The sequence below is a fragment of the Pseudotenacibaculum sp. MALMAid0570 genome, from assembly GCF_040151415.1.
GTDB lineage: Bacteria > Bacteroidota > Bacteroidia > Flavobacteriales > Flavobacteriaceae > Polaribacter.
Genome location: NZ_JBDKWF010000046.1, coordinates 57672 through 115342 on the forward strand (window position 1 = coordinate 57672; position 57671 = coordinate 115342).

A 57671-nucleotide genomic window follows, 5' to 3' on the forward strand; every position below is an offset into this window, starting at 1 on the left:
TTAAATTTATGGCACACTCCTATTGAAAGAGATTCATTGGTTTTTAAAGTTTCTAAAAATGATATTGTAGATACTGTTACCGTGAAATTGAGAAAAAAGAAATTAGATTCTTTAACTATTTCTTCAGATGTTAGAGGTATTATTGATTACAAAGACACTTTGTTCTTTTCTTCAAACAATCCTATTATTAAAATTGATACTTCAAAAGTATCTTTTGTTGATAAAGACACTTTAAAGATATCATATACTCCTTTTATTTCTGAAAAAGAAAATAAGATTGGTTTTTTATTTGACAAAGATTTTGAATCTTTTTATACAATTGATATTTATCCAGGAGCCTTAACAGATATTTTTAATTATTCTAACGATTCTATTCAAACTAAATTTAGAACCAAGTCTATTGAAGATTATGGAGATATTACAATTTCTGTTCAAAATCCTCAAGCTAAACCTGTAATTATACAACTTACAGATCAGAATGATAATACGATTACTCAACAAAAAACTAACAAAACGGAAAATATCTTATTTAGGTATCTAATTCCAAAGACCTATAAGATTCGAATTATTTATGATGAGAATAATAATGGTAAATGGGATACAGGAAATTTTCTAGATAAAAAACAAGCAGAAGTAGTAGAGTATTATTCTGAAGTACAAGAAGTAAGGGCAAATTGGAGTCTAAATGCCATTATTACAATAAAGGAATAAAAATTGAGTTAGTAATATTATCAATTTTAATATATTTGTTTTCAAAATAGACCCCTTTTGAGAAAATTTCTCGCATCCATAGCATTCATGTTATTAGCTTATCAAGGAGCTAATTCACAGTTTTTCACTCATGATATTGGGTTCCACGCTGGAACAGCTACCATTCAAACCGACTATGGTATTAGAAATAATTTCTTAAGTAGTTATGGTAATAGTGCTATTTCTTTAAGTTTTACTCACACATTACATTTCTTTAATAAAGATCCTAGATGGAATGCTGATCATAAGATTTGGAGTTACTTAGCTTTAAGAAGTGAGCTAAACATTATTACTAATGGGAATTTCCAACATCATGGTAGGTTCGTAAATGAAAATACTCAATTAGGAATGCAATTACGTGCCATGACAGGTACTACCAATATTACCAGTGTTGGTTTTCAATTAGAATATTATTTACGTTGTTTAAAAGACTTTGTATATCCTTGGTCTGATATTAAATGGAATCCATATATACTAGGTGGTTTGCAATATAGTATGTTTAGCAATACATTAAATTCTACTCTAGGAGATTGGAGGCAAGACATTAATGTGCTACCTGCAAAATGGAGAACTCCTGGAGCTTTAGATGTTGGTAAAGGAACAACTTTTGCGGCTACATTTGGTGCAGGAATACGTTATAAATTTAACCCTAAGATAGATTTTAATTTACAATTTAACTGGCAATTTTTCTTTTCTGACGCTGTTGATGGATTACAGGCTAATGTAGTTGAAAATAAAGACAATGAATGGTTGTTAAATCTTCAATTTGGTGTAATTTATCATTTAAATTTTGATAAACCTTTATCTATTTTTAAAAGATAAAAAAGGAACTCTTTCGAATTCCTTTCTTTCCTATGTTTTATTGATTCAATGCTTGTTCTAAATCGGCAAGTAGATCATTTACATCTTCAATACCAACACTCAACCGTATTAGTGAATCTGTGATTCCTATTTTTAATCGTTCTGATTCTGGAATAGATGCGTGTGTCATGGTTACTGGATGATTTACCAAACTTTCTACACCTCCTAAAGATTCAGCCAAAGTAAAAACTTTGGTGTTTTCTAAAAACTGAAATGCTGCTTTCTGACTTTCATCTTTCAATCGAAAAGAAACCATTCCTCCAAAATCTTTCATTTGTTTTTTAGCAATTGTATAATTGGGGTGGCTTTCAAAACCAGGGTAATACACCTCGCCTACTTTATCATGGTTTGATAAATATTCTGCAACTGCTTTTCCATTTTCGCAATGACGTTGCATTCTTACGTGCAATGTTTTTATCCCTCTTAGAGCTAAAAAAGAATCCATTGGACCAGCAACAGCTCCTCCAGCAAATTGAATAAAATGTAATTCTTCTGCCAATTTCTGATCTTTCACCATTAAAGCACCCATAACTAAATCGGAATGCCCTCCTAAATATTTGGTGGCAGAATGCATTACAATATCTGCACCAAGATTTAATGGTTGCTGCAAATATGGAGTTGCAAAAGTGTTGTCTACTGCAACAAGAATATCTTCGTTTTTATTCTTTACTACTTTAGATATCTCTTCAATATCAGCAATCTTCATCAATGGATTTGTAGGTGTTTCTAACCAAACCAATTTTGTATCTTTTGTAAGAGAATTAGAAACATTCTCTACAGAATTCATATCTATAAATTGAAATTTCAATCCATATTTTTCAAACATTCTGGTAAACATTCTATAAGTTCCTCCGTAAAGATCATCACCTGCAATTACCTCATCACCTGGATTCAACATTTTTAGAACGCAATCAATTGCAGACAAACCTGAAGAAAAAGCAAAACCATGTGTTCCATTTTCAATAGCAGCAAAATTGTTTTCTAATGCTGTTCTTGTTGGATTGGCTGCCCTAGAATACTCGTATCCTTTGTGTTTTCCTGGACTAGATTGAGCATATGTAGAAGTTTGAAAGATAGGAGGCATTACAGAGCCAGTAGCTTCTTCATGTTTTTGACCTCCATGTATCGTTTTGGTATTAAATTTCATTTGTTTTAATTTCAAATTTTAGTAGCACAAATTTACAAAACATTACACTAATTTTCTAAGCGACATAATGATTCCTAAATGCATCGCCTCATGAAAATTATTAAATGCTATTGCAGTATCAATTGAGTCTAAAACAAAACCTGTGCTTGTTGGGTATTCCTTGTATTGAGTAAATACCCCTTCATTATAATCTTCTTCAAGAGTATTCGGCAATCCTTGGAACAATTCCAAAACTTCATCAAACTCTTCTTGAGTGAATACATCTTTAGGAAAAGTTCCCTTTCGGTAAGATTCAATTAATTCTTCAGGAACCAAACATTCATTCTCAGACATTCTATAATGTAACAATTGTTGAGTAACGACTAAATGAGCAACATTCCATGCAATATTATTTTTAAATCCTTCTGGAATTACATGTAATTGCTCTAATGTGAGCCCTTGAATCATTTTAATAGTTAGTTCTCTTCCTTTTTTAAGAATATCAAATTGTGTCTTCATGAATTCTGATTATTTTAGCCGAACAGTTTGAAACTGTTTTTATTTTTAAACACTTGCGAACTTACTAAAAATAACTACCTAATACAGTTTTTGTTTTATAAAAAGAGCATTATGAAGAAAGTTTATTTTTTACAAACCTGTGATACTTGTAGAAGAATCTTAAAAGAGGTGAATCTAGATGGATTTGAAAAACAAGAAATCAAAGCAAACCCTGTTACAGTTTCTCAATTAGAAGAAATGTATTCCTTTACTAAAAGTTATGAAGCATTATTTAATAAACGTGCTAAAAAATACAAAGCTATGGGATTAAAAGGTGAATCAATTTCAGAACAAGACTATCGTCAATTTATTCTAGATGAATATACCTTCTTAAAACGTCCTGTTTTTATTGTTGAAAATGAAATTTTTGTTGGAAACAGTAAAAAAGAAGTTGAGCGATTGAAAGATAAAATTGCTTAGTTTTTTCTATTCGTCTTTATAATCTTCGTACGACTTTTCTTCCACCAAATCTGAGCCAGTAAATACGTTGATTTCTTTTTTTACATCAGAACGATCGTCGTTCGTGTAGTAAACTGCCCTAGCAAGGTCTATAAATGTTTGTCCAAAATCTTTTGCTCTTTCACACTCTCTAATATCATCTTCAATTTTCCAGAGTTTTTTGTTTACTTCTAATAAGTCGTTGTGCAATTTTTTAAGATGGCCTTCGTCTTTACATGCCGAATATATACTCTGTACATCAGGAGTTAAAACATTATACTCGTTTTGAATATTCTTGAGTTTATTTTCATCCTTGATTTCAGAAAGTTTAATTTCTAAAATGGTGTACTTATCTATAATCTCTCCGTTTGATACTTCTATCTTCATAAAATTAATTTAGGCAAATTTACGTTCAACAATAGCTATAAAACGCTCTTCAAACTCTTCTTTTTCGGTCCAATCATAATCTGGTTTTACCATTTTATTGATGAACTTCTTTGCTTCTTTTTCAGTTTTAAGTGTATTTAGTTGAGAAACAACTCGATTAAAATCTTCTTGACTTCCATCAAACAAATTCTTTACAAAAGCAATTCTGTCATTTAATCCTATTTGGATATCTCCCTGCAGTTTATCATTCAATGATTTTTTTGGAGTGTTTTCAAAAAGGTCGGCAACAACATCAACAGCTATAGTATCTTGCAATTCCTCATCTAAAGAAGGAGTTTCTTTTTCTTCTTCAGGTTGACTTTCTAATGAAAATAAATCTTCACTCTCTATTGCAACTTCTTCAACCTCTTCGGCAACAACTTCTTTTTCAGCTTCAGAAACTACTTCTTCTTTTTCTGGCTCCTCAGAAACAAAATCAGTGTTTTCTGCTTCTAGATTTTCTTCTTGAACTTCTTCAGAAGATTCTTCAACTACTTCTTCAGTTTTTCCTTGAGTAACCTCTTCCAAATCATGCTTTACAATTTCTTCTTTTGGCGTTTCAACTTCAGCAGCAACTTGCTCTATTTTTTCTAAAATCTCTTCTTTAGTATGTTCTGGATTTGGCGTATTGTTTATATATTCTTCTACAAATGCAAGGACAGATAATTTCTCATAAACCTCATGCGCTTTGTTTTTCAAGGCAAACACATCTTCTTTATTTTTCATTTGTAAAATACTGTGCGCTAAACTAGTTAGATCGGCAGCGAGTTTTTTGTGCATAAGTTGTTCTCTTTAATTCAATATTGAAGTCATTATTTTAATAAATTTGCCTACATTCACAATGTACGAAACAAAATCTTACAAGGCTTAAAATTACAAAATGTTTCTCGAAAATACCGTAAATCATACAGAACAATTTGGGTGGATAGAAGTAATTTGCGGTTCTATGTTTTCAGGAAAAACTGAAGAACTAATAAGACGCCTTAAACGTGCTCAATTTGCAAAGCAACGTGTAGAAATTTTTAAGCCTGCTGTTGATACCAGATATGATGATGAAATGGTTGTTTCTCATGATTCTAATGAAATCCGATCTACACCAGTTCCATCATCTTCAAACATTCTTTTATTAGCCAACGATGTTGATGTGGTTGGAATTGATGAAGCACAATTTTTTGATGACGAGATAGTTCATGTATGTAATGAGTTAGCCAATAGAGGAATTCGAGTCATTGCTGCTGGATTAGACATGGATTTTAAAGGAAACCCTTTTGGCCCTATGCCTGCATTAATGGCTACTGCAGAATATGTTACCAAAGTGCACGCAGTTTGCACAAGAACAGGAAATTTAGCTCACTACAGTTTTAGAAAAGCTGCCAGTGACGACATTGTTTTTCTAGGCGAAACTCAAGAGTATGAACCTTTAAGTAGAGCTGCTTACTACAAAGCAATGAAAGAAGCCGAATCTCTGAAAGAAAAAGAGGAAAATGAATAATCATGTATCTGTTCTAGAGATTAATGGAAAAGCTTTAGAGCACAACCTAAATTATTTTAAAGAAAGGCTAGAATCTAACACGAAGATTTTAGCTGTTGTAAAAGCTTTTGGATATGGAAGTGATGGCCTACAAGTAGCTTCTTTTTTACAAGACAAGGTTGATTATTTTGCTGTTGCTTACACACATGAAGGCGAAGCTTTAAGAAATGCCGGAATTGAAATGCCAATACTAGTATTGCATCCTCAAATTCAAAACATAGATCAGCTTGTTAAAAATCGTTTAGAACCAAGTATTTACAATTTTAAAGTCTTAGCTGCTTTTTTAGACTATGCAGATGAAAATCTTTTGATGAATTACCCTATTCATCTTAAGTTTAATACTGGTTTAAATAGATTGGGTCTTTGGCACAACGATATTCCTCTAATTCTATCTAAAATACACGAATCTAAACATGTTAAAATTCAATCTATTTTTTCGCATTTAGCTGCTAGTGAAGACCATGATGAAAAAGATTTTACAATAAATCAGATTAATAATTTTGCATACATCGTAAAGCAAATCTATGAGCATTTAGATTATGAACCTATGATTCATATTTTGAATACATCTGGAGTAGTAAACTATCCACAAGCACAATTCGATATGGTTCGTATCGGTATTGGTTTGTACGGTTTTGGAAATGATGAAAAAGAAACTTCGCAACTAAAGAATACACATGTTTTAAAATCTATTATTTCTCAAATCCATATGATTGAACCTGGCGAAACTGTTGGTTACAACAGAGCTTTTGTTTCTAAAGGATTTTCTAAAACGGCGACCATTCCTATTGGTCATGCTGATGGTATTTCAAGAAAATTAGGAAATGAAAATGGTTACGTAATCATCAACAATCAAAAAGCTTCTATTATTGGAAATGTTTGTATGGATATGATTATGATTGATATTACTAAAATTGATTGTAAAGAAGGTGATGAAGTTTATATTTTTAAAACTCAAGAAGATATTCTTCACATGGCTGAAAAAACTGAAACCATCTCTTATGAAATCCTAACTGCAATTTCTCAGAGAATTAAAAGGGTATTGACATCTTAAATTTTTTTTCTAACTTGGGATTCTATTAACTAACTAAAATTAACTAATATGGGAATGGTTAAAGAATTCAAAGAATTCGCAATGAAAGGTAACCTTGTCGACATTGCTGTCGGTTTTGTAATGGGTGCTGCCTTTAAACAAGTAGTTACTTCATTTACTGGGGGAATAGTTTCACCATTAATTGGATTGGTCTTCAAAGCTGATTTAAGAGATCTTAAATGGGTTATTGAAGAAGGTGTAGCTGATGCTACAGGAAAAGTTTCTGGAGAAGTTGCCGTACTTTACGGAGACTTCTTAACGAATGTAATTGATTTTATTATTGTAGCATTTGTAATGTTTATGATGATCAAAGGAATCAATGCCATGAAGAAGAAAGAAGAGCCAGCTCCGCCACCACCGCCAGCAGGTCCAACTCAAGAAGAACTATTAGCAGAAATTAGAGATTTATTATCTAAAAAATAATTTCTCAATACATTAGAACAAAACCCTGAGCTAAGCTCAGGGTTTTTATTTTTACACTAACTTCGTACAACAACAAATTTGATTGATTTAGAATGGTTTTTAGAAAAGCTACAGAAAAAGATCTTCCTAGAATCATAGAAATGATTGCAGACGATAAACTTGGAAAAACAAGAGAGAATTTTCAAATCCCCTTGCCTAAAGAATATGTTGAAGCTTTTCAAAAAATTAATACTGATAACAATCAAGAATTAATTGTAGTAGAAAATAAAGATGCTGAAATTATTGGAACTTTGCAGTTAACTTTTATTCAATACTTAACTTATCGAGGAGGAATAAGAGCTCAAATAGAAGCTGTAAGAATAAGAAAAGACAAAAGAGGATTGGGTATTGGAAAAGCGATGTTTGAATGGGCCATTGAAAGAGCTAAAGAAAAGAATGCTCATTTGCTTCAGTTAACCACAGATAAAAAAAGACCTGAAGCGATTAAGTTTTATGAAGATTTAGGGTTTGTAAAATCGCATGAAGGAATGAAAATACATTTTAAATAAATGTAACAAAATTACATAGTTAGTTTAGCCGCTATTTCATTATCTATTTCTTCAAGAATTTTCACATCTACATTAGCTCCCATTCTCAAGAAATTCTCTTTCATTGTTTTTAAATCGTCTAGTTCATAATATTGAAATTGAGAGTTTCTACTAAAATCTACTCCAAAATCTGCTAAGATTTCTTTCCACCAATCATTCAAATCACAATCAATCATAAGCATCCATCTTGTCTCGTCAGATTTATTAATCATTTCATGAATTTTGGTCACATTTGGCAGCCAACATTCTCCATTTTCCATCAGAATTCTTTCACCGTTATAAAACGTATAAACACTATCATTCGTAGACACAGGAATATTTAATCTAACAATCTTGCTCCCAAGGCCTTTATCTCCATCATTATGTTTTCCAATCTTTCCTTCTGATAGCAAGTTTTGTACACGGAAAGTAAACTTATCACATTGAAATGTATTCAACACCTCTTGTAAGTAAGAACATTTTTTCAATTCATCTGTCATATAAAAAGATTCTCCTTTCTCATTAACAGCTCCATCTTTGGCAGGTAGAATTAAATGCATTCCAACCAAAGAATTTCCTGTATATGCATTCTTTATCAACTGAAAAGAGTCTGAGATCGATTGCAATTCTTGCTTCATTCTTTTTCCATCAAATCGAAAAGGCAATTTTATAGCATTTACATTCATCATAATTGTGGCTTTGCACTACTTTCAAATATAACAAATACAGAACCTGAGTTCAACTAGATTCTGCTTTTAACCTTCAAAATGGGTATAAACACCTGTTTTAAAAATAACGGAATTCTAAAAACACAATAAGTTCTTAACATAATTCTATAGACCTAGTATTGTATACATTAATTACCTTTGTCCTTTTTATTGACTACCTGAAATGAAGCAACAAAAAACATACGAAAGCAATGAATTGATAGATAGATTGCCTCCACATTTAAAGCAATTTATCAAACCTCAAAATTATGAGGAATATTCGCCTATCAATCAGGCTGTATGGCGTTATGTAATGCGTAAAAATGTTGAATACCTTTCTAAATATGCTCACGAATCTTACCTCAAAGGTTTAGAAAAAACAGGTATTGAAATTGATACAATTCCAAGTATGTACGGAATGAATCGGATTTTAAAGGAAATTGGTTGGGCGGCTGTATCGGTTGATGGATTTATTCCTCCAAATGCTTTTATGGAGTTTCAAGCATACAAAGTTTTGGTTATTGCTTCAGATATACGTCAGTTAGAAAATATAGAGTACACTCCTGCTCCAGATATCATTCATGAGGCAGCAGGTCATGCTCCAATTATTGCCAATCCAGATTATGCTGAATATCTACGCCGTTTGGGAGAAGTGGGTGCAAAAGCTATTCTTTCTAAATATGATATCGATTTATACGAAGCTGTTCGAAAGCTTTCTATTTTGAAAGAGGCAGAATTAGTTGATGAAAATGAGTTGAAGTCTGCAGAAGAAGAAGTAAATCGTTTACAACAAATGAATGTTGAACTTTCTGAAATGGCACAAATAAGAAACCTACAATGGTGGACTGTTGAGTATGGTTTGATTGGTGAACTTGAAGACCCAAAAATATATGGTGCAGGACTATTATCTTCTATAGGAGAAAGTAAATGGTGCATGAGTGATCAGGTAAAAAAGATTCCATATAGTATAGATGCTATAGAACAATCTTTTGATATTACACAACCTCAACCCCAATTGTATGTAAGTCCAGATTTTTCTTACCTGATGCAAGTTTTAGAAGAATTTGCTAATAAGTTGAGTTTGAGAAAAGGCGGTAGCAAAGGTGTACAAAGACTGATTGAATCTCAAATGGTTGGAACCATTGAATTAAGCACTGGTTTGCAAGTTTCAGGAAAATTCTCTCGAGTTATTTTAAATGAAGATAGAGAAGTTATCTTCTTTAAGACTGAAGGACCAACTGCTTTAGCTTATCGTGAAAGAGAACTTATCGGACATGGAATAGAAACTCATTCCCATGGTTTTAGTTCTCCGTTAGGGAAATTAAAAAACATCAATTTAGCTATTGAAGATATGGGGCCTGTAGACCTTAAGGCCTATAATTTTTATGATGGAAAATGGTTGTCTTTTGAATTTGAAAGTGGAATTAAAGTAAAAGGATTAAACGTAACTGGAATTAGAAATCTACAAGGAAAGTTAATGTTAATACAACTAAAAGATTGCACGGTTACGTACAAAAAAGAAATCCTTTTCAAACCTGAATATGGCATGTTTGATATGGTTGTAGGAAAAGAAATTGTATCTGCTTTTGCTGGTGCTGCCGATTATAATTCATTTCCGAATTTGTACAACGTTTCTAAAACACTCACCGTTAAACCTAAGAAATCAGAAAAAACCAAACAACTAGAATCTTATTATCAAACCGTTAGAGATATTAGAGAAACTGGAGACTTGAAAGAGGTTCAATTACAAGAGATTTTCAAAAAAACACAATCCGATTATCAGAATGAATGGTTATTGCCTTTAGAAATGTTAGAGTTGACTAAAGATCATAACCTTCAAAATGAAATTACAAACTATCTCGAGAAGATCGCAGATGAAAATTCAAATCTTTCTTCATTAATTCTAGAAGGGATTAATCGGGTTTAAAGTAAAAAGTTTACCACTTTTCCATAAAACTCCTTAGGATTATCTGCATGCAACCAATGCCCAGCATTGGCAATAGTTTCTATAAGAGCTTTAGGAAAATGCGCTTTGATAATTGGAACTTCGTTTTCTGTGATATATCCTGAACTACCTCCTGCTAAGAATAACGTGTCTCCTTCAAAACTAGTAAACGACGGCAAGGCAGTTCCAACTTCAGAATTGTTTTCAGTTAATGAATCCAAATTGAAACGAAAATCTAATTGTCCTTTTTCTCTCCAATACACATTCTTTAACAAGAATTGTCTTACTCCTGCTTCTGGAATATACTGTGCCAATTGTTCTTCTACTAATTTTCGAGAAGTATGAATCGTAAAATCAATAGAGTTTAATGCCTTTAGTATTTCATTATGGTGTGGTTGGTAATATCTAGGAGAAATATCAGCAATAATTAATTTATCAACCAGTTCTGGATATTCAACCGCAAATAACATAGCTGTTTTTCCACCCATAGAATGGCCAAGTAAAATTACTTTTTCTAGTTGATGGTGTTCTATATAGTGATACAAATCTTCAGCTAAGAGCTCATAATCAAACTCTTCAGCATGAAAACTTCTACCATGATTTCTTTGATCTATTAGATGCATTTGAAAATGTTCTCCAAACTGATTGGCTAGAGATTTCCAATTATCACCCATTCCAAAATACCCATGAAGTATTAAAAAAGGGGTTCCTTCACCCACAATTCTTGAATGTAAGATTTCCATAATACTATTGTAATCTGTGCAAATACATATTTACAACATTCTGCAGCCCTAAGTATAAACTTTCGGAGATCAACGCATGACCTATAGAAACCTCAGCTAGATTAGGAATGTTTTGTTTAAAGAATTGGATGTTTTCTAGACTTAAATCATGACCAGCATTAATACCCAATCCTAACTCGTGAGCCAAAACAGCGGCCTTTGCATAAGGTTGCACAGCATCTGTATTACCTTTCTCGTATTCAGATGCGAATTGCTCTGTATACAATTCAATTCTATCGGCTCCAGTTTTTGCAGCAGCTTCTATCAATTTAAGGTCTGTGTCAATAAAAATTGAAGTTCTAATTCCAGAACTTTTAAATTCAGCAATCACTTCTTGCAAATACGATTGATGCGTAATTGTATCCCACCCAGCATTGGAAGTAATTTGATCAATACTATCTGGCACCAAAGTAACCTGAGTAGGTTTCACAGCCAAAACAAGTTCCATAAATTTAGGAATCGGATTTCCTTCAATATTGTACTCAGTTGTTACAATAGGCTTTAGATCGTATGCATCTTGATAGCGAATATGGCGTTCGTCTGGCCTTGGATGTATGGTAATTCCCTCAGCTCCAAACTCTTGAATATCTTCTGCAACCTTGAGTAAATTTGGCACATTGCCTCCTCTAGAATTACGCAATGTGGCAATTTTATTAATATTTACACTTAACTTTGTCATTCCATTAAATAAAAAGACAAAGGTAACCTATTTAGTCATTTTAAACTATATTCGTAAGGAATGAATCTGAAAGAATACATACTTAATGAGATCAAAGAATTAACTCTTTTGAACTCTATAAAAGAGGCTCAAAAATTATTCAAAGGGTTTCCCATTACGCATATTCCAATTGTAGAAAACGGTCAGCTTTTGGGGTGTATTTCTGAAAGTGATACTCAAACTATTGAAGACAATAGTGCTTCAATTTCGGAACATTCTCATTTGATAGATTTTTTCTTTGCTGATGAAAATATTACTTTATTAGAATTGATAAAACTCTTTGCAGATAATGATTGTAATATGATGCCTGCTTTAAACAAAGAGAAACAATATTTGGGATATTTTGAACTTAGTGATGTTTTAGATGCTTTCGCCTCTAGTCCTTTTTTATACAATAATGGTGTAGAGATTGTTGCATCGAAATCTAAAAAAGAATATTCTGCCAGTGAAATTAGTCAGATTGTAGAAAGCAATAATGGAAAGCTGTTAGGAATGTATATTTCTAGTGAAACTTCTGAAACTACTCAGGTTACTGTTAAAATTAGTTCTGAAGACATTAATGAGGTTATACAAACCTTCAGACGTTATAACTATAATATTGTATCCTTGCATCAAGATGATTTTTATTTGCAAGATTTAAAAGATCGTTCAGATTATTTACAGAAATACCTAGACATGTAATCATGAAGAAAGTAGCTGTTTTTGGGCAAACCTATACAATAAATGCAGAAAAAGAAATTAAAATTCTGCTAGATTCTCTGGAGAAACATAAAGTTGTTGTTTTCTTTGAAGATAACTTTTATAAGATTCTTAAAGACCACAAGCATTTATCTAAAAAATACCCTACTTTTTCTAGTTTTCATGATTTAAACAGTTCTTTTGACATGTTTTTTAGTCTCGGAGGAGATGGTACGATGCTAAGAGCAGTAACTTATGTTAGAGATCTTAACATTCCTATATTAGGAATAAATACAGGAAGACTGGGCTTTTTAGCTAATATTCAAAAAGATGAGATTTCAGAATCTATAGATTTATTAATTGCTAAAGAATATAGAATTCAGGAAAGAACCCTTCTAAGCATTCGAACTAAACCCGGAGTAAAAAAATTCAAAGACATTTCTTTCGCGTTAAATGAAATTACCATTGCTAGAAAGAATACAACTTCTATGATTGGTGTTCAAACTTTTCTCAATGATGAGTATTTAACCAATTATTGGTCTGACGGATTAATTATAGCGACACCTACAGGTTCTACAGGATACTCGTTAAGTTGTAATGGTCCTGTACTTTCACCAAATTCTAAAAACTTTGTAATAACCCCTATAGCTCCTCACAATTTAAATGCAAGACCTATGGTGATTCCGGATGACACTGCTATAAAACTTGAAGTGGACACTAGAGAGAAAGACTTCTTAATCTCTTTAGATTCTAGAATTACATCGGTTCCTAAAAAAACAAAGATCTATATCGAAAAATCTCCTTTTACCATTAAAAGTGTGATTCCTTCCAATCAATCTTTTTTAACTACTCTAAGAAGCAAGCTTCTTTGGGGAGAAGATACCAGAAACGAATCCAATCTTTAACTTTTGAATTACAATAAAAAATCAAAAAGAATGTTATTCAAAAAAGACTGGGTATTAACTTTATTAAGCAAATAGATTTATTTATATTTGCTCGCTATTTTTAAGGATGGGAAGGTATTTAATGTTGCTACTATGTATTTGCGTTTCAAGCAATTGTTTTTCGCAAATCAATGAGATAGGTTTTTTTGTGGGAGGTACTAATTACGTAGGAGACGTAGGGCGTACCAATTACATACAGCCAAATAATCCCGGTGGTACCATTTTATACAAATACAATGTAAACCCTAGAATTGCATTAAGAGGTACAGTTAGTCGTTTTTCTTTATTAGGAGACGACTCAGAATCTGAAAATGCCATTCGAAGAGCTAGAGGCTTTAAGTTTCAAAATCAGGTAAATGAAATCGCAGTGGGAATAGAGTATAACTTTTTTGAATACGATCTATCATCAACAAATAAGATAAGTACACCTTATATCTTGTTGCAAGTTGCCGCTGTTGATTACGAAACGCCAAGATTAGAAACTTCTCCTGGTAATTACAGGTTTACAAGAAACACTTCTGTTGCAATTCCTTTTGGACTTGGGTTCAAAACAAAGGTTTATGGCAAAATTGCTTTTGCAGTAGAAGCATCATTTAGATATACGTTTACAGATAAGTTAGATTATTCTACCAGTCAATTTCCTGCATTAGATTTCGGGGGAACATCAAACGATTGGTACATGTTTACGGGGGTTTCATTAGTATATACTTTTGGTAGACCTTCTTGTTTTGCTAATCGCAGATAGATTTATGGACAAAAAATTACGCATCGACCCACATAATGTTCCCAATCACGTAGCCGTAATCATGGACGGTAATGGTCGTTGGGCTAAAGGCAAGGGTATGAATCGTATTTTTGGTCATAGAAATGCTTTAACTGCCGTAAGAGAAACCATAGAAGCTGCCGCTGAAATTGGAACTAAAGCCATTACTTTATATGCCTTTTCTACAGAAAATTGGAACAGACCTAAAACTGAAGTAAAAGCTTTGATGACACTTTTAATCAATTCCTTGAATAATGAATTAAAAACATTTCAGGAAAATGATGTAAAAGTAAATGCTATTGGAAGTATTGATAGTTTACCTTCCAATGCACAAAAAACTTTACAAAGTGTTATTGATAAAACAAATAAAAATAAAAGAATCGTATTAACACTAGCACTAAGCTATGGTGCTAGAGAAGAAATTGTTAATACTATTAAAAACATATCTAAAAAAGTTGTTAATAACGAACTTAACATCGAAGAAATTGACGAAAAAATTATAAATAATCATTTATATACGTTTAATTTGCCCGACGTTGATTTGATGATAAGAACAAGTGGAGAACAACGAATAAGTAATTTCCTTTTATGGCAAATGGCTTATGCCGAATTATATTTCACAGATATACTTTGGCCAGATTTTAGAAGAGAGCATTTTTTTGATGCTATAATAGAATATCAGAATAGAGAACGAAGATTTGGAAAAACTAGCGAGCAAATTACACCTACAGAAAAGTAACATTTTTATTACTTTTTTGTTTTTTCTTTTACTATTAATATCTGCTTTTACTGCAAAAGCTCAGACAACTAATGACTCTACTAACGTAGTGAAGAAAGATACAATTCCAGTACAAACCAATTTCAACTATGAAAAAGGTAAAGAATACATTCTTGGAGGTGTCTCAATTACTGGTTTGAAAAAATTTAGTGAGCAGACGGTAAAAGTTTTCACAGGTTTAAAAGATGGTCAACCTATCAAATTACCTGGAGATAAGTTAACAAGTGCTATTAAAAAACTATATGAGAGTAAGCAGTTTAGTACTGTAGACGTTTATTTAGCTCGCGTAGATGGAAATACAGTATATCTTCAATTTGACGTTCAAGAATTACCTCAATTAAATGAGGTAACTATTACTGGTATTAAAAAGAATAAGGCGAAAAATATCAAAAGTGAGGCTGATATTAAAACCGGAGCTATGGTTACAGATAACTTAATTGTAACTACCAGAAACTATATCAAGAAAAAATATACAGACAAAGGTTTCTTAAAAGCCAAAGTTGATATTAAAACAGAAATTGATTCCTCAGACATCAACGTTGTAAACATGAAAGTACATGTTGATAAAGGAAATAAAATCAAGATTAAAAACATAAACTTTCACGGAAACAGTAATCTTTCTGACGGGACGCTAAGAACTGCAATGAAAAATACCAGAAGACAATTTCCTGGTAGATTCTGGAAAGGCTCAAAATATATCGATGATAAGTTTAATGAAGATTTAGAAAGCATCTTAGATAAATATAGCCGTTTAGGATTTAGAGATGCTCGTATTTTAAAAGATTCTATTTCTTGGAATGAAGACAATACTATCAACATCGATATTACTTTAGAAGAAGGAAGTCAGTATAGATTTGGAGATATCATCTATGTTGGAAACAAAAGTTATTCTGCAGAGAAGTTAAATCAGATTTTAAAAATTCAAAAAGGTGATATTTATAATGGATCTGTCTTAAAGGAAAGAATTTCTGGTGACGGAACTCCTACTTCTGAAGATATTCAAACACTCTATCAGAATAGTGGATTCTTATTCTCTCAAGTAAATGCTGTAGAAACTAAAGTAGTAAACGATTCTATTACAGTAGAAATAAGAATTAGAGAAGACGAAAAAGCCACCATCAATAAAGTTACTGTTGTTGGAAATGATAAAACTAACGATAAGGTAATTTTTAGAGAATTACGTGTAAAACCTGGAGATCTTTTTAGTAGAAATGCTATCATTCGTTCTATTCGTGAGATTGGACAATTAGGTTTCTTTGACACGAATGTAACTCCAGATGTAAAACCAAACTACCAAGACAAAACTGCTGATATCGAGTTTTCTGTTGTTGAAAAAGGAGGTAGTCAAATAGAACTACAAGGTGGTTATGGTGGAGGTTCTTTTATTGGAACATTAGGATTATCATTTAACAATTTCTCTATTCGTAATATATTTAACAAAGAAGCCTACAAGCCGCTTCCAATGGGAGACGGACAGTCTTTAGCTTTACGATTACAAACAAGTAGAACCTTTAACACATATAGCTTTTCATTTACAGAGCCTTGGTTAGGAGGTAGAAAACCACAATCATTATCGTTTTCTATTTATTCTTCTAAACAATTTCAGTTAAATCCGCAATCATTTGATGTGGATAGAAGTAGAAGTTTAGGTATTATTGGAGCTTCTATTGGTTTAGGGAAAAGATTACAATGGCCTAGTGACTGGTTTACATTATCGCAAACTATTAGTTACCAAAGTTTCAACTTAAACGATTACCAATTTAGAGTTGGAGAAGATATTTTAAGTAATGGTAGCTTAAATAATTTAGCCTACAATGTTACTTTATCTAGAAACTCTGCAGGACCTAGTTTAATTTTCCCAACTTACGGATCTACATTTAGTATTAGTGCTAAAGCTACATTCCCTTATTCATTATTTAACGATAAAGATTATCAAAGTTTAGCTCCAGCTGAAAGATTTAAATGGTTAGAGTACTATAAGTTGATCTTTAAAGGAAAATGGTATAATGGTTTTACCGACAAGTTGGTATTGATGGCTAATGCTGAATTAGGATACTTAGGTTTCTACAACCGCGAGTTAGGTACAACACCATTTGAGCGTTTCTTTGTTGGAGGTGATGGGATTGCGCAGTTCCAGTTAGATGGTAGAGAAAACATTGGTTTAAGAGGTTATGAAAACAATAGGTTATCTTCTATAGACGGAGGAACTATATATAATAAATTTCAATTAGAGTTAAGATATTCAATTACTGATTCCCCCAGTGCTTCTATTTATACGTTAGGATTTTTAGAAGCCGGTAATTCTTACGACAATTTTAGTAACTTTAATCCGTTTAATTTAAAAAGGTCTGCTGGTTTGGGGATTAGAATATTTATGCCTGCATTCGGTTTATTAGGAATCGATTTTGCTCATGGTTTCGATCCACTTCCTGGTTCAAATGTAAAGTCGGGTTGGCAAACACACTTTATCATTGGACAGCAGTTCTAACAAGTGGGGGATTAACTTTAATTTTTTTTTGGCATGATATTTTCAAAGCATAATATTGTGAGGTTGAAAATTTTTGTATCTGTATTCATTTTTTGTGCTATCACAGTTAGCGCTCAAAAAGCACAAAGAATTGCATACATAGATATGGAATATATTCTGGAAAACGTTCCTGAATATTTAGACGCACAAAACACCTTAGATTCAAAAGTAACTAAGTGGCGAGGTGAGTTAGACAAACTTACTCGATACATAGAAAAGCTAAAGACAGATTTAGCAAATGAAAGAGCTATTTTAACACAAGATCTTATTCAAGAAAAAGAAGATGAGATTACATTAAAACAGCAAGAATTAAGGAGATTAGAATCTTTATACTTTGGCCCAAAAGGCGACATGTTCTTACTAAGAAAACAATTAGTAAAACCTGTTCAGGATCAAGTATATAATTCGGTACAAAGCATAGCAGCTCGAAGACAATACGATTTTGTTTTTGACAAATCTAGCGATTTAGTTATGCTGTATTCCAATAAAAAACACGATATTAGCGACCTTGTTTTGAAGGCCATTGTTAGAGATCGTAAGATTAAACAAAACAAAGAAAAACAAGCTGCTAAGAAAAACCCAACGAAAGGGTTAAGTGATAAACAGAAAAAGGCTTTGGCCGCCAAAGAAGCTGCTAGAAAAAAGAAAGAAGAAGACAGAGCTGCTAGAAAGAAAAAGATCGAAGAAGCAAGAAAGAAAAGATTAGCTGATATAGAAGCTAAAAGAAAATTATTAAAACAGAAAAAAGAAGCAGCGAAAAAGAAAAAAGAAGAAGATAAAAAAAAGGAACAGGATAATAATTAAAATAAATCGAAATGAGAAAATTGAAGAGTTTACTATTGGTTGCATTTTTAGCACTTGGAATGAGCGGAGTTGCTAATGCGCAAAAAATAGGTCATGTGAATTTGGAAAGAGTTGTTGCAAACATGCCAGAAACTAGAGCTTTACAAGCTGAAATCGAAAAAATTTCTAAGACTTATAAAGATGAAATCGATGGAATGGGCAAAAAGTTTGAAGCGAAGTACAAAAAATACTCTGCAGAGCAAAACACACAAACCGAAGAGGTAAACAAGCAAAGAGCAGAAGAGATTCAAGGTGATAGAAATAGAATCGTTCAAGCTGAGCAAGCTGCTGTACAAGACATTCAACAAAAACAACAATCTAAGTTGATTCCTATCCTACAAAAAGCAGAAAAAGCAATTAAAGATATCTGTAAAGCAAAAGGATTGCTTTATATCTTAGATTCTTCTGCTGGAAAAGGAGTATTAGTTGCTGATGGTACTGATATCTATAACGACCTAAAAACAAAATTAGGATTGTTACCAGATCAAAAGCAACCTCAAACGACTGCTAAGAAGTAATAAAAACTTCTCACAATCTAATAGAAAATCCTATCGCTTACTACGATAGGATTTTTTATTTTTACACAACATGAATACTCATCATCATCCTATTGGTTTTTTTGACTCTGGAGTTGGCGGAACTTCTATCTGGAAAGAGGTTGTAGAATTACTACCTCATGAAAACACCTTGTATTTAGCAGATAGTAAGAATGCTCCTTACGGGAAAAAATCTAAAGAGGAGATTATTCAATTCAGTATCAAAAACACCGAATTCTTATTAAATCAAAATGCAAAGATTATTGTGGTTGCCTGTAATACGGCTACAACAAATGCTATTGAGATTTTACGCGAAAAGTATGATGTAGCCTTTATTGGTATAGAACCCGCAATAAAACCTGCTGGATTGGTTACACAGACCAAAAAAATAGGAATTCTAGCCACACAAGGAACTCTAAATAGTACGCTTTTTGAAACTACTTCTGGCAAGATTGATCCTGAAGTAACCATTATAGAACAAGTAGGTGAAGGTTTGGTAGATTTGATTGAAAACGGACAAATTGATTCTCCTGAAATGAATGCTCTTTTAGAGACGTACTTACAACCAATGATGCACCAGAATGTAGATGCTTTAGTTTTAGGTTGCACTCATTATCCGTATCTAATTCCTCAAATTCGATTGATCTTAGGAGAGAGTATTAAGATTATTGATTCTGGATTGGCAGTAGCACGTCAGACCAAACATATTCTTCAACAACAAGGATTACTGCAAACGCAAACAATTGCTAAGACATCTCATCAATTTTACATCAATAAAGAAGCTTCTGTATTGCACAGATTACTAAATAACTCTCAAGTAAGTATTGAAGAAAAAGCTTTTTAAAAAGTAGCGTTGATATTTGGACACGCTGAAGCTCTAGGTCTTCTAGTAAATAAGTTGATTCCAACAGATACTTGATGAAAACCTGCATCTGTTAAAACAATATCGTTAATTTGTTTAGTGTAGGTATAAGAGAACATCCATCGGTTGTAGTTTACACCAAGAATTGGAGTAATATAAGCTAAGTTTTCTATAGGTTGCGCATCAAAACTTCTACGGTATGACAATGCAGCCCAAAAACGACCGTCTTTAAAATTCTTATATGCTTTCACATTAAAATCTACAATACGCTCTCCTGTAGATTCACGCAATTGAATCATTACTGAAGGTTCGTATTGAATAAGTCTATCTTGTCCAAAATAGTACCCAAAGGATAAGATATAGTTTCTAAGATCTAATGGTTCTAAATTGTTATTTAAATTGTTTTTAGCTGATAATAATAAGTTCTTCACAGTAAAATATGACGAAAAACCTGCCCTGTGATAAGCAAGACTAAAATCTGCATTAAAGTAACTATCGCTCTGTATTAATTGTGCTACAGTTGGATCTCCAAAGAACTGTGATTGATCTACTTGATTTTGCACCGCTGTTAATGAAATACCAAAAGACAGCTGATTGATATAAGACCCTCTATTGATATCTAAATGATACGCATACGTACCTTGCAATCCTTTTTGAGAGTGAAATCCGTTGCTATCGTTAAACAAGACAAAACCAAAAGCCGCTTTTTCTCCAAAACGATTGTGAAAACTTAAGGTTTGTAAGGTTGGTGCATCTTTAATTCCTTGCCATTGTTGACGAGCTGTAAAACGAAGCTTTCCTGTATTTCCAATTCCGGCCGCAGAAGGATGCACTAAATATACATTGTCTGACAGATAATCTGAGTAGATAGGCAATGTTTCTTGTGCGCTTGCATTAGCAACAAAAATGAGGGAAACAATAAACGTAAGTTTTTTAAATAACTTCATAAAAGCTACAACACTTTAAGGGTTGTCAAATATATTGTTTTTATATTAATAAACCTATGTTACTTATAATTTAACAACACCCTTTAAACAGAAAAAACAAGGGTTTATTGTGTTGCTATTTTATTTTATCTATTTGTAATTCTTTAGCAGAAAACAGCTTGTAGTGGTCTTATAAAAACAAAAACCTAGAGCAAAAATGCTCTAGGTTTGTCTTATTTGAATTTTCTTTATTGCTTCTCTAATAAAATTCCATACTCCCCACCATATACGTTAGGGCCATTGGTTCTAAAGAAATTTAAAGAAATTGTTTTGTTACAAGTATTAAATGTATTGTTAGGTTGATCTGAACTTAACATATACGTGTATAAAGGACCTGTACTAGCAAATGTTGCAAACACAGCTCCAAACTCTATACTTCTATGAGTTACAAGTGGTGTAGTTGGGTTAGAATAATCTAACTCAATTACTCCTTGTCTACCAGAAGCGTAAAGATTTGTTATTAACAATGTATTAGGTGCAGGACCTGCAGAAATAGTTGCATTTCCTGTTAATGTTTCATTACCAAAATCATTGAATGATCTGTATTGTGTATATGTTCCGTAAAAATCTGCAATTACTAATGGGCAGAATCTCTCTAATGTAAGTGTATAAGTAGCATTTTCTTGGAAAGAAGATCCACCGCTAACACCTGTCATATTTAATACTAAGTCTACAGAACCACTGCTAGGAAGATTTGCATAGTTTCCTATCACGCTTCCTGTTCCTGTATATTCTCCAGCTGGAATTACAATATCGTTAATTGTGTATTGGTTGCTAGTTGCTGTAGAAGATGCGTCTACTTCTAAAGTAACTGTTCTGTCTGAAGTAGATACCGTAGTAACGTGTACTACAAGTTCTTGGGAAGTTACACCTGTAGGTTCTACTGGAAGAGTAGAAGACGTATTTACAAACCTCAACATAGTTTGACCGTTCACATTGTCAAATATTGGATTTGTATTCTCCTCACAGCTTTGAAGGGAAATAATCCCTACAAGTAGTAGTGCGCTAAAAATAATTTTTTTCATTGTGTTTTGATTTTGAGTTGATAAATATAATTAAATTATGCGTTAAATACTTAAAATATGTTAAATAGCTGCAATATTGTTTCGGTTAACACATAATTACGCTATTCATAGGTAACAGTTAAGTTTTAATTTACCCTACCCTAGTTTTTAATTTTTTTAAAAAAATTTATACTCATTGAAAAAAACCACTCCTTTTACAGAGTGGTTCTATTACATTTAGCACTTAGTTTTTGTAAGTGCTAATTTGGGATATTACTACAAAAACAAACATAAATACAAAAAGCGAGAACACTCGCTTTTTATTTTGATTTAAATAAATCTGTATTCCAAAAATTAGGATTAATTTCTATAGATTCAGATTTAAAAAAATCAAGAGATAAAAGAATTGAAAAATATTGTTTTCTAGCTTCAAAAATATCATTCGAGTCAAAATAAGTTATTTTTTTCTTCTTTAAAACCCATTTATTCTCGTTTTTAATTCCTATGACTAAAAACCCCATCATATTGGGTACCTCTCCGAAAGAGTTAGAAAGAATTTCTACATTCATCTTTTCTTTTTTATTGATTAAATCCTTAAAACTCATTCCTTCCGTATCAATAATAAAGAAACTTATAAACTTATTTTTTTCACTATTCAATATCCCTTGGTAAAAGTTTTTAATGGGTAAAGACTGATCTTTTTCTTGTAAAACTTCGGGAATTAAATTATCTGAGGGTATTAAATAATAATCATTCAAAAGCACTTCATTTCTAGAAATGAATAGATTCTTTTTTTTCTGAACAGAAGAGTTATTCTCATAAATGGTTTTTATTACCTCTGGAAGAGCCGAAGCAAGAGAATTACTTATAGTGCATTCTATAGTCCCTGTCTCACAGGCAAATTCAAACCCAGGGTTTTTATCATCTCCAATAAATTTTTTGGAAAGAACTATTTCATTTTTTTTCTTGTCAAACAATTGAATAGTTATCCTACACCTTTTCCCTTCCTCACTTTGTAATAATTCTACTTCAGAAAAATTGAGCACATAATGAGAATCATGTTTTATTGAAACCAAATTGAGACTCTTAGTATCATTATAAGGCACTTTATCAGTAACCGCATAAATCATTAAGTTTTCAAAATCAGGAAATAGTTTAAATTGTAAAAATAGCTCAGAAATCGAAGATAAATTAGAAAAATAATCAGCTTCCTTCATAAAAGCTAACTTTTTAAGTTCCATTATTCTTATGTTCTCTTCTTCATCTTTAAACTCTTTTTCTACAGACTTTTCTCTTTCTTTCCAATCAACATTCTTCAATCTTTCTGAAATAGAACTATTTAATGAATCAATCTGTTTTTTAAATACTTCATGTACTATAATTTTATTAGGCTTAAGTATGACTAACACAGGTTCATATTGTTTTTGTGCCCCCACAGAACTAACAGTGAGTAACAAACAAAAAAGCAAACTTGATTTTTTCATAAATACTCAATTTAAAAAACAGCGGTAGTAGAATCTACTACCGCTTTAATATAATTAACAAACATTATTATAGGCGTTTTTAAGCCCTCTAGACATTTTATTTTAACACTTCTTTCAGTTTCCAACTAACGCCATCAAACTTTTCAAACCCTACATAACCAACTTCATTATTCCAGTATAAAAATTTTATTGCATTTTTTACTTCAAAAAAATTATCTGGTGACTCGATTATTGTAATATTCTTAAACTCTTTATATGGCGTTGTAAAGTTTTTTTTTGTCTTTCTAATTAATTTATCATTAAATAGATAATAGCCAGAATAATAAAACTTGGCTGTTTTTATACTCAAACAAAATTTTAATCTACTATCTCTTTTTTTTGTCTTAGCTTGAATTGATAGAATATCCTCCTCAACCTTTTTACTCCATTTTGGATCTTCAGATAATCCTACTACATTTAAAACTTCATAATATTCCTTAACTCCTAACCCATCAGGAAATTGTGACCTTACATCCTTTATATGTATGGAATCCAATTTCCCTTCTGATGATTCAAAAACTAATGTCTGCCCTTTCTTGTAGGGATTCCATTTTTTTTCTTCATCAGACAAAAAAGTCTTGTTTTCGAAGCAGGACATTAAAGTAAACATTAAAGTAAACATTAAAATAAACTTAGTTTTCATTTTAAGAAATTTGATTATTTATTACTATCATCTCGCAAAGTACCATCTTCATTTATGATTTTTTGCTCAACTAAATATGCATAGAGTTTAGGGTGAGCTTTTTTCAATTCTTCAGCAGTATATGTATGAATACCATGACTTCCTAAATTGTCTTCATTCCCCTCAGGCATTTCATAAAAAAGTGCATCTTCAATTACCTTCATTTTTGATTTATAAAATCCTTTTGATGAAACCCTATCGCTTCTTCTAGAGAATTGATATACATCGACTTCAGGTACTGATTGAGTTTGATTTGGCTGATGAGGAGCGAATAAAAATACTCGAATCAAATGTGGTGGCACACCAGCAAGTAGTAATCCTCTTGCCATACCCATGGCATGAGCACCCCCATGACTATGACCAACTAATTTAATCAACTCTCCTTTTTCCAAGGTAATTTCACCATCCATTATTTTTTTACCTAAAATTTTCCCTTCTCTTAAACCTCTCTGAAACCTATCTGTCCCAGTAGATTTAGGCATAAACATTCCGTCTACATATAAAGCATCTTCTCCTTTATTTCTAAAATTAATATCAAAACCACCCCAATACGTATATGTATCTGTTTTATAAAATCTTTCGGTATGATTCCAAGGCTTCTGTGGGTCAGGGCCTCCGAAAAGCTTTTGTTTTGCTTTAAGTTTCAAATATTTTGCATAAGCACTAGTTCTAAATCCATTTACGTAAACTACTAGCCTGCCATCAGGATCTAATACATTGAGTGGAGAGTTTAAAGCATAGTTATATGGAGATAAATCATCATAAATTTCAGAATATGGATCAACTCCATTCCAACGCCCTATAGATGGGTCATACAATCTCCATCCATAATCATATAAATTCAACCCAAGCTCGTCATTAAATTCAAATCCATTATACTTAAACTTCTGCGCCACCGAGTTTCCATTACTTGAAACCACGTTATTATACCCTTTATGTTTCAAGCCAAATGGATAGTAATTGGATTCTTCTATGATTTCTGTACTCTCATCTATATCACCAGAATTGTCTGTATCTGCATAGGTGAGTCTTACATTCCCTAAATGGTCTTTGTATTGGTATACATAAGATATCTCGACTGCGCTCGATATGACATCTACTTTTGCATAGCCCTCTGCATGGTTAAAGAATTGGAGATCGGGAGATTCTCCTTCTGCAGCTTCGTATATAAAGTTTCCAGCATAATAGGTAAAGAAAGGGTCTTCTGAAGGAGTCTCCACTTCTTTTCTTTGCTTTACACCACTAGCATCGTACACATATCCAATGTGTCCTCCATTACTAAATGTTATACTTACTGGTAAGTTCAAATGGTTATAACTAATGCTAGTTATCCCTTTGTTTAAATCATAGGTCATGTTTCCATTAGAGTCATATGCAAAATCACTTACGTATCCAGCATTGGTTCCATCTTTGAATCCAAAATCTTTATTGGCTGAATCAGTAACATCATAAAGTTTGTTCCCAGAATCGTATGTATAACTTAAATTGTCCATAGCTCCAAATAAGGTAGCATTTGAATTTAAATGCCCTTGTCTTTGCAAGTTAAGAATGTTTCCGTTCTTATCATAGCTTACGGATGTTAAATTGTAATTACCCGTATTGTCTATACCGCTCGTAATTCTATTTAAAGCATCGTAACTATAGGTATAGGTTTTGGTACTACTATCTGTATTGGCAGTATTCCAACTAGTTTGTGCAATGTTTCCGTTAAACAATGCTGTTCCGCTTGTTGGATTGTTATAACGCAAAGTAAAGTTAAACAGATCGTTATCGTTTTGTGTGTCTTGGTTAATATTGGTTAACCATCCTCTTACATTATAGTTATAATCTACATTTTGTAATCCTTTGCTGTTGTCTACAATGTGCAGGTTTTTAATTTGAACACCATTACTTGCTATACTTATATCTCCTAATAAACTTCCAGAAGAATTGCTGGTTGAGATATAAAAAATTTCTCCATTCTTTTTATAGAAAATTTTGTTTCCTATTCGTTCTAATCGGAGTATATCACCAGTATCGTAGGTACCAAAAAGTCCTTTATCTGCACCACTTTCATAAACCTTTAAGTCTCCGGCTCTTGCATAAATGGCAAAATCTAATGTTGAATAGTGAGCATCTATATTAGAAGAAGATAATCCTACCATATAATAATTATTGGTAGTTATTACTTCATATTCTAAATAACCATCTCTAGAAAAATTCCCTAAAGTAGCTAGGCCATTATTCCAACTACTTCCACTACCGCCATTTTTAGTAATCACATTATCAGTAATACTTATACCATTAGTAACATCTTTAAACCCTGCTTGGGTACCATTTCCAGTGAGTTTGCTTTTAAGTTGTCCCAAATCATCATAGTTATTTCTTACCAATCGCTCAGGAAATTGATTGTTTACTTTTTGCGTTTGGCTAATCAATCGATCTTGATGATCATACTCAAACACATCAACTGTTACAATATCTGCTTTTCCTGTCTTTTTATGTGTTGTTTTGGTTTCCAACACTTTACCTGTAAAGTCTAATTTGCTTTCTATAATATCTGTGGTTTGTAGATAATCGTTGTAACTATACACATATACAGGTCTTGCTAGTTCATCGTAATAGGTAAGTGTAGTAATCCAATTAGCATTCTCTAAAACTCGTACTTTACTTACCGTAGCCATTCCTTTTGTATTGGTAGTAATAGGTTGATCATATACAGTTGTTGGTGCTGTAAATCCAGAAGGGAGATCTGTATACGAATCATAATAATTTACTGTATGTACTATTAAATTATTTGCATCTGTTGGATACATTTTATTAGTATACTTCATTACGGCTCCTCCCAATGATATTTGTGTAGTCGTTCTATCTTCATACATATTTTGCGGAAGATCATCTTCAAACAACGGTTGCATCGTTAAACGAGTTCTACCATTGTGAAATATTCCTGTATAGACAACTCTTCCCATAGCATCATACTTCGTAAACAACCAATCTTGCGTAGTTCTTAGATTGGCATCTTGTGTTAGCACTGGTCTATCTAACTTATCGTAAACAATATATTCCCATCCTTTACCAGGAATCTTCTTTTCTACCAAACGGTTTCTTTGGTCATACTTATACTGATAGCACAATTCATCTAAAACAGTTGAATTGATTGTTTGATCTGCTGCTTTAGGAGGCAATACATAGGTTAAGTTTCCATAATCGTCATACACGTAATAAGTATCATGTGCCTGACTGTTGTTATAGGTTCTTTTCAATACCACCTGACCTTGTTTGTTCTTAAACTCTTCAGTCGTTTTGTTTAATGCATCTGAGACGTTCCAGTTTTCATCTTTGGTAATGGTTTTGGTGAGTTCTCCAACTCCGTAATATCCGCTTTGCGAAATGCTAGGAGTATAGGTATTATCAGCAAAAGTAAGACTTACTAGAAAGTTTTTCACCTCATTTGTTGTATTGCTATCGTGTTCAAAACGAATGCTATGACCGTCTGAGTATCCTTTTCCTGCAATAGTATTGTTTCCTATTTTCCAATCTTCTCCTGGCGCAGTTTGTTCCAAGATTCTTCCCAGTGGAGAACTTTCCAGCATTTTCTCAGAATACGAATTTACGTCTACCGTATTAATTACTCCAGCAAAATCACTACTGTAATTATCTTGGTAATAAGCTTGAGTTTTCAATCCTGCATGGCTATTAATTCTTCCATCTGAAAATCCTGAAGCATAGGGTAAAAACTCTTTAGTTTGACGTCCAAGATTGTCATACTCAACATGTGTTACAATATCTTTGGACTCTACAAGAGTATTATCAATCACATTAGCGTTATTAATAATATCACTCAATGTATCTTCTGTTCCATCAATTTTTTGTACTACTGGGCTCCAGAAATACTGACGTGTACTTGTATTTGTTGCATGAAACAAATAGCTACGAAACCTGTTAATCACAACAGTATCTGTCCATTTAAACTCTGTCGCATCCAAAACCTTATTTCCTTGTGTGTCATAAACACCTGAGATACCCGCATCTCCTCCTGTATAACCTGCTGGATGGATATAACCCACCATTAAATACCACGTATCGATTTGTGGTAGATCGCCTAACCAAAAATATGGGTTTGGATTACTAGTCCCATCTAGATTAAAAACGGTGATTGGCCCATGACAGGTAAGACCATCTGTTAGATTTCCTGTCTTTTTAACCCAAACCGTATAACGATAGGCTTTGGTACGGTCAATTGTAAAATCATCAGTATTCCATCCTCCATCTGCTCCTGTTGCAGCATCGTTTACACATTCCCAAATCAGATCCGTATCTCCAAAAGGTGTGGTTCCGTTTATAATTTGATTCTCAGAACTGCTTCCATTGAGATTATAAAAACTTGACTGATTCGCATTTCCTGCACTCCAATCATAAGGTAATTGGTTGTTTCCATAGCTATTTTTCCCACCCTTAACCAGTACTGACTGTTTGGCTCTACCGAGTCCATCCAAGTACTGGATGGCCGTTGCCACACTATCAGGATTTTGAGTACTTAAAGAGGTCTGAGACCTCACTTTGTAAGTCTTACTTACCACATGATTTTCTGTAGTTGTTTGGCCAATTAGTGCCATCGGTAGCATTGCTACTGCAAAAGCTACCATTTGTTTTATCTTTTGTATCATAGCTTCTTAATTTTTGTAATTGTATTGGTTCTCACTCACAATATGTCCGTCTTTGTCTTTTACCAATTTCAATCGGTTAAAGGCATCGTATTCGTAGTACACAACATTACCTCTAGGATCGGTCATACTGGTAACTCCTACTAAAGGATCATACGTAATAGTGGTAATCATAGCATTGGGTAAAGCCGTTCGTAAATTATTGAGCGCAGAGCGTAAAGCCCCTTCATTTCCAACAGTTCCTTGTGTTCTATCATCATCCGAATTGGATAATGTTTGAATATTGGCCACATATGATGATACTTGTGCATAGGTTGCATTTTCGATTTTAGCAACTGGCATGGTTTCATTATATCCCCAGATATATACTACATGGGTTCCATCTTTTTTACTTACCTCTTGAATATTTCCATTGCTGTAATAGCTATGATAGATGATTCTATCTTCTAAATCAGCCAATGCGTTTAGTTCACCTTTATTGGTTTGAATTTTAGATGGTAATGCCAAATTATCATTGGTAAAAATATTACGAATACTAGACAACAATTCCAACGTGCTACCTACTTTTTTGTAAGTTAAAGCTAAGACTGGTGTTGTAATTTTATTCTGTGCATTTAAGAATCCATAACTAGAATCTGTTACTAAGAACGTACTGTTATTTACATCAGTAAATGTTGGCAATTGATCTGATGAATAGTATGTTTCAGAAACTACTTCCTCCCCATTACTTTTGGTTAATGTAGTTTTGCTAGGCAAATAATTACTATTGTATTCGTAAGTCTCAGTTTGCTGATTTACTATAGTATTTCCTCCTTCTGTAAAATATTGTTTTGAAACTTTTTGTTGTAACTGATATTTTCCAAAAATATGCGAATAGAAATTATAATACACAGGAGCCGTATTATTAATTGTAATACAATTGTCATAGGCTCCAGGATCAGCACCTTGTGCATTTCCCATAAACTCTCTTCCTGAAGTTGGAAAATGAGCAATGTAATCATCAATATCCCCATAATACTGTAAGTAAGCACAATTTTGATCGTAAATAAACAGCGATTCTGCTTTGTCTATAATAGTTTCTGGATAGTAACTAAAAGTAGTCTCTGCAAGCAATGTGTCTTCGCTATTAAACACTTCTTGTTTGGTAATAGCGCCATGCATATGAGTTCTTGATTTTTCAGGTAAGAACGGATATCCGTAATTCACTCCATAGGTTGGGAAATCTGAAGGTGATGTATATTCAAATACACTAGAGCCATTTCCTGTTTCTGAAACAATTACTCTATCATAACCTACACTAGCCCCATTAGTCATGGTATGATACACACTGTTCATGTGTTCTCTTACTTTGTAGGTAATTGTCATCACAACTCCGTTGGTTGTGAGAACTCCTTGTTGTCCATTACCTGGTCCCTCTAGTGCCAATACACAATTTTTGGTGTAGGAATACTCTTTTATATTGGTAAAGAACCCATCAATTACACCACTTGATTCTATAGGATTAGAGTTTGGAATATTCTCGTTTCCTGTAGACTTATACGCAAAGTTAATTTGCTTAGAAGGAATAGTTGCTGTAGCATTATCTAAAAACTTAATGTTTTTAATTCTGATTCCTCCCCCATAAATACGTTTGTCAAAATTAGTTTGATAATTCTTGTAATAAATATCAGCATCAACATTTAAAACAGGGTTTGGGCCTGGAATGGTTAATGAAAATAAATTCATTGTATAGTTTCCTGCAGGAATAGTAAAAATTGCCTCTTTGCCAATAGCAATATTATTCACATAAGGATTACTTGACTGACCACTAGTTTCTATTCTAATTGATGCATTTTCAGCATCAGTAGAATCACCACTCACAAATGTAGAACTCACATAGATTTCTTGCTCTTCATCAATCGTAAAATTGATAGTTGTTGTAGAGTAACCGTTTGATGCATTCTGATTATTAAAACTATCATTTGCGTTTTTTAAAATCCAGTTTTCAGGATTGTATTTTTTAATTTCTGCATCTGTAAACGCTCTAGATCCCATATGAGCAAACTCATGTGGCTCATAGGTAAACTCTTTAACTCCTCCTGTAGGGTAATGCATACGTTTTAGCACTCCTACCATAACATCATCTTTATCACTGGTATAAGTTGTTTGATGCACAGGATTAACATTAGATTCGTCAGGTTTGTAGTAGCCCCAAAGATCTTTTTCTAAACTTCCAAATTCTGGTAATAATTCTTTTCTATCATATTCTAAAGTATAATTTAAAATATCTGTCAAAGAAAATTTCTCTTGGTAGGATGTTAAAAAGGTTTTGTTATTTGCTGTAGTTGTGTAATTAAAAACAACTTCTTTAATTACATTATCAAAAGCATCTTCCATTTTTACAGAGCTCAGTAACTTACCACTTGAAGTATATTCTGGGTGATTTCCAGCACTAAGAGTAAAAATGAGTTCTGACCCATCATGAAAAACAATTGTACTGAGTTTCTTTGTGTCAATAGTTAAATTGGTAATAGATTTCGACCATTTTGGTAAAGCTATTGAATTGTTGTAGTTGATAATCGGTAATCGATCATCATTTACTCCTGCATCATGGAATAAAGCGTCTAGCGATGGAGTAATTCCGGCCATTACATCTGTAGAAATGTTCGTATAGCTTTGCAATATATTTTCTTTAATTGATTGAGGAGCTGTAAACACTTCTTGTACGTTTGCATAGTTGAATGTAGCCAACACAAGATTGTTTACATTCTTAACTTCTTTTATTTTCCATGCAGATGTATACTGGTTTTCACTAAATGACAAATTAGTTCCTTGAATTGTAACATTATTGATGGTCTTTGTGGCAGTAGCTGTTTGTGAAGTACTCTGTTCAGTTTCAGAAAGTATATACTTCAATCCGTTAGTATCTTGTATCTCAAAAGAACTAATCACAAAAGTTGTACTATTGTAATTCAAGGTGACTTTCAGATTGCTGTCATTTGATAGCATTTTTGGTTCTAAAAGTGTCCCGTTCTTTACGATAACAAATCTGGCAGATGCGCCAAATAAGCTCACTTGATAAATGTCTAAGTCATTGTCGTAATCACCATCAATTTTTGAACTTCCTTTATTACTGGCATTCCAAAGATAGGTTTGAATCGGTCTAACGGTTTCATTTGCCAAGTAATCTATCTGGCCATTCTGAAGAAAGTTCCAAGACAAATCAAAGTATCCATTATGGTATATTCCTTTTAGTTTATTGCCGTCGTTATCTATATAATCGGCTTCATCAGCAATATCCATTACTGTTCTAGAAACTACAGCTTCTCCTGAAATAGACCAACCATTTCCTAACCAACCTGAACGTTCATCTACCCGAATTCCTGAAGGGTTGTAAGATAAGGTTAGCGGCAATGAAAATCCGCTCACAGTTTGTTTTTGAAATAGTGGAATTGAAACATTGGGTTGACCTGTATAATTACTCACAGGAACCTCTTCAAATTTCATCAAGCCTGCCACCGTTGGTGAAGGTGGAATGACTTCTGGCAGCTCAAGATCATTACTTTGAGCATAAATTGTGGTAGCCGCATACAGCAGCACACCCATTAAAATGGTTTTTTTCATACATGTAAATTTTTGGTTAGCAATTTGTTTTGCTAGCAATTTTTTAATTTCATAGCGATGTAAAAATTGTAAAGCTTTCTCTTTTTTGACTTCTATATTTTTACATCTTTTTAATGCTTCTCTAGCTTATTACCGTACTTAATTTAAACATTGGTAAATACATAGCTATAAGCACAATAGCAACAATAGCTCCTAACACCAAAACGATGATAGGTTCTATAGTAGAGCTGATCATTTTAGACTTATACTCAATCTCCTGATTGTATTGTTCTGTAATTCTTTTAAAAATGGTTTCGTTCTGATTGGTTTCTTCGGCTACTTTGATCAATGAGCTCATTTTTTTATCAAAAATGGGAATGTCTTCTATGCTCTCATGAAAACTTTTCCCTAATAAGATATCTTTTTCTACTTTTTCTAATCCTACTTGCAATGGATAATAATCAATCATTTTTTTTGTGAGTTGAATTCCATTCAGCAAAGGAACTTTAGCACTTGTTAGCAAATTAATTGCTTGGGTGAATTGTGCAATTCTCACTTTTCTAATAAACTCTCCTACAAAAGGTATTCTAAGCCAAAAAGCTGACACCATCTTCTTATACCAAACCTTTTTTCTAGAGATTCTAAAAAAGACAAGCAAGCCAATCAGAAACAGAAACCCTAAAAGAAAATAGCGTTCGAAAGCAGCTGATGCTGCTATAATAGCTTTGGTAAGCGCTGGTAGTTCCGTATTATTTTGCTTGAAAATATTTTCAAACATAGGCACCACAAACTTCAACATAAACGCAATAGCTGCAAAAGCAGTAATCATTACGATAATTGGATATGATAAAGCGCCAACAATGGTTCTACGTTGCTGATTTTTTCGCAAGTAGAATGCGCCTAATTCGCTAAAAACACTATCCAATGTTCCTGTTCTCTCTCCAATTTCTATGGAATGGAATTCATAGTCTGTAAATACTTTTTGTTTTTTAATAGCTTCAGAAAAATTCTTACCACTAACAATCTCATCTTGCAAGTCTTGAAATAACTTTTTATCGTTTGCTTTTTTCTGCTCATGCATCATTAATTGTAAAGCATCTTTTAGGGTAAGACCTGCTTGTAAAAGCACATTTAATTCAACGTAAAAAGCTTCTTTCTTTTTGTTATTAAAAGCTGATCCAAATAAAGTAATCTCTTTCTTTAAAACGCTGTCTATATCAAAAGATCGTTGTGATTTTTGATGTTCTTTTGCTTGTATGTTTTCTAACTGAAATGCCATTACTAATTGATATAAAATGATGCGTCTTTTCTTTGATATACAAAAAACCGTTGTTGCGAATACGTGCTTGCAAACAGTATTTCTATCGCATCAACCTTTCCTGATGTAACTTTATTCCCATCCAAATAGAACTCTATTTTTTCTACTGATAAATCTATTGTGTCCTTAACTCTTACAATACTTTTTGATGCAAACTTGTAGTTTGTAACTTCTTCTGAATTCGTAAAAACAACAACCATGTTTTGTTTATCGAAACTTGCGGTACTCTTAGAAAAATCCATAGCCAACAATCGCTCTAATTGAATGATTCTTTGTTGTTTTTCAAACGTTTTTGTTACCGTACGAACTTGATTTTGCACATTTCCCAAGGCTAAAAAAGATAGCGTGACAACAATACTGGAGATGACCAAAACCACCAACAGTTCACTCAAGGTAAAAGCTTGTATTTTTTTATTTGTTTTCAAGAATTCTTTTTGTTCTTATTTTTTTGTTTTGTTGATTTTCTGCTCTAAAAACAACATAACTCAGCGTTCCTTCTTTCTCTTTCTTCATACGAATATTCCATTGATTAAAGTCTTTTGCATTAGGAATTGTAAGCTTATTATGCTCGTATAAATAAACCAACTTGTTTAATTCGCTATCTATTTCATTTGTACTACTTTTCACAGTATTCTCTAAAACATTACTTGTAGTTAGCATGGCTATTCCGAAAACAATAATAATAACTACAGTTGCAATTAAAGTTTCTACCAAAGAAGAACCTTTTACTTTTTTCAAATTCACCGTCTTCATTCTATCCATCTTGCTACTTTTAACGTTATATTTCCTATAAGCAAACCACTATAATGTTCTGAAATGTTCTTGGCATCAATTTGTCCGTTGTAGATGTGATTCAAATAAATGCCTCCTGCTTCTTTTGTAATAAAGTTGTTGGTATATACAAAACCATCAACCTTTCCTCGTAAGTCAAGATTTAAATTGCAATAAACCTCTCCCGTAATTTTAGCCCCGCTTTCAACAAAAACTTGAGTCTTATAATTACTTGCTTTCTTTTGAGCACAATACACAACACTTCCTCTTATATGAGCTAACTCCTGAATTTGAATTCTGGCTTCTTCATATGTTGGTTTTTCTTGTTCAGAATTGTCCAACAAAACAATACTAGAAGGATATAATAATTCCGCTTTATTTTTTATCAAAACTTTTTGTGTTGCGAATATTTGAAAACTTCCTTTTACGCCAGATTCTACAATAACTTCTGGAGCCATCAAAATAACATTCTGAAGATTTGCTGAAGAGTGTACACGAATTTTTGTAGCCGAAACCACTACCAGATTTCCTTGTAAACTTAAGTTCTGTAAATCCAAATTCACAGGAGTTTCAAACAACAAAATTTCCTCTGTAAAAGCTTGCTTTAACAACATTCCTTCTTGAATATCAAAAGATTTCATATCATCAAAAAAAACACCTTGAACAAATTGTTTTAGATATTCTATTGTATGAATCTCTGGTAGTTTTCCTGCATTGTAACCTATGGTTCCGTAGACTAATTCATTCCCATAATATGAGACTCCAGCTATATTCCCTGTTTTTACTCCTCTCTTAGGAAGTATAACATCGCCCACAATTTTAGCATTCCCAACTAAAACTAAAGATTGATTGTTCTCTTGAAGATATAATGCTTCTCTCTTGCTATTTTTATTTCCTAAGAGTGCAACTTTTTGTGAGGTTTCATTTTTTATGGTAGACTGAACGATTCCCAAATCATAAGCTCCCCAGTGTTTTCTAGTGATGTAAGTTTTTTCATTTTTGTGTTCGGTAAATTTAAATTCCGTGAGTTCATCATAAGGAATTTCAGCTTGATTTAAATAATCGAATGCCAAATATGAAGATTGTATGGTTTCTTTATAAACCTCAGATTTTAATCGAACTTTTTGCTGCAAAAACACTAGTGAAATAAATGCAAACAACACAATGATGACGATTACCGACATCACCAGTACATACTGAATGGCTCCTGCTTTTATTTTTCGAATTATTTTCATTGCAACAATAAATACTTCTTTGTTTCTCCTTGATATTTAAGTGTTATTTCTCTTTCATTGGCTTTAACCAAAGTGATTCCTTTCATAGTTTGTTTCAATTGAAATACTTCTTGAACACCATTAATTGAAATAATGTAGGATTTTGTACTACCATTAATTGATCCGTTATACAGAATTTTTGGAAAAATTACTTTGGGTTTAGAGGATGTTATTTTCTTTTTTACCGGATTTTTCTTTCTATAAATCTTACCTAAAAAAGGATCTCTGTAATCTGGTTGAATTGTGTAATTAACTGCTTGTTTCTTTTCTTGTTGGTATGGCTTTACAACCTGATTGGTTGTTATTACTGGGTCATTTATTTTATAGCGAGTAAAGAACTGATAGCCAATAGCTCCCCAGACCAAAGCCACCGCAAACAACAACAAATATGTTTTCTGATTCTTATTCATAGCTAGCTTACTAATAACGGATATATTTCATCTATAGAGGTAACTCCTTGAGCTACCAAATTCAATGCATTGGATTGTAACGTTGGAACATTATTCTTTAAAAGATAGTTTGTAACATCCAACTCTTTCTCTTGTATTTTTTCTACCAATTCTTTATGAATTGGAATGATCTCATAAATTGCTTTTCTTCCTTTATAACCTGTTTGATAACAATGCGAGCAACCCACAGCTTTGTGATGTTTAGTAAATGTTTCTGGCAATGAATATCCTTTTGGCAACATTTCTAACTCTATCGTTTCTTCTGTTTTACAATGATTGCATAGCTTTCTTACTAACCTTTGGGCAACACTCACATTCAATGTACTTGCAATTAAGAAAGGAGGAATTCCCATATCAATCAAACGTGAGATGGTAGCCCAAGCAGAATTTGTATGTATGGTAGACAAGACTAAATGTCCTGTAAGTGCAGCTCTTATGGCCATGTTAGCCGTAGCTACATCACGTATTTCTCCTACCATGATAATGTCTGGGTCTTGACGTAAAAACGTACGTAAGGTGCTGGCAAAATCCAACCCAATATTCTCTCGTAATTGAACTTGATTAACTCCTTCTAAAGTATACTCAATTGGATCTTCAATCGTTAAAATGTTGGTATCTTGTTTGTTGAGCAATTTTAAAGTTGCATACAAAGTTGTAGTTTTTCCAGAGCCTGTAGGTCCAGATATCAAAACAATTCCATTGGGTTTTCGAACCGAATTCTTATAAATTTCTAGCTCGTTTTCTGTAAATCCTAAATTCTCTAACTGAACCGTTAAGTTGTTTTTCGAAAGAATCCTCAAAACCAACTTTTCGCCATGAAGTGTGGGCAACGATGACACACGAATATCAAAATCTTCAACTTCTGTAGACAAGTTGATTCTACCGTCTTGAGGCAATCTTTTTTCTGAAATATCTAACCCAGACATGATTTTGATTCTGTTGATGATTTTTGGATAATCTTCTTGAGAAATCATATACTTTTCAATCAGCCTTCCGTCTATTCGGAAACGAACTCGTTTTTGTTTTTCAAATGCTTCAAAATGAATATCACTACTTCCTATCTCTTTAGCTTCATAAATGATATTTAGCAAAAAATCTTCAGAATAATTTAATGATGTACTAGAAAAATCTCGTTCTCTTTTTCTATAATTTTGCTGCAAACAAACATCTATTTCTTCTTTAGATTCTTGTTCTAAGACAACGGGTTTTCCTAATACAATTTGTAACTCGGAAAGCAAATCATCAAGTGCTTTATGATCGGTTTTAAAATATACTTTCCCCTCAGCTTCCTGATACGGAATTACTCTGTAATGATAAGCTTGATCTGAGCTTACCAATTGTAAAATATGAGTGGGAATATTTATTAATTTTTCTTTCATATCAAAAAGCGTATAAGTTTGTTACTTGAAACAATTCGTTAGTTCCTATTATCAAGCCCAAGAACAATGCTTGCAAACCTGCTAAGGGAATTAAGTTTTTCAATTGCTTTTGAAAAACTACCGAAACAACAAATGAGAAAATGAGTGATGCAGAAAACAATACCAAAAAGCTAGCTGTAGGAAAACTGATGGCCATGCATAGGAAGAACAATAAATCCCCAAGTCCAAATGCTTCAAACAAGGCTATTTTTAGCTTCAGTTTTGTATACACAAATAATACAAATATGACCAAAAGAACTACTGCAAGGTTTAGCAATGTGGTTAAGAAGAATACTTCTAATAATTGCTGTTTTCCATGTAAAAATCCACCAAGTACTGATACAGACAGCAAGACAAGAAGTGTTACTTTTCGGTCTTTTATATCTTCATAAAAGATCCAGAAAAGCAAAGCAATCATTAAAATGTTCATAGCTACATTCATTTGCTTAGTTTTTGTAAGATAATCTTACAGATCAATTCATTTTTTCTTGTTTTAGGGTTCTTTTTTGTAGCAAAACTTACCGAAGCAAATTTTCCAAGTCTCTGTTTTTCTAAATCGCTAGAGAAGAACATCAGGTTTCTAAAATCTCCTTGAACTTCTATCATATAACTTACTGTAGAAGCTTCCTCAGAAATGTATTGATGAAATTGTTCAAACAGTACAATTTTCACTTTATGTTCTCTTCTAATTCTGTCTATTTTTTGAAGTAGATTTTGCTCAAAAGATTGATCGGCTGAAACATCATTGGATTCTAAAATGGCATTGAGATTCGCATTTTCTACTTGTAAAAACTGAATCCGTTCTGTGGCATTCTCAACTTCTTTCTTTTCGGCCAATTGTTTGTTGATTTGTGCTTTTATTTCAAATGTTTTTTTGAATGAAAACTGGTAAGCCGTTAACAACAAGATTACAAACCCTGCGACCAAAACTCTATTTTTTTGCTTGCTTGTCATTTTGTGTCGGATTTCATTTTAATGATAAAATCGAAAGTGGTTTTTGAATACTTCCCTCTTTCATAATTCACAGCAGAAACCTTTTCTACCCAATCAAGCTCGTTCAATTCAGATAGCCAGTTGGTTAAATCTTGGTTGTCTTTTGAAAGCCCTTTTACAACTATTTGATTTGTAGTAAAGACAATTGGTTTCCCTTCTCTTCCCGGCCTAGCTAAAGGATGATAATTCACCTCTTTAAGTGCTAATGTTTTTGGGACAGTCTTAGCAATCTCATCAAAATACCAAAGCACTTTAGAGTTGCTTACACCTTGAATACTTTCTACTAATTTTTTCTTCTTAGAAACTACACTTGTAAGATTTAATAATTGTTTTTTATAAGTTTCATTTAGCGCTAGTTCTGAGCTGAGTTCTGCAGTTGTAGTATTATAAGAACTGAAAACAAGAAAATTTATCAGTAATGACACAAACAAAAAACCGAGTCCAAACCGAATACCTAATTGAAAAAATCTTCGTTGTTGATATTCTTTCTTTAATGAATATTGATAAGCATCTTCAGCTGTACTCTTGATTCCTGAATAATAGGTCAAAATTCCTGCCAATGGTAACATTTGATTCGAATCAACTACAAGTCCATTAATATCATATGTTTTTGAAGCTTCTCTACTTTTTTGTTGCTGGATTATCTTGTGATCTCTAACTTCAAACAACGTATTGGATGTATGAAAATTAAAATCATTTAAATACGGCAATAAGTTCTGGAAACTACTATTCCCTAAAGAAAAATGAATGACAGAAATTCCTTTTTGAGTATATCCTTTCACAATGTTCTCCACTACTTCTTTTCTACAAATACATACTACTGAAGAAGTTCCATTTTGAGTAACTTCAAAATAAAAATCATTCAAAGCAATGTTAGGAAAAGCTGCTTTTACAACACTTTCTTGAGCAATATGACTAAAGTCAACTTTCTTTGTAAGCACTTGCTCATTGTTAACAATAAGAAACACGTGCTTTTGAGGTTTGATCTTTAGCAACAACTCATTAAATTCTTTGAACTCGCCTTTTTGAGAAACGCTTAATTCTTTCTTCTTTTTTTTCAGTGAAAGAAGGTAATGTATAGAATTGCTAGCATGTTCTACAGCACAAAATTGAGAGCCATATGTAATTTGTTGTTTCATTTTAGTTCTTGAAAATTGTGGGTCTAATTAACACAGATAGCTTCGAGTTTGATGCAGTTCTTACTCGTTTGCTAAACAACCATTTGATAACAGGAACTCTTGCCAAGAAAGGAACTCCTGATCCAGAATCGCTTTTATAATTTACTTCCAATCCTCCTAAGACCACAACATCTTTATCTCTCACTTTTAATGTAGAATTAAATCTTCGTGTGTCTATATTTGGCGGAGCTCCGTCTGCTACTCTAGCGCTATTGCTAAATGAAGATTGCATAACATCTATGCTTAAGGTAATATTTCCATCACCAGAAACAATAGGACGAATCTTAATTGATAAATTGGCATCAATTGGAATAAAATTCACAAACTGTTCATTTTGCGGATTTTGAGTTCCAATAGTTCTCGTTAAGGTTTGGGTATAATACGTTCTTTGTCCGTTGGTTAAAGATGCTTCGTGACCGTTTAGCGCAGATAATACAGGAGTTGATTTGATTTTTAAATCACCATTGGTTTCCATCGCGTGAATCTTTGCATAAAAATTAGGAACTACTCTTCCAATATTTAAGCGGCTGAAACCGTCTAATCCTCCAATAACTCTGTTAATTGTATTGGCGCCAAGGGTAAGATTGGTTCCAGAAAACAACGTTCCTTGATCTGTTGTGGGTGCTTCGCCAATTCCAAGTTCTAAACCTGCTGAAACTGATGCCGATTTACTCACTTCAATAATCATGACTTCAATCATTATACGAGGAATGGGATTGTCTATTTTTTTGATGAACTTTTTAAACTTCTCTATCTCTTGTGCCTCTCCTCTAACGATAAAACTATTCTGTTCTACATCTACTTTAATTTTCAAGTTTTCTGTAACTCCATCAGGAAAAATGCTTTGTAAGGCTTCAGACTCTGAACTAAAATCTGTGGTCGTGATTCCTGTCTGAGAAGTTTGTCCAGTTGTATTTCCTGAAAAACCTGTTCTTCGATTTCCATTTTGATTAAATCCATTACTGAAACTTCCGTTCTGAGAAAATGTATTGTTAATCGGTTGATTATTTAAAAATCCATCTGAACTTTGTAAAGGCTGCATCATCAATTGTACAGATCTGTTCATGAGCTGAACAACTTCTACATTTTTTACCGAAGCCGATTTATCTTCACCAAAGAAATACATTCCGTCTTCTAATTTGTAGGTAAAATTTGTGTCTTCTAGGAGATTATTTAGAAGATCATTAAACGTAATATGATCAGATTTGACAGTTGCTTTTCCCACATTTTTTAGTGGTTTGCTGGTAGCCATATTAACTTTCAAGTCATACGCTATATCGCTAATCACGGTCTCAATAGGCGTATCTACAAAATCTACTTCCAGAATTTTATGAACTGTATCTTTTATTTTAAAAAAGAAGTTTCCTTTTCTCGATCTGTTACCTCTTCGAGCTATTCCTCCTTCTGGGATTTTTTCAAATAAATAAAAGTTGTCATTGGTTTTGGTGACTTGCAATTGATTAGTTAGGGCAATTTTATCTATCGCAGCATCAAAGGGCATGTCTTTGATGTAACTTGAAATTTTTTGATTACCTAATCCCAAAGAAAAAACCACATTCTTTCCTGTTACTTTTGTAATTTTTCTTGTTACCGATGACAAGCTATCTTGTTGAATATCTGCTGTAAATAAATCTTTTTGAAGATTGTAAAAAACGGGGATATCTCTTGAGACATACGGAGCATTGTACTTCTTGATTGCTAAGATATTTCCTAAAACCTCTATGGTTAAACTATGTTCTTTACAAAGGTTTAATAGAATATTCTTTGCTGTTGCATCTTTAAAACTTTGCGAAACAATAATACCTTTTAAGTTCTGATCTAGACTTACATTAATGCTATTAGAAACAGCAATTGCTCTAATAAAATTATTCAATTGAGTCTCTCCTATTGAAAGATCCAAAGGCTTGAATAGACCTGGGATTTCTGTAGATAAACTATCTAAACGAGCTTCTAATTTTTGTATTCTTTGAGAAGTATCTTGTGCATATATCCCAACGGAAAGAAACATTAGCAACGCTAATGAGAACAGTATTCTTTTCATATCAATTATTTTTAGTTTACAGTAAAACTTACTGTAGTGTATTGTGTTTCATATTCTGAATTCATAGCTTTTATTCTCCACTCGTAGTTTCCCGCCTCCAAACTTTTCTCGATTGTATTTGAATTTGTGATAGAATCAAGTAAAATCTGGCTAGCATTTTGAAAATCTGGCTGAGCAATTTGTACTTGATACATCGCTGCTTCATCTACATGTTGCCAAGTGAATGTAATGTTACCCGAAGTAACTTGAGTATTGTTTAGAGGTGCAAGAACAGATACTAATTCGGTTGAAATATCTTCAACAAAAACAGCTTCGCAAGACAACGTAAAACAAACAAAGAGAATGAGATAACTCTTTTTCATATTTCGCAATTTTAATTTTCAATTTTTTGTAAATGTAGCAATTATTTTTATTTTTTACTACTTTTGTTGTCAACGTATCCACGTTTAAAAAAAATTATGTCTATGAAATTGAAAAGAAAAGTTCCGGCTTATAATCTTCAAGAACTCCTTGTTGTCCTAGTAATTATTGGTATTTTAATCTTGATTGCCATGCCCAATTTTATGGGGGTTATCAACAATGCAAAAAGTACTGAAGCTAAATTGAATTTAAAAACAATTCACAGTTTACAGAAAAATCATCGGTATATGTATAACTCTTATACCTTGGATGTGAATAAGATTGATTTTATTGCACCAAAAACTACGAAAGAAGGAGGTACTGCCAACTATACATACCAAATTATTGAGGCTTCTGGAAATTCATTTAAAGCGCAAGCTATTGCCATTAATGATGGCGACGGAGATGGCAACAAAAGTACTTGGGAGATTGACGAAAACGGAATTCCAAAAGAAATCATCAAAGATTAGCACAAAAAAAAGAGCAACCATTTTTGATTGCTCTTCTTAGTAGATGACTCTATTGAAATATCGAACATCAATATTTCACGGCAGCATTTCGTTCAAACCATTACCTCGATTGAATTTTTATCGGAACTATAAGAGTGCGAATATATCCACGATCTCATCAATTTGATCTTCGTCCTCCTGCATAGGATGAAGAGAATCATTTAATACGTGTTCATCAATTGTAATTCCCTCGAATTCAGCATAGGATATTATAAAATCCCTAAATGATTCAAAAACCTGATTATTGAAAAATGTTCTAGTAGAAATTTGTTTAAGAATACGATAAACGATCAAGCCTCCCCAGTAGGTCTCTACAAATATTTCATTTTTACGTACCCTGTAATATTTACCAGCGCCTTTTGGAATTAAAATAAAGTGTTCATTTTGTCTGATCATATTTTGATTTTTTTTAAAAACGTAAAGAAAAAAAATCGCAAAGTCAACCCCCTTAAAAATATAACGTAAAACATTATACTAGTACACAAAATTCTTGCATACCAAATCTCAATTCGCTATGTTTGATTAAACACTTTATTTATGAATCGCATCAAGATTGTGTTAGAGAATAAGGGCATAAGACAAACCTGGTTGGCTGAGAAATTAGGTAAGAGTTTCAATACTGTTAATGGGTATGTCCAAAATCGTCAGCAGCCAAGATTAGAGATTTTGAATGAAATCGCAGAGATCTTGGATGTTGATGTAAAAGAATTAATAGTTAGCAATAAAAAATGAATCAAAATCCAGAACAAATAGCGAGAGATAAGATCGATCAGATGCTGGTTGATGCTGGTTGGTTGGTTCAATCTAAAGATGAAGTAAATCTATCTGCAGGGAAAGGAGTTGCATTAAGAGAGACAAATACAGAATCAGGTTCTGCAGATTACATTCTATTTGTTAATTCTAAGGCGGTTGGTGTTATTGAGGCGAAGGCTGAAGACCTTGGGTTTAAACTATTGCAGGTTGAAGAACAGTCTGTGCGCTATTCAAAAGACGCAATCAAAATAGGAAAATTTACTCTTGAGAGTGAGAAACCTTTTGTATACGAAAGTACGGGAACGGTTACAAGATTTACAGATTACAGAGACCCTAAACCAAGAGGTAGAAATGTCTTTAGTTTTCATAAACCATCTACAATTGAGGGGTGGATTAAAAAAGGAATTTCCTTAAGAGAAAGATTATTGTCACTCCCAAACTTAGACACGACAGGACTGCGTCCAGCGCAAATAGTTGCCATTGAAAATTTAGAGAATTCTTTCAAGAGAAATCGTCCAAAGGCACTTATTCAAATGGCTACTGGTGCAGGAAAAACATTCACCGCCGCAACATTTATCTATCGATTATTAAAACATGTTGATGCCAAACGAATTCTGTTTCTTGTTGACACCAAAAATTTAGGAGAACAAGCTGAACAAGAGTTCATGACATTTCAACCCAATGACGATAATAGAAAGTTCACAGAGTTATATAATGTTCAACGATTGACCTCTAGTTACATCGCGTCTGATAGCCAAGTCTGTATTTCTACCATTCAAAGACTCTATTCAATACTAAAGGGTGAGGAACTAGACGAGAGCGCTGAAACTGAAAATCCTGAGGAAAACACTTGGCTTAAAAATCAATTAACAAAAAAACAAGCTGTCCCTGTCGAGTACACTGAAAAAGTACCGATTGAACAGTTTGATTTTATAGTGATTGATGAGTGCCACAGGTCAATTTATAATCTATGGAAACAGGTCTTAGATTACTTTGATGCATTTCTAATTGGACTAACCGCAACACCAGACAAAAGAACGTTTGGTTTCTTTAATGAAAACGTAGTTAGTCAGTACACCTATGAAGAATCCGTAACTGATGGGGTGAATGTCCCTTATGACGTTTACACTATTGAAACGGAGATCTCCCAAAAGGGAGAGACAATTAAGGCGGGTTGGTATATCGACCGAAGGGATAAGTTAACAAGACAAAAACGTTGGCAACAAGAGGATGAGGATACCGAGTATAAAAAGAATGACTTAGACAAGAAGGTTGTTAACCCTAGTCAGATTAGAAATATCATTAAAGAGTATAAAAGTGCCCTAAGAACTCAAATATATCCTAATCGTTTTGATAAAAATGGTGACTATGAGGTCCCCAAAACACTGGTTTTTGCCAAAACGGATAGTCACGCTGACGATATTATAAAGATCATACGTGAAGAGTTTGATGAAGGAAATGATTTCTGTAAAAAAGTTACTTACAAGATTGATGAGGACCCCAAGTCTGTATTAAATCGATTCAGAAACTCATATTACCCTCGGATTGCAGTAACCGTTGATATGATAGCGACAGGAACTGATGTAAAGCCTCTTGAGGTGTTATTGTTCATGCGTGACGTTAAGAGTGTAAACTACTTTGAACAAATGAAAGGAAGAGGGACTCGCACTATCAACAACGACTCCTTACAAATGGTCTCTCGAACTGCAAAGAGTAAAACCCACTTTGTTATTGTAGATGCAATTGGCGCTACGAAATCAAAGAAAACAGATAGTCGTCCTCTAGAAAGAAAACCCACTGTTCCAATGAAAGATCTCTTGGGTGCTATTTCCATGGGTGTTGCAGACGAAGATTTGTTCTTGTCCCTATCAAATCGATTGATACGACTTGAAAAACAAATTACAGAGAAGGAGAAGGATAAGTTATTAGAATACACAGGAGGTAAAAACCTCAAACAAATTACCAAGGAACTTATCAACGCCTATGATCCTGATGAAATAGAACAAAAATCTCAAGTTGAAATTGAAAAAATTCCGATTGAGAAAAGAACCCCTCAACTAATAGAGAATACTAAGAAAAAAGTACAGGAGGACTTAGTTAGAACCGCTGCAGCAACATTCAATGGAGAACTCAACAACTACATTGAAAACGTAAGAAGAGAACACGAACAAATCATTGATAGTGTAAATATTGACTCAGTAACTAAAAGTGAATGGGATAAATCCTCAATTGAAAATGCAGAAATCATTCTTAATGACTTTAAAGCGTATTTGGAACTCCATAAAGACGAGATCAAAGCATTGAGTATATTCTACAATCAACCTTACAACAGAAGAGAAATCACTTTCAATATGATTAAGGAAGTAATGGACAAACTCCGTTTAGACAAACCACTACTCTCACCAGTATCGGTATGGAACGCATACGCTACAGTTGAAGAAGTGAAAAGTGAATGTCCAAAAGATGAACTCACTGCACTGGTTTCTTTGATCCGAAGAGTTTGTGGAATTGATGGTGAGCTTACATCCTATGATAAAACGATTGAGACTAATTTTAAGAATTGGATTTTTAAACAAAATGCGGGGCAACATAATCGATTTACCCAAGAACAAATGGATTGGTTGCGTCTTATCAAGGATCACATTGTAAGTAGTTATCATATTGAAATTGATGACTTGGACTATACTCCCTTTGACAGTAAGGGAGGTAGAGGTAAAATGTATCAACTCTTTGGCAACCAAATGAATGAAATTATAAACGAACTTAATGAAGTACTAGCCGCATAATGATTGAAGACTGGGTAAAATGTAGGTTTGAAGACTTGTTGGATTATGAACAGCCAACAAATTATATTGTAAATAGCACTGAGTATGATGACTCATATAAAACTCCTGTATTAACCGCTGGTAAATCTTTTATTAAAGGCTATACCAACGAAAAAGATGGAATTTTTGATAATCTTCCAACTATTATTTTCGATGATTTTACGACTGCGTCACAATTTGTGAACTTCAAGTTTAAAGTCAAATCTTCCGCAATGAAGATTTTAGTCCCAACTAGTGATTTGATTAATATGAAGTTCGTCTATTACGTTATGCAAGTCAATAAGGTTAGGAGCGACACTCATAAGAGGTATTGGATTTCAATCTATTCGAAAAAGGAAATTTTTATCCCCTCTGTCAATGAACAACGTGCCATAGTATCCAAAATAGAAGAACTTTTTTCAGATTTAGATAAAGGGGTGGCTGACCTCAAAAAGGCACAAGATCAATTAAAGGTCTATCGCCAATCAGTATTGAAAAAAGCGTTTGAGGGTGAGTTAACACAAACAACTTTAAACAGGATCCCTATAACAGAAATCGGAGAAATCTTAACTGGAAATACACCAACAAAAAAAGATCCCAATAATTATAATTCTGCTGACTATAATTTTTATAAACCAACAGATTTAGATGCTGGGAATAACGTTATTAGGTCAAATGATTTCTTATCAAAACAAGGTTTTAATAATTCAAGGCAAGTGCCTGCATTCTCCATACTAGTTACATGTATTGGTGCGACAATTGGCAAAACAGGATTAATAAAATTTGAAGGAGGGTTTAATCAACAAATCAATGCAATAGTACCTTTTGAAAATTATATACCTGAATTCATTTACTACCAAGCAATAGGTATTGATTTTCAAACTCAAATTAAAATCAATGCATCTTCAACGACTTTACCAATACTGAACAAAGGGAAGTTTTCAAAACTGAGAATGAATGTGGGTTCAAAAGATGAACAGCAAAGAATTGTTCAAGAAATAGAATCTCGTTTATCCGTTTGCGATAAAGTAGAAGAAAGTATTACCGAAAGCCTAGAAAAAGCCGAGGCGCTGCGCCAAAGTATCCTTAAAAAGGCCTTTGAAGGAAATTTACTCTCAACCCAAGAAATAGAAAAATGTAAAGCTGCGCCAGATTATGAACCAGCAGCGGTTTTACTACAAAAAATAAAAAACTTATAACATGACAGACTCAAGTATTATATCAAAAATATGGAACCTCGCCAGTGTACTCCGTGATGATGGTGTTGGCTATGGAGACTATCTCGAACAAATCACCTATTTGTTGTTCCTTAAAATGGCGGATGAGTTGAACAAACCTCCGTACAATAAGGGATTGAATTTTCCCAAACTAAAAGATGTTGAGGGGAATGAGATTGAGAACGGAGAAATCTGTAATTGGGAAACTTTATCCGCGAAGAGAGGTGCTGAACTGGAGTCGTTCTACAGTCAATTATTAAGAAGTCTTTCGACTGAAAAAGGGATGCTGGGTCAGATTTTTACCAAGAGTCAAAATAAAATTCAAGACCCTTCAAAACTCCTTAAAGTAATCGACCTCATCAATAAGGAAGATTGGAATATGATGGGTGCAGATATCAAAGGAAAGATATATGAAGGATTATTGGAAAAGAATGCAATGGACAGTAGCGGGAGTTCTGGTGCTGGTCAATATTTTACTCCTAGAGCGCTTATCAAATCAATAGTTGCGTGTATACAACCCAAACCACTAAAAACTATTGCGGATCCTGCGTGTGGTACAGGTGGATTTTTCTTGGCTGCATACGATTGGATAGTTGAGAATAATTCCCTTGATCGAGACGAAAAGGAATTCCTGAAGAACAAGACCTTCTACGGCAATGAAATAGTCGCTAACACACGTAGAATGTGTTTGATGAACATGTATCTACATAACATTGGTGAGATTGATGGGGATACTCCTATTAAGTCTGCAGATGCGTTAGTCTCTGATGACGGACTAAGAGTTGATTATGTGTTGGCAAACCCTCCCTTTGGTAAAAAGAGTAGTATTACCATCACCAACGAAGATGGTGAAGCCGAAAAACAGGATATGAGTTATAATCGTCAGGATTTTTGGGAGACCACTTCGAATAAACAATTAAACTTCTTACAACACATCAAAACAATGTTGAAAATTAATGGGGAAGCAGCGGTTGTTCTACCTGATAATGTTTTATTTGAAGGTGGTGCTGGTGAAGAAGTAAGAAAACAACTTTTGAAAACCACTGAACTACATACAATCTTACGTCTCCCAACGGGAATATTCTACGCACCTGGTGTGAAGGCGAATGTATTGTTCTTTACCAATAAACCCGCGAGTAAAGAAGCGTGGACTAAGGAAATATGGTTTTATGATTATAGAACTAATATTCATCATACTCCTAAAAAAAGGGTAATGACAATGAACCATTTAGATGAGTTCATAAATCTTTACAACTCTGATAATATCAGTAGAAGAAGGGAAACTTGGTCTGAAGATAATGAAGAAGGAAGATGGAGAAAATACTCTTACGAAGAGGTATTGGAAAGGGATAAAACAAGTCTTGACATCTTCTGGATTAAAGACAAGAGTTTAACAGACTTAGATAATCTTCCTGATCCAGATATTCTAGCCAATGAGATCATTGAAAACATTGAGTCTGGTCTTAGTAGTTTTAAAGAAATTATGGAATCTATTGAAGAGAGTGAATAACTGAAAATTTTTCCAGAAAATTTTTTGAAGACCATTAATCCAGGTTTTATGAAAACAGCCCGCCCAGGGGTAAGGGGGGATACCTCTTAAAAAGTCCTAACAGGGAGGGGGTGGATAATAGCGTTTACCTTAAAACCACAACCATTCAATAGCGATAAAGTATAGGTTTTATGCGGCATAAGCGGTAATTCAGCTTTAATTTTAGGCTAGTCACACACTAAGTCTAAAAATCATGGGAATTTCAGTTTTATATGTCCGTATTTCGTCACTTGATGGTAAAACCGATCGGCAAAGGGTCAATGAAGAAGAGTTTGATAAAGTCATTGAGGATAAGTGTTCTGGTTCGATTCCAATTTTTGAAAGAGATGGCGGTCGCCAACTAAAAAAATGGATCGATGAGGGTGTGATCTCTTCTATTTCTATTTGGCAAATTGACCGCAGCGGCAGAGATCTTCGTGATATTCTAAATTTCATACACTATACCACCCAAAGAAAGATCCCGATTCATTTTATCTCACAAGGTCTAAGAACCATTGATGAAAATGGAGAGGAAAACCCAATCTCCAAAATGGTCATTTCAATTCTTGGGGTTGTTGCGGAAATGGAACGGAAATTAATCCGAGAAAGACAACGTGAGGGGATTGAACTCGCAAAGTTGAAGGGGAAGTTCTTAGGACGTAAAAAAGGTACTTCTGAAAACCCTCTAAAGTTCTTATCTAAGAAGAGGAATAAACATGCTATGGAACTCCTTATCAAGGGGTATAAGAATATTGAGGTTTCACGAATAACTGGTCTTCACCCGCAGACAGTTTCAAAAGTAAAAGGTATGATCTGATGGATGTAATTTTAATCTGCAGCGTAATATTTCTACTGTATAGATTTGATAGATTTCTTCAGCGACCTGAAGTAAAATTAAACATCCCAATAGAGGACTTCTTAGAGGATATAACCATTTGGATAAAGGATATGTATCCGACAAGTAGAAAGTTCCCCAGGATCGTTATTTCAAACCAAAAATCGGATTTGGCGGGGGAATACAAATACTATTCTAACGAGATCATAATTTACTTAAAAAATCACCCAAATATTAAGTCACTAGTAGATACCCAAATACATGAAACGATACACCATATTTTTATCGATACAAAATCAAAACAAGACTTGTATCAGAGACAATTGGAAGAATATGGATACTGGGACCACCCTGGGGAAATACTATCATTTACGTTATCTAAAACACTTACGGAAAGGTATATGAATACGAGATTTGATAAAAAGTGGGTCTGGTTCTAAAAAGGATCTATTCTCCTACTTTTATAATCATCCTTTATATGTATTACAAGTTCATCAAGTTAATTGTGATATTGACTTTTGGGGGTGGTATTTCTATAACTAAAATGTCATTTTAACTACTGGATTTTATTGTTGAATTTTTTACGACAAATTCTTTCTATTATTCCTCTTTATTCTCCCTATCTGGTAATTTATGGATTCTCTTATAAACTCTGATTTATTTATTTCTTCTTCAATGATTGTATCTATTAAGTTTCTATACTGTTGTTCTGTTATTCTTATTGTTACTGATTTCTTTTTATTCTTTTTCATATCCAGTATTATATCTAGTCTAGTTATTCTGGGGGTTATAGTTTTCTATTTTTTATCTAGTATTATATTCTAGTTCCCGTAGGGTTTCCCTGTTGAAGATCGGTGGTGCGATAGAGTCCCCTTACCCATTTAAGGGGTCTATCACTCCAGGTTTCTTCTGTTTCGACCTGGTCCCACGACATCACCGAAAGACGTGGTTTGTTGGCTACTTTAGAGGAATCGGTTCCCCTGAGATCACACCTTCCAACCTTGTGCTGGTGTTTGTCCTTTTGATCTCGTCCCACAGTAGGACTTAAAACAGTAGTCGCTGCCGTCATTTCCTCCGACCAACTACCATCGATTACTAATAAATATGTCTTACAATTGAAAAAGACAATTTTTTTTAATTTTTAATTGATTTTAGGGGGGGTTGACTTTGTTATTATTTTCCTGTATATTTTATATACAACCTCAAAAAGGTTCATGGTTTTACCCTTCCATGAGTAATTGGGTTAAGGTATGTTATCAATAAAATCCATGGATAACGCCAGATGGTATAAACCACTCAAATAATATTTGTGTGGGTAGAGTAATACTCTATTAATTTGGAAAATTCTGGAGAATCGAAAATCTCAATTGAGAAATTTCGACTGTTAACAGGTGATCATGACACACCTGATGAAAATGTCATGGATATCATAAATCATTTGTATAATCTGAGTTGCATTATTTGCAACCACAACAATTTAAAATAATGAATAACGAATATTTCAAAAGGTTCATAAAGAGTGAACCCAAAAAAGAAAAAAATAATCAGGTTTGGGTGTATACAAGGGTATCATCCAAACAACAATTTGATTCAAACCACAGTTTGGAAAATCAGATTTTATCTGCAAAACGGTTGGCAGTGAAAAGGAATTACAAAATCACCAATGAGTTTGGAAACACATACGAATCTGCAAAAAATGATTTTACCCGTAAAGAGTTCATGAAACTGATTAATGAGGTGAAACAAAGTAGACAAAAACCATTTGCAATAATGATTTACAAAATGAGTCGATTTTCAAGAAGTGGAGGTAGCGCAATTGGACTTGTCAATGATTTGGTGAGAAATCATGGTGTTCACCTTATCGAGGTGTCGACTGAATTAGATACCACTACGGAAGAAGGAGAAATACAAATCCATTATTCATTAATACATGCGAGAAAGGAAAATGTAGAACGATTAACTCATACATTACCTGGGCTGAAACGATTCGTAAAAAGTGGTAATTGGTTAGGGAAAGCACCCAGAGGATATGACCATTATGGTCCTAAAGTAAAGAACCCAAAGTTTGTACAAGGAATTCAAGAACTTAAAATTAATAGCGAAGGAAAACTTTTGAAATTAGCATGGGATTGGAAACTTCAAAGTATACCTGATTATCAAATCAGACAAAAACTATCAATACGTGGACTTAAACTTTCAAAACAAACAGTCAGTGCAATGTGGAGAAATCCATTTTATTGTGGTATTCACAAAAATTCCTTCTTGAATGGAGAAATTATAGAGGGTAATTGGAAAGCGCTTGTATCTAAAGAGGATTTCAAAACCATTAATGATCGATTAGATCGTAAACCTAAGAAAGAGTATAAACCTTACACTGCACAAATGGACAGACCTCTTCAAAATCAACTCTATTGTGGCTCCTGTAGCTCTAAAATGACTGGTTATAAATCACAAGGCAAGTACGACTATTATAAGTGTTTAAATTCTGAATGTAAATCAAAGGATATGAATGCAAATACTTCCAAAAAGACAATTAGAGAGGGTTTGCATAATGTTTTTCAAAATCTTCTTATGGATTTTCGATTAAAAGAAGGATTAGAAGATGTTTTTAAAGAACAAATGAAGCTCACGGTGAATGGTCAGAGTACGAGGTTGTATCTAGACCAAACAGTTCTTAAAAAACGATTTAAAGAGTTAAAAACTAAAAAAGAAACTTTGGATAGTCGATTTGCATTTGGTGAAATAGATAAAGATTTATACAATCGTTTTATTGGTCCTGTAACATCCGAATTGATAGAAATTGAAGAAAAATTGGACGATTTTCAAATTAAAATATCGAACCTGGATAAAAAGGTTTCAGAATTGATTGAATTCAGTAGAAACCTCAGTAAAATATGGGTATCTGGAGAATATGAGACCAAATTATCACTTCAAAAATTGTTGTTTCCAGAGGGGATAGTCATAGACCCGAACGACAGAACATATCGAACCTCAAATTTGAACCCTATATTTAGGTTAATCCATTCATTTACAGGAGGTAAGGATGATTCCAATAAAAAACGGACTAGTAAAAATACTAGTCCGTCTTGTGTAGTAGCGGGAGCAGGACTCGAACCTGCGACCTTCGGGTTATGAGCCCGACGAGCTGCCTACTGCTCTATCCCGCGATTTGGACTGCAAATATATGCTAAATAAACGGCATGAACCAAATAAAACTTTGAAATTTATTCAAAAAACCATAGTTGTTTGGCTAACAACTTTATAGGAATTCTAAAAGCAAACTTTAAAAAACAATCTATCTTTGCAGCATGACACACAAAGCTGGATTTGTAAACATCATTGGAAATCCTAATGTGGGAAAATCTACATTAATGAATGCGCTGGTTGGCGAAAAGCTTTCCATCATCACTTCCAAAGCACAAACAACAAGACATCGAATTTTAGGAATCGTTAACGGAGATGATTATCAGATTGTATTTTCAGATACTCCCGGAATTATCAAACCTGCCTATGAATTACAAGAATCTATGATGGATTTTGTAAAATCTGCCTTTGATGATGCCGATGTATTAATATACATGGTTGAAGTGGGAGAAAAGGAATTGAAAAATGAAGCCTTTTTCAATAAGATTATTCATAGTAAGACTCCCGTAATTCTTTTGCTTAATAAAATTGACCAATCTACTCCAGAAGAGGTAGATGAAAAAATCAAATACTGGAGAGAAAAAGTTCCTAATTCTTTTGTATATGTTATCTCTGCCCTAGAAAAATTTAATGTAGAATCTGTTTTCTACAAGATTATTGAACTTCTTCCCGATTCACCTCCTTTTTACCCAAAAGACCAATTAACGGATAAACCTGAACGTTTCTTTGTGAATGAAGCCATTAGAGAAAAAATATTAAAACACTACAAAAAAGAAGTTCCTTACGCAGTTGAAGTAGAAACAGAAAGCTTTATAGAAGAAGAAAATATCATAAAAATTAGATCTGTAATTATGGTAGAACGTGATACTCAAAAAGGAATTATCATCGGACATAAAGGATCTGCCATTAAACGTGTTGGAGCTGAAGCTAGAAAAGATTTAGAGTTTTTCTTTGGTAAAAAAGTGTATTTGGAGCTCTTTGTGAAAGTGAATAAGAACTGGAGATCGAATGAAAAAGAATTGAAGCGTTATGGTTACAAAGATTAATTAGCTTTTTAATATCTGAAACATAAAATCATACATCTTTTTCATCTGTTTTTTACCAATATCTTTCCCAACAGACCCTAAAACATATAACAATACCCAAACTAAAGGTAAAACAATAAGCATTACTATTGGTAAGACATTGTCTTTATCTAGTGTAGAATTCACATAAGCCCAAACAGCAAATCCTACAAATGCTGTAGCTATTATAAAGTGGATAAACATAAAGAAAGTCCATACCTGAGGTTTAGGACCAAACAATCCTTTCAGTTTTGTAACACCTTCTTCTTCTATAACTTCTAAATGCAATTGAGGCGACCAAAAATGACTTTCTTCTTTTATGACATCAATAAAAACATGTTCATCAACCACTTTGATTAGGAAAGGATTTGCTAGTTTTTCTTTCATCTTAGAAAAATCATCCAGCAATACTTCTTTTTCTTTTTCCACATCGATCCTAAATCTGGGTCTCAATAAAATTTCATTTCCATTCATGGTGAAACAGCATCTTTTTAACTACTTAAAATTACACTAATTTCTATTGCAAATCAGTATCTTTGCCGAAAATTTAAATCCATGAGTAGCATTGTTGCCATTGTAGGAAGACCTAATGTTGGAAAATCCACATTCTTCAATCGTCTGATCAAACGAAGAGAAGCAATTGTTGATTCAGTTAGTGGTGTTACTCGTGATCGTCATTATGGTAAGACAGATTGGAATGGGAAAGAGTTTTCTGTAATCGATACTGGAGGATATATCGTAGGATCTGATGACATTTTTGAAGGTGAAATTAGAAAACAGGTTCAGCTTGCTATTGAAGAATCAGACATCATCATTTTTGTGGTGGATGTTGAAGACGGCATTACTCCAATGGATGATGAAGTTGCTAGAATTTTAAGACAAGTAGACAAGCCTATTTTTATTGCTGTAAACAAAGTAGATAATGCTATGAGGGCTGCAGATGCTGTTGAGTTTTACAACTTAGGTCTTGGCGATTACCATACCATTTCTTCTATTAACGGAAGTGGAACAGGTGATTTATTGGATGCTATTGCCAAAGAAATCCCAGAACAAAACGAAGAAATTGAAGAAGAAGGAATTGAAGAACTTCCTCGTTTTGCTGTAGTAGGAAGACCCAATGCTGGTAAATCTTCGTTCATCAATGCATTAATTGGTGAAGACAGAAATATTGTAACAAATATTGCCGGAACTACAAGAGACTCTATAGATACCAAATACAACCGTTTTGGATTCGATTTCAACTTAGTAGATACAGCTGGAATTCGAAAAAAATCGAAGGTAAAAGAAGATTTAGAATTCTATTCGGTAATGCGTGCTGTAAGAGCCATCGAACACTGTGATGTTGCCATTGTGGTTGTTGATGCAACAAGAGGATTTGAAAGTCAAGATCAAAATATTTTTTGGCTTGCTGAAAAAAACAGAAAAGGAATAGTTGTTCTGATTAACAAATGGGATTTGGTAGAAAAAGAAACCAACACCATGCGAGATTTTGAAGCTAAAGTAAAACGCCAAATTGCTCCTTTTACTGATGTTCCTGTTGTCTTTATATCTGCCTTAACCAAGCAACGTATTTTTAAAGCTATAGAAACTGCGGTAGAGGTTTTTGAAAACAGAAAGAAAAGAATTCCAACTAGCAAGCTTAATGATACCATGTTGGAAATCATCAAACAAAATCCGCCTCCTGCTACCAAAGGAAAGTATGTAAAGATTAAATACTGCATGCAACTTCCAACTAGAGCGCCTCAATTTGCATTTTTTGCCAATTTACCTCAATATGTAAAAGATCCTTATAAGAGGTTTGTTGAAAATCAGCTTCGTGAGCATTTTGATTTTACTGGAGTTCCCATCACTATATACTTTAGACAGAAATAGATTTAACACTGTTTAACACTTCATTAAGGTTCAATCACTTTTTTTTCACTTTATTTTGTGACAAATTAAAAAAATTGCGGTCTATCATTTAGAACATAAAGGAAACCGTTGAATACAAGAACAACTCAATTCAATACATTTCTTTCGAAAATCAGAGTTAAGAAATTTATGTTTGCGCTGTTTTAAAAGTAGTTGATGTTAAAAATTAATAATTAAAATTTTGAAAAATTACACCCTAGAAATTCATGTTCATCGAGAAAAAAATCCTGTTGACCGATTTTTCTTTCTAAAACTTTGAATGATTGGTTTCTTGCCATCAAATTATTCATTTTTCAATCTCTAAATCAAAACACTCCAACCAATGAAAAAGATATTTACACTTGCATTTTTACTTTGTACACTTTCAATGTTTGCACAATCTAGATCGTATACAATTGAAGGAATTTTAAAATCAAAGAGTGATTCTATTTCTTTAGAATCTGCAACTATACATTTAGAAAAACTCAAAGATAGTTCTGTAGTTACATACACTATTTCAGATAAAAATGGAAAGTTTAAATTAGAAGGAACCACTTTTGAAAAAGAGTTGAGATTAGTAGCTTCTTTTGTTGGATACAAATCTTTTAGTAAAAAAATTATTTTCGATAAAAAATCTATTCAATTAGGAACTCTAGAACTTGAAGAAGCGGGTAATTTACTAGATGAAATCATTGTAAAATCTAGAGCTCCAATCACCATCAAAAAAGACACTTTAGAGTTTAATGTAAAGTCTTTTAAAACAAAGAAAGACGCCAATGTAGAAGACCTTTTAAAGAAATTACCTGGTGTAGAAGTAGATGAAGAAGGTAAAATTACTGTGAATGGAAAACCTGTAAATAAAATTCTTGTGAATGGAAAACCTTTCTTTGGAGACGACCCAACCATCACAACAAGAAATTTATCAAAAGAGATTATAGAAAAGGTTCAAATTACAGATACTAAAACTAAATCTCAGGCATTTACTGGCGAAAAAGGAGATGATGAAAACAAAACCATCAACCTTACCATTAAAGAAGAAAATAACAAAGGATATTTTGGACGGCTCGCTGCTGGAAAAGGAACTGATGATTTGTACGAGTTTGCAGGAATTGTCAATCGATTTAACAACAACCGAAGAATTAGTATTCTAGGAGGAGGAAATAACCTAAACTCTCCAGGGTTTAGCTTTGGTGAAATCCAAGAAATGTTTGGAGGAGGAAATAGTATTTCTGTAAATAGCGGTGGAGGATTTAGCATTGATGGACTCTCTTTTGGGTTTGGAAGCGGAATAATTACCTCTCAAAATTTTGGGGCAACTTTTGCTGATGAGTTTGGCAAAGGCTTTGAAACCAATGGTGATTATTTTTACGCTAGTTCTGATAGTCAAAATGAATCTACTAGAAATAGAGAAACTATTTTACCCGACGGAACTTCTTTCTTTACCAACTCTGAATCCGTGAGTAAAAGCGACAGTAAAAGTCACAGAGCAAATTTAGATTTCGATATAGAAATTGATTCAACATTCTTAATTAACATTCGCCCATCGATTAATAAAAGTACCAGCAATAGTACAAACCGACAATTTGAAGAATCGTTTGACAATGGAAATTCACTTGTAAACAGATCTACAAGTAATAATTTTAGAGAGTCTTCAGTTAATAATTTTAGAAATAGAATAGATGTTACCAAACGAATTGGAAGTAAAGGATCGTTCTTGAAATTCAATATGACCAATCAAATTGATAAGACAGAAATAGATTCGAGATTCAACTCTGATGTAGAAATTTTTGGCACAAATCCTTCTACTG

General features: G+C 33.2%; 53 protein-coding genes and 1 tRNA gene (2 of these 54 cut by a window edge). 27 read left to right on the plus strand and 27 right to left on the minus strand.

Annotation, left to right across the window (positions count from 1 at the left end):
• Nucleotides 1-711 carry the 3' end of an Ig-like domain-containing domain gene (locus tag AAON49_RS04970; protein ID WP_349553073.1) on the plus strand. It extends 900 nt beyond the left edge of the window, so only the last 711 of its 1611 coding nucleotides appear in the window; the start codon falls outside the window, past its left edge; the stop codon is at nt 709-711.
• 57 nt (nt 712-768) lie between these two features.
• Nucleotides 769-1572, plus strand: coding sequence for a THC0290_0291 family protein (locus AAON49_RS04975; protein ID WP_349553074.1), 804 nt, complete (start codon nt 769-771; stop codon nt 1570-1572).
• Nucleotides 1573-1609: 37 nt separating this feature from the next.
• Here AAON49_RS04975 and AAON49_RS04980 read toward each other — a convergent pair whose 3' ends face one another.
• Nucleotides 1610-2758 (minus strand): cystathionine gamma-synthase, encoded by a 1149-nt coding sequence (locus tag AAON49_RS04980; protein WP_349553075.1) that lies wholly within the window; start codon nt 2756-2758, stop codon nt 1610-1612.
• Nucleotides 2759-2800: 42 nt separating this feature from the next.
• Entirely contained in the window at nt 2801-3256 is a 456-nt protein-coding gene (locus AAON49_RS04985) for a DinB family protein (RefSeq protein WP_349553076.1), read from the minus strand.
• A gap of 111 nt (nt 3257-3367) precedes the next feature.
• Between AAON49_RS04985 and AAON49_RS04990 the strand changes: the two genes are divergently transcribed.
• A complete protein-coding gene (locus AAON49_RS04990; protein ID WP_349553078.1) occupies nt 3368-3715 on the plus strand; it encodes an arsenate reductase family protein in 348 nt (115 codons plus the stop codon).
• Between the two features lie 6 nt (nt 3716-3721).
• On the opposite strand, the gene AAON49_RS04995 is transcribed toward AAON49_RS04990, so the two are convergent.
• Together AAON49_RS04995 and AAON49_RS05000 are read right to left on the minus strand one after the other, a co-directional pair.
• Nucleotides 3722-4120: a DUF6165 family protein gene (locus AAON49_RS04995; RefSeq protein WP_349553079.1), complete on the minus strand. Its 399-nt coding sequence runs from the start codon at nt 4118-4120 to the stop codon at nt 3722-3724.
• Between the two features lie 9 nt (nt 4121-4129).
• Complete coding sequence (locus AAON49_RS05000) at nt 4130-4939, minus strand: DUF8457 domain-containing protein (RefSeq protein WP_349553080.1); 810 nt, start codon at nt 4937-4939, stop codon at nt 4130-4132.
• Between the two features lie 100 nt (nt 4940-5039).
• Here AAON49_RS05000 and AAON49_RS05005 point away from each other — a divergent pair, with 100 nt between their 5' ends.
• From AAON49_RS05005 to AAON49_RS05020, 4 genes are all read left to right on the plus strand, one after another.
• Nucleotides 5040-5651 (plus strand): thymidine kinase, encoded by a 612-nt coding sequence (locus tag AAON49_RS05005; RefSeq protein ID WP_349553081.1) that lies wholly within the window; start codon nt 5040-5042, stop codon nt 5649-5651.
• On the plus strand, nt 5644-6744 hold the full coding sequence (alr, locus tag AAON49_RS05010) for an alanine racemase (protein ID WP_349553082.1): 1101 nt from the start codon (nt 5644-5646) through the stop codon (nt 6742-6744). The genes AAON49_RS05005 and alr overlap by 8 nt, the downstream gene beginning before the upstream one ends.
• A gap of 48 nt (nt 6745-6792) precedes the next feature.
• Nucleotides 6793-7206, plus strand: a complete 414-nt coding sequence (gene mscL, locus AAON49_RS05015; RefSeq protein ID WP_349553084.1) for a large-conductance mechanosensitive channel protein MscL — start codon at nt 6793-6795, stop codon at nt 7204-7206.
• A gap of 92 nt (nt 7207-7298) precedes the next feature.
• The gene (locus AAON49_RS05020; protein ID WP_349553085.1) at nt 7299-7754 is read left to right on the plus strand and encodes a GNAT family N-acetyltransferase; all 456 of its coding nucleotides are present in this window, start codon (nt 7299-7301) and stop codon (nt 7752-7754) included.
• Nucleotides 7755-7765: 11 nt separating this feature from the next.
• On the opposite strand, the gene AAON49_RS05025 is transcribed toward AAON49_RS05020, so the two are convergent.
• Nucleotides 7766-8461, minus strand: coding sequence for an aspartyl/asparaginyl beta-hydroxylase domain-containing protein (locus AAON49_RS05025; RefSeq protein WP_349553086.1), 696 nt, complete (start codon nt 8459-8461; stop codon nt 7766-7768).
• A gap of 202 nt (nt 8462-8663) precedes the next feature.
• On the opposite strand from AAON49_RS05025, the gene AAON49_RS05030 reads away from it, so the two are divergent.
• The gene (locus AAON49_RS05030) at nt 8664-10406 is read left to right on the plus strand and encodes an aromatic amino acid hydroxylase (RefSeq protein WP_349553087.1); all 1743 of its coding nucleotides are present in this window, start codon (nt 8664-8666) and stop codon (nt 10404-10406) included.
• Here AAON49_RS05030 and AAON49_RS05035 read toward each other — a convergent pair.
• Complete coding sequence (locus tag AAON49_RS05035; protein ID WP_349553088.1) at nt 10403-11167, minus strand: alpha/beta fold hydrolase; 765 nt, start codon at nt 11165-11167, stop codon at nt 10403-10405. The genes AAON49_RS05030 and AAON49_RS05035 overlap by 4 nt on opposite strands.
• A 4-nt stretch (nt 11168-11171) precedes the next feature.
• On the minus strand, nt 11172-11885 hold the full coding sequence (locus AAON49_RS05040) for a pyridoxine 5'-phosphate synthase (RefSeq protein WP_349553089.1): 714 nt from the start codon (nt 11883-11885) through the stop codon (nt 11172-11174).
• A gap of 60 nt (nt 11886-11945) precedes the next feature.
• Here AAON49_RS05040 and AAON49_RS05045 point away from each other — a divergent pair, with 60 nt between their 5' ends.
• The 8 genes from AAON49_RS05045 (at nt 11946) to murI (ending at nt 19837) form a co-directional block, all read left to right on the plus strand.
• Nucleotides 11946-12605 (plus strand): CBS domain-containing protein, encoded by a 660-nt coding sequence (locus AAON49_RS05045; RefSeq protein WP_349553091.1) that lies wholly within the window; start codon nt 11946-11948, stop codon nt 12603-12605.
• A 2-nt stretch (nt 12606-12607) separates the two neighbouring features.
• Nucleotides 12608-13507 carry an NAD kinase gene (locus AAON49_RS05050; RefSeq protein ID WP_349553093.1) on the plus strand — a complete coding sequence of 300 codons (900 nt, stop codon included), beginning with the start codon at nt 12608-12610 and terminating at the stop codon, nt 13505-13507.
• A 121-nt stretch (nt 13508-13628) separates the two neighbouring features.
• On the plus strand, nt 13629-14291 hold the full coding sequence (porG, locus tag AAON49_RS05055) for a type IX secretion system protein PorG (RefSeq protein ID WP_349553478.1): 663 nt from the start codon (nt 13629-13631) through the stop codon (nt 14289-14291).
• Nucleotides 14292-14295: 4 nt separating this feature from the next.
• Complete coding sequence (gene uppS, locus AAON49_RS05060) at nt 14296-15048, plus strand: undecaprenyl pyrophosphate synthase (RefSeq protein WP_349553095.1); 753 nt, start codon at nt 14296-14298, stop codon at nt 15046-15048.
• An 88-nt stretch (nt 15049-15136) separates the two neighbouring features.
• On the plus strand, nt 15137-17575 hold the full coding sequence (gene bamA, locus AAON49_RS05065) for an outer membrane protein assembly factor BamA (RefSeq protein ID WP_349553097.1): 2439 nt from the start codon (nt 15137-15139) through the stop codon (nt 17573-17575).
• A gap of 57 nt (nt 17576-17632) precedes the next feature.
• Nucleotides 17633-18418, plus strand: a complete 786-nt coding sequence (locus tag AAON49_RS05070) for an OmpH/Skp family outer membrane protein (protein ID WP_349553099.1) — start codon at nt 17633-17635, stop codon at nt 18416-18418.
• Between the two features lie 11 nt (nt 18419-18429).
• Complete coding sequence (locus tag AAON49_RS05075; protein WP_349553100.1) at nt 18430-18975, plus strand: OmpH/Skp family outer membrane protein; 546 nt, start codon at nt 18430-18432, stop codon at nt 18973-18975.
• Nucleotides 18976-19045: 70 nt separating this feature from the next.
• Nucleotides 19046-19837 (plus strand): glutamate racemase, encoded by a 792-nt coding sequence (gene murI / locus AAON49_RS05080; RefSeq protein WP_349553101.1) that lies wholly within the window; start codon nt 19046-19048, stop codon nt 19835-19837.
• On the opposite strand, the gene AAON49_RS05085 is transcribed toward murI, so the two are convergent.
• The 17 genes from AAON49_RS05085 to AAON49_RS05165 all read right to left on the minus strand — a co-directional run bounded on the left by AAON49_RS05085 (nt 19834) and on the right by AAON49_RS05165 (nt 42082).
• Nucleotides 19834-20802 carry a PorP/SprF family type IX secretion system membrane protein gene (locus tag AAON49_RS05085; RefSeq protein ID WP_349553102.1) on the minus strand — a complete coding sequence of 323 codons (969 nt, stop codon included), beginning with the start codon at nt 20800-20802 and terminating at the stop codon, nt 19834-19836. The two genes, murI and AAON49_RS05085, sit on opposite strands and share 4 nt — an antisense overlap.
• A gap of 227 nt (nt 20803-21029) precedes the next feature.
• Nucleotides 21030-21866, minus strand: a complete 837-nt coding sequence (locus AAON49_RS05090) for a hypothetical protein (RefSeq protein WP_349553103.1) — start codon at nt 21864-21866, stop codon at nt 21030-21032.
• A 299-nt stretch (nt 21867-22165) separates the two neighbouring features.
• A complete protein-coding gene (locus tag AAON49_RS05095) occupies nt 22166-23329 on the minus strand; it encodes a hypothetical protein (RefSeq protein WP_349553105.1) in 1164 nt (387 codons plus the stop codon).
• 97 nt (nt 23330-23426) lie between these two features.
• A complete protein-coding gene (locus tag AAON49_RS05100) occupies nt 23427-23939 on the minus strand; it encodes a hypothetical protein (protein WP_349553107.1) in 513 nt (170 codons plus the stop codon).
• Nucleotides 23940-24025: 86 nt separating this feature from the next.
• Nucleotides 24026-28699 (minus strand): DUF6443 domain-containing protein, encoded by a 4674-nt coding sequence (locus AAON49_RS05105; RefSeq protein ID WP_349553109.1) that lies wholly within the window; start codon nt 28697-28699, stop codon nt 24026-24028.
• A 6-nt stretch (nt 28700-28705) separates the two neighbouring features.
• The gene (locus AAON49_RS05110; protein WP_349553110.1) at nt 28706-32299 is read right to left on the minus strand and encodes an RHS repeat protein; all 3594 of its coding nucleotides are present in this window, start codon (nt 32297-32299) and stop codon (nt 28706-28708) included.
• A 121-nt stretch (nt 32300-32420) separates the two neighbouring features.
• Nucleotides 32421-33557: a type II secretion system F family protein gene (locus AAON49_RS05115; protein ID WP_349553111.1), complete on the minus strand. Its 1137-nt coding sequence runs from the start codon at nt 33555-33557 to the stop codon at nt 32421-32423.
• A 2-nt stretch (nt 33558-33559) separates the two neighbouring features.
• On the minus strand, nt 33560-34021 hold the full coding sequence (locus AAON49_RS05120) for a prepilin-type N-terminal cleavage/methylation domain-containing protein (RefSeq protein ID WP_349553113.1): 462 nt from the start codon (nt 34019-34021) through the stop codon (nt 33560-33562).
• Entirely contained in the window at nt 34008-34358 is a 351-nt protein-coding gene (locus tag AAON49_RS05125; protein WP_349553114.1) for a pilus assembly FimT family protein, read from the minus strand. The genes AAON49_RS05120 and AAON49_RS05125 overlap by 14 nt, the downstream gene beginning before the upstream one ends.
• Nucleotides 34346-35602 carry a hypothetical protein gene (locus tag AAON49_RS05130; protein WP_349553116.1) on the minus strand — a complete coding sequence of 419 codons (1257 nt, stop codon included), beginning with the start codon at nt 35600-35602 and terminating at the stop codon, nt 34346-34348. Before AAON49_RS05130 ends, AAON49_RS05125 begins: the two co-directional genes overlap by 13 nt.
• Nucleotides 35599-36051: a hypothetical protein gene (locus AAON49_RS05135; RefSeq protein ID WP_349553117.1), complete on the minus strand. Its 453-nt coding sequence runs from the start codon at nt 36049-36051 to the stop codon at nt 35599-35601. Before AAON49_RS05135 ends, AAON49_RS05130 begins: the two co-directional genes overlap by 4 nt.
• A 2-nt stretch (nt 36052-36053) precedes the next feature.
• Complete coding sequence (locus AAON49_RS05140) at nt 36054-37469, minus strand: GspE/PulE family protein (protein ID WP_349553118.1); 1416 nt, start codon at nt 37467-37469, stop codon at nt 36054-36056.
• Nucleotide 37470: 1 nt separating this feature from the next.
• Nucleotides 37471-37950 (minus strand): hypothetical protein, encoded by a 480-nt coding sequence (locus AAON49_RS05145; protein ID WP_349553120.1) that lies wholly within the window; start codon nt 37948-37950, stop codon nt 37471-37473.
• On the minus strand, nt 37947-38462 hold the full coding sequence (locus tag AAON49_RS05150) for a hypothetical protein (RefSeq protein WP_349553121.1): 516 nt from the start codon (nt 38460-38462) through the stop codon (nt 37947-37949). The genes AAON49_RS05145 and AAON49_RS05150 overlap by 4 nt, the downstream gene beginning before the upstream one ends.
• Entirely contained in the window at nt 38459-39640 is a 1182-nt protein-coding gene (locus tag AAON49_RS05155) for a PilN domain-containing protein (protein ID WP_349553122.1), read from the minus strand. The genes AAON49_RS05150 and AAON49_RS05155 overlap by 4 nt, the downstream gene beginning before the upstream one ends.
• A gap of 1 nt (nt 39641) precedes the next feature.
• On the minus strand, nt 39642-41720 hold the full coding sequence (locus AAON49_RS05160; protein ID WP_349553124.1) for a type II secretion system protein GspD: 2079 nt from the start codon (nt 41718-41720) through the stop codon (nt 39642-39644).
• 11 nt (nt 41721-41731) lie between these two features.
• Entirely contained in the window at nt 41732-42082 is a 351-nt protein-coding gene (locus AAON49_RS05165; protein WP_349553126.1) for a hypothetical protein, read from the minus strand.
• Nucleotides 42083-42184: 102 nt separating this feature from the next.
• Between AAON49_RS05165 and AAON49_RS05170 the strand changes: the two genes are divergently transcribed.
• Entirely contained in the window at nt 42185-42589 is a 405-nt protein-coding gene (locus AAON49_RS05170) for a prepilin-type N-terminal cleavage/methylation domain-containing protein (protein WP_349553127.1), read from the plus strand.
• A 126-nt stretch (nt 42590-42715) separates the two neighbouring features.
• On the opposite strand, the gene AAON49_RS05175 is transcribed toward AAON49_RS05170, so the two are convergent.
• Nucleotides 42716-43024, minus strand: coding sequence for a hypothetical protein (locus AAON49_RS05175; protein ID WP_349553128.1), 309 nt, complete (start codon nt 43022-43024; stop codon nt 42716-42718).
• 141 nt (nt 43025-43165) lie between these two features.
• Between AAON49_RS05175 and AAON49_RS05180 the strand changes: the two genes are divergently transcribed.
• The 7 genes from AAON49_RS05180 to AAON49_RS14405 all read left to right on the plus strand — a co-directional run bounded on the left by AAON49_RS05180 (nt 43166) and on the right by AAON49_RS14405 (nt 52900).
• The gene (locus tag AAON49_RS05180; protein ID WP_349553129.1) at nt 43166-43360 is read left to right on the plus strand and encodes a helix-turn-helix domain-containing protein; all 195 of its coding nucleotides are present in this window, start codon (nt 43166-43168) and stop codon (nt 43358-43360) included.
• A complete protein-coding gene (locus AAON49_RS05185) occupies nt 43357-46167 on the plus strand; it encodes a type I restriction endonuclease subunit R (RefSeq protein ID WP_349553131.1) in 2811 nt (936 codons plus the stop codon). Before AAON49_RS05180 ends, AAON49_RS05185 begins: the two co-directional genes overlap by 4 nt.
• Entirely contained in the window at nt 46167-47384 is a 1218-nt protein-coding gene (locus AAON49_RS05190) for a restriction endonuclease subunit S (RefSeq protein WP_349553132.1), read from the plus strand. The genes AAON49_RS05185 and AAON49_RS05190 overlap by 1 nt, the downstream gene beginning before the upstream one ends.
• A gap of 1 nt (nt 47385) precedes the next feature.
• Nucleotides 47386-48912 carry a class I SAM-dependent DNA methyltransferase gene (locus AAON49_RS05195; RefSeq protein ID WP_349553133.1) on the plus strand — a complete coding sequence of 509 codons (1527 nt, stop codon included), beginning with the start codon at nt 47386-47388 and terminating at the stop codon, nt 48910-48912.
• Nucleotides 48913-49144: 232 nt separating this feature from the next.
• Nucleotides 49145-49747 (plus strand): recombinase family protein, encoded by a 603-nt coding sequence (locus tag AAON49_RS05200; RefSeq protein WP_349553134.1) that lies wholly within the window; start codon nt 49145-49147, stop codon nt 49745-49747.
• Nucleotides 49747-50205, plus strand: a complete 459-nt coding sequence (locus AAON49_RS05205; RefSeq protein WP_349553135.1) for a hypothetical protein — start codon at nt 49747-49749, stop codon at nt 50203-50205. The genes AAON49_RS05200 and AAON49_RS05205 overlap by 1 nt, the downstream gene beginning before the upstream one ends.
• A gap of 1045 nt (nt 50206-51250) precedes the next feature.
• Entirely contained in the window at nt 51251-52900 is a 1650-nt protein-coding gene (locus AAON49_RS14405) for a recombinase family protein (RefSeq protein ID WP_502942915.1), read from the plus strand.
• On the opposite strand, the gene AAON49_RS05210 is transcribed toward AAON49_RS14405, so the two are convergent.
• A tRNA-Met gene (locus AAON49_RS05210) sits at nt 52860-52932 on the minus strand. The two genes, AAON49_RS14405 and AAON49_RS05210, sit on opposite strands and share 41 nt — an antisense overlap.
• A 141-nt stretch (nt 52933-53073) precedes the next feature.
• On the opposite strand from AAON49_RS05210, the gene era reads away from it, so the two are divergent.
• Entirely contained in the window at nt 53074-53955 is an 882-nt protein-coding gene (gene era, locus AAON49_RS05215; RefSeq protein WP_349553137.1) for a GTPase Era, read from the plus strand.
• Here the strand turns inward: era and AAON49_RS05220 are convergent, their stop codons facing one another.
• Nucleotides 53956-54402, minus strand: a complete 447-nt coding sequence (locus AAON49_RS05220) for a GTP-binding protein (protein ID WP_349553138.1) — start codon at nt 54400-54402, stop codon at nt 53956-53958. It lies immediately after the preceding gene.
• Nucleotides 54403-54528: 126 nt separating this feature from the next.
• Between AAON49_RS05220 and der the strand changes: the two genes are divergently transcribed.
• Nucleotides 54529-55845 carry a ribosome biogenesis GTPase Der gene (gene der, locus AAON49_RS05225; protein WP_349553140.1) on the plus strand — a complete coding sequence of 439 codons (1317 nt, stop codon included), beginning with the start codon at nt 54529-54531 and terminating at the stop codon, nt 55843-55845.
• Between the two features lie 361 nt (nt 55846-56206).
• Nucleotides 56207-57671, plus strand: the 5' portion of a protein-coding gene (locus tag AAON49_RS05230; RefSeq protein WP_349553141.1) for an outer membrane beta-barrel protein. It continues 1316 nt past the right edge of the window; 1465 of the gene's 2781 nt are visible here — the first part of the coding sequence; the start codon lies at nt 56207-56209; the stop codon falls past the right edge of the window.

Coding starts and splice junctions, on each gene's coding strand:
- AAON49_RS04980 (WP_349553075.1), bottom strand. CDS start 2,758: ATGAAATTTAATACCAAAACGATACATGGAGGTCAAAAACATGAAGAA.
- AAON49_RS04985 (WP_349553076.1), bottom strand. CDS start 3,256: ATGAAGACACAATTTGATATTCTTAAAAAAGGAAGAGAACTAACTATT.
- AAON49_RS04990 (WP_349553078.1), top strand. CDS start 3,368: ATGAAGAAAGTTTATTTTTTACAAACCTGTGATACTTGTAGAAGAATC.
- AAON49_RS04995 (WP_349553079.1), bottom strand. CDS start 4,120: ATGAAGATAGAAGTATCAAACGGAGAGATTATAGATAAGTACACCATT.
- AAON49_RS05000 (WP_349553080.1), bottom strand. CDS start 4,939: ATGCACAAAAAACTCGCTGCCGATCTAACTAGTTTAGCGCACAGTATT.
- AAON49_RS05005 (WP_349553081.1), top strand. CDS start 5,040: ATGTTTCTCGAAAATACCGTAAATCATACAGAACAATTTGGGTGGATA.
- alr (WP_349553082.1), top strand. CDS start 5,644: ATGAATAATCATGTATCTGTTCTAGAGATTAATGGAAAAGCTTTAGAG.
- mscL (WP_349553084.1), top strand. CDS start 6,793: ATGGGAATGGTTAAAGAATTCAAAGAATTCGCAATGAAAGGTAACCTT.
- AAON49_RS05020 (WP_349553085.1), top strand. CDS start 7,299: ATGGTTTTTAGAAAAGCTACAGAAAAAGATCTTCCTAGAATCATAGAA.
- AAON49_RS05025 (WP_349553086.1), bottom strand. CDS start 8,461: ATGATGAATGTAAATGCTATAAAATTGCCTTTTCGATTTGATGGAAAA.
- AAON49_RS05030 (WP_349553087.1), top strand. CDS start 8,664: ATGAAGCAACAAAAAACATACGAAAGCAATGAATTGATAGATAGATTG.
- AAON49_RS05035 (WP_349553088.1), bottom strand. CDS start 11,167: ATGGAAATCTTACATTCAAGAATTGTGGGTGAAGGAACCCCTTTTTTA.
- AAON49_RS05040 (WP_349553089.1), bottom strand. CDS start 11,885: ATGACAAAGTTAAGTGTAAATATTAATAAAATTGCCACATTGCGTAAT.
- AAON49_RS05045 (WP_349553091.1), top strand. CDS start 11,946: ATGAATCTGAAAGAATACATACTTAATGAGATCAAAGAATTAACTCTT.
- AAON49_RS05050 (WP_349553093.1), top strand. CDS start 12,608: ATGAAGAAAGTAGCTGTTTTTGGGCAAACCTATACAATAAATGCAGAA.
- porG (WP_349553478.1), top strand. CDS start 13,629: ATGTTGCTACTATGTATTTGCGTTTCAAGCAATTGTTTTTCGCAAATC.
- uppS (WP_349553095.1), top strand. CDS start 14,296: ATGGACAAAAAATTACGCATCGACCCACATAATGTTCCCAATCACGTA.
- AAON49_RS05075 (WP_349553100.1), top strand. CDS start 18,430: ATGAGAAAATTGAAGAGTTTACTATTGGTTGCATTTTTAGCACTTGGA.
- murI (WP_349553101.1), top strand. CDS start 19,046: ATGAATACTCATCATCATCCTATTGGTTTTTTTGACTCTGGAGTTGGC.
- AAON49_RS05085 (WP_349553102.1), bottom strand. CDS start 20,802: ATGAAGTTATTTAAAAAACTTACGTTTATTGTTTCCCTCATTTTTGTT.
- AAON49_RS05090 (WP_349553103.1), bottom strand. CDS start 21,866: ATGAAAAAAATTATTTTTAGCGCACTACTACTTGTAGGGATTATTTCC.
- AAON49_RS05095 (WP_349553105.1), bottom strand. CDS start 23,329: ATGAAAAAATCAAGTTTGCTTTTTTGTTTGTTACTCACTGTTAGTTCT.
- AAON49_RS05105 (WP_349553109.1), bottom strand. CDS start 28,699: ATGATACAAAAGATAAAACAAATGGTAGCTTTTGCAGTAGCAATGCTA.
- AAON49_RS05110 (WP_349553110.1), bottom strand. CDS start 32,299: ATGAAAAAAACCATTTTAATGGGTGTGCTGCTGTATGCGGCTACCACA.
- AAON49_RS05115 (WP_349553111.1), bottom strand. CDS start 33,557: ATGGCATTTCAGTTAGAAAACATACAAGCAAAAGAACATCAAAAATCA.
- AAON49_RS05125 (WP_349553114.1), bottom strand. CDS start 34,358: ATGGATAGAATGAAGACGGTGAATTTGAAAAAAGTAAAAGGTTCTTCT.
- AAON49_RS05130 (WP_349553116.1), bottom strand. CDS start 35,602: ATGAAAATAATTCGAAAAATAAAAGCAGGAGCCATTCAGTATGTACTG.
- AAON49_RS05135 (WP_349553117.1), bottom strand. CDS start 36,051: ATGAATAAGAATCAGAAAACATATTTGTTGTTGTTTGCGGTGGCTTTG.
- AAON49_RS05140 (WP_349553118.1), bottom strand. CDS start 37,469: ATGAAAGAAAAATTAATAAATATTCCCACTCATATTTTACAATTGGTA.
- AAON49_RS05145 (WP_349553120.1), bottom strand. CDS start 37,950: ATGAATGTAGCTATGAACATTTTAATGATTGCTTTGCTTTTCTGGATC.
- AAON49_RS05150 (WP_349553121.1), bottom strand. CDS start 38,462: ATGACAAGCAAGCAAAAAAATAGAGTTTTGGTCGCAGGGTTTGTAATC.
- AAON49_RS05155 (WP_349553122.1), bottom strand. CDS start 39,640: ATGAAACAACAAATTACATATGGCTCTCAATTTTGTGCTGTAGAACAT.
- AAON49_RS05160 (WP_349553124.1), bottom strand. CDS start 41,720: ATGAAAAGAATACTGTTCTCATTAGCGTTGCTAATGTTTCTTTCCGTT.
- AAON49_RS05165 (WP_349553126.1), bottom strand. CDS start 42,082: ATGAAAAAGAGTTATCTCATTCTCTTTGTTTGTTTTACGTTGTCTTGC.
- AAON49_RS05170 (WP_349553127.1), top strand. CDS start 42,185: ATGAAATTGAAAAGAAAAGTTCCGGCTTATAATCTTCAAGAACTCCTT.
- AAON49_RS05175 (WP_349553128.1), bottom strand. CDS start 43,024: ATGATCAGACAAAATGAACACTTTATTTTAATTCCAAAAGGCGCTGGT.
- AAON49_RS05180 (WP_349553129.1), top strand. CDS start 43,166: ATGAATCGCATCAAGATTGTGTTAGAGAATAAGGGCATAAGACAAACC.
- AAON49_RS05185 (WP_349553131.1), top strand. CDS start 43,357: ATGAATCAAAATCCAGAACAAATAGCGAGAGATAAGATCGATCAGATG.
- AAON49_RS05190 (WP_349553132.1), top strand. CDS start 46,167: ATGATTGAAGACTGGGTAAAATGTAGGTTTGAAGACTTGTTGGATTAT.
- AAON49_RS05195 (WP_349553133.1), top strand. CDS start 47,386: ATGACAGACTCAAGTATTATATCAAAAATATGGAACCTCGCCAGTGTA.
- AAON49_RS05200 (WP_349553134.1), top strand. CDS start 49,145: ATGGGAATTTCAGTTTTATATGTCCGTATTTCGTCACTTGATGGTAAA.
- AAON49_RS05205 (WP_349553135.1), top strand. CDS start 49,747: ATGGATGTAATTTTAATCTGCAGCGTAATATTTCTACTGTATAGATTT.
- AAON49_RS14405 (WP_502942915.1), top strand. CDS start 51,251: ATGAATAACGAATATTTCAAAAGGTTCATAAAGAGTGAACCCAAAAAA.
- era (WP_349553137.1), top strand. CDS start 53,074: ATGACACACAAAGCTGGATTTGTAAACATCATTGGAAATCCTAATGTG.
- der (WP_349553140.1), top strand. CDS start 54,529: ATGAGTAGCATTGTTGCCATTGTAGGAAGACCTAATGTTGGAAAATCC.